Source organism: Gammaproteobacteria bacterium, from assembly GCA_017999615.1.
In the GTDB taxonomy this organism is placed as follows: Bacteria; Pseudomonadota; Gammaproteobacteria; order JAABTG01; family JAABTG01; genus JAGNLM01.
The window spans coordinates 1-55,222 of record JAGNLM010000008.1; the positions used below are offsets into that span (position 1 = coordinate 1).

Genomic DNA, 55,222 nt, shown 5'->3' on the forward strand with positions numbered 1-55,222 from the left:
GCCCAGCATCAGCAATTTCACGCCCTTACGCTCGGCCATGCGCTGCTGCGCGGAGATAATGGGAAGAGTCATGCCACACCTCCCTCGAGCGTCAGGGTGATGGTCGGCTTGCCTTCCTCGACCGTGCGCGCAGCGGCGAACTGCTCCTGCAATGCTGTCGGCCAGTTGGTGTAGCGGGATTCGGATACCGACAGCTTGATGTCGATGTAGTCCTCGACCTTGTCGCCCGAGGCGACGATACGTTCGGCCATCTCCTTCAGTAGCGACTGATTCCAGCTGGCTTTCTTGGGGAGCTCATACTTGACGTGTAGCGGGCCGTCGTTGATGTGGGCAGTGCCGAAGTCGCGGCCAGACTCACGCAATGCAGCGCGCGCCAGCTCGCCAAAGCGCTGCAGCTTGGCGGCGTCGAGTTTGCTGCGTAACTGCTTGAGATAGGCGACGGCTTCATCGACATTGCGTTCGGCATCGACGAAATCGGCGATTGGTAGCGCCACCAGTTGGGTGGTGCTCATGGCAGCCAGATCGGCGGGAAAGATGGTCAGATCGTTCATGGCCATCTCCCTCAAACCGGCACGCGTTCAGAGGTGGAGACGTAGAGATGGCGCTTCTCGTAATCGAGCACGCCGTTCTCGCCGTCCAAGGGATAGGCCACCTTCTTCGAAAACTTGTTGAAGACAGGGCCCCGACCGAGTCCGCGCCAGCGCGTGAGCGTCTTGGGGGACATGCCCCAGCGATTGGCCAGCTCGACTTCGTTCAGGAAGCGTCGCTCGGACAGTTCCGACGGTTGGGGGGTGGGCGTCGCACTGAAGCCGACGCCGGAATGCTGGCCCGGTTTGCCACCGAAGCCAGGGGACAGTGCCATTGAATAGGCCATTGCCATGCTCCTTTCCCGTTTAGGGATGGAGGCGTGAGCGGTGGCCAGTCCTGTACCGGCCGTTGACGCCGTTTCACGCCTTCATCGGGGAAGGCGCTACATCCGGCGTAGCAACAGCTACTTTTGGCGTAGCGGAAATTTTTTTGCGTGGCTCTTCGCTAGCCGAATGACTCAATCAACCGGCGTTGCTCATTCCAGTCCAAGGGCACCTTGGCCCGCAGGATGGCTTCCAGAGATACCGCCCGGGGAAGCCGTCCTTCGTAGGCTGCCTGCACAATGTCCGGGGCGAGAAGCGCCAGCCGCAACAGATCGTTGACCGTGGAGCGATGTATGCCCTCGCGTTCGGCAATCTCAGTACCGCTGGCCACCGTGCCGTTGTCGATCAACTGCTGCCAGTAAATGCCACGCCCCATTGCCTTGAGCAGCGGACGATCCTGCTCGGGGGTAAGCACCGGGGTATCGGTGACGGCAACCGGCTGGCTGACGCCTTCCGGCCCGACGATCACCTTCTTGATGCCGCGTTTCTTAAAGTGGAAAGGAACAAAGGTGGTGATCCGTACACCGCCGCCCTCCAGCGGGTGGCGGCGTTCGTGAGGTTTGCCGTCGCCAATGAGCTTTTTGGAAGACCGATTCATCACACCACCTCCATTTCCAACATCTCACCGCCAATGGTGTCCGGCCGCAGCTCACCAGCCAGTTCCTGCCAGCCGGATTCGCGCCAGACGATGTCAACTCCGTCCGAGAGGAGCTGGACACGTTCGATCAGCAGGTTGACCAGCCGTACCTGCTCGGCAGGAAACAGTTGCTTCCAGACATCGCCGAGGCGGCGCATCGCCAGAACGGTGGTCGGTTCGTCGATCTCCGGGTACTTGTGGCGCACGGTGTTCCAGACGCCCTGGATGCTTTCGGGCGACTGAAGTGCACCGACCAGCAGGTTTACGACCACTTCCTCGATCTGGTCGGCGGGAATCATCCCGGTGGCGCTGCTGCGGTAACCGTACCTGCTGTCCGCCTTGGGGATGTAGTAACGGTACTTCTTCCCGGAGGGCTTCTTGCTATAGGTGATGTGGTACTTGCCGCCATCCGGCCCGAACATCAGTCCGCGTAGCAGCGCGTCGGTCTTGTGCCGGGTCTGCGTCTTGCCCATACGCTGATGGGCATCCTCGCCCAGAATCGCCTGCACCCGATCCCACAACTGACGGGTGATGATCGGTTCGTGCTGTCCGGCATACACCGCCCCCTTGTGGCGAATTTCGCCCACATAGATCGGATTGCGCAGCAACTTGGAGAGATACTTTTTGTCCATCGGCGTGCCATTGCGCACACTACCGTCCTTGAGGCGGTTGGGTTTGGTCGTGATCCCCTCCAGGGCCATCTCGCGGATGATGTCGACGATGCAGCGGGTCTCGGTGAATCGAGTGAAAATGCGCCGGATGATCTCGGCATCTTTCTCTACGATGACAAGCCTGCGGTCTTTGATCTCATAGCCCAACGGCGTGTAACCACCCATCCACAGTCCCTTGCGCTTGCTGGCGGCGATTTTGTCGCGGATGCGCTCGCCGGTGACCTCGCGCTCGAATTGCGCGAAGGACAGTAGGATGTTGAGCATCAGCCTGCCCATCGACGTGGTGGTGTTGAACTGCTGCGTGACCGACACAAACGACACCTTGTGGCGCTCGAAAATGTCCACCAGCTTGGCAAAATCAGTCAGGCTGCGCGTCAAGCGGTCGATCTTGTAGACCACCACAATATCGATCTGGTCGGCCATGATGTCGGCCATCAGGCGTTTCAGCGCCGGGCGCTCCATGTTGCCGCCGGAGTAACCACCATCGTCGTAATCGTCACCGACCGGCAGCCAGCCCTCAGCGCGCTGGCTCACGATATAGGCTTGGCCCGCCTCGCGCTGGGCATCAAGGGAGTTGAAGGACTGGTCAAGGCGTTCGTCCGTCGAGACGCGGGTGTAGACGGCACAGCGTTTTTTGGTCACAACGGCGTTCATTTGTCACCTCGCTTCGGCTTGTTCTTGGTAATCCCGAAAAAGAGCGGCCCCGACCACTGGGTGCCGGTGATGTGGCGGGCGACCCCGGACAGGCTCTTGAAACGGCGGCCTTCATATTCAAAAGAGCCATCGGCCTGCGCGGTAACGCGGTGCTCGCGGTTGTCGAACTCGCGCACCAGCACCGTGCCGGGTACTACCTGCACGTCAACGCCGCGCTGAGTTTTGATGGCGGATTGGGCTTCGCCGATCCGCGCCATCTGCGTCTGTACGAGCAGCTTGGCACCCAGAGCTTCCTCTTGAATCTTGTAGGCGACGCGGCCTTCGACGTAGGCCCGGTTGTGGTGGGGCGGACGGTGGGGGAAGTACTTGTCCCAAATTGCCCAAAGATCGTTCATTGCCAGTTTGGGAAGGTTGGCAATTTGCGCCGCCAGAGACGGGCCAACTTGTGGTGCATTCATTTGCAAACTCCTTCTGTAGAGGGGTTTGTATGAACGCGCTCGGGTGGCGAGAAGCCAAGTGGAATATCGCTGTCTTGCGGGCGGGTGGAATGCAGACGGGCAATGGCTGCGGCAATGATCTCTGCGGCTTCCCGCGCGCGCTGTCTCGGTGACAGCAATTCAGGGAGTGTTTGTTCGACGGTCATTTCGGTATCCATTAAATTGTTCAGACCGTCACGAAGAATATGCCTGAGCCATGGTCGGAGTATCCCGTTTGGACGCGCATCAGCAGGCATGAGCGAAACTACGACCGGAGTCTTACTGGCATCGCCGACGGCGTACTACGCTTTTGCGCAGTCTGGCGAGGATGCTGGTACCGATTTCCCGACCAACAGGCGGAACCGGTTGTTCCAACCTGTGGCGCGCCCCCAATCTCGCCGTTGGATCGGTGACACATCTCTAAACGGTAGTCAGCAGAGAGAGGTGCGTCTGGGGTCGCCTCCATTGACCTGATGTTTATCAGGTCATATATTGCACAATGGGCGAGGAGCAATGCCATGAGCAAAAAAAAGGTCGTGAGCATTACGCAGCCGCAGGCAAGAACGCTAAACGTCATCTGCCAAATCCTAGACAGCACGGGCCTGCCGCCCACCGTCAAGGAATTAGCCGAGGCGTTGGGGATTAGTCATGCCAGCGCGCATGAACAGATCAGCCAGCTGGTACGCAAGGGGTATTTGAAGAAAGAAGAAAAAAAGGCACGGAGCATCGTCGTCATCAAGCGCAACGAATGATGGCAATGCACTGATCTCTACAAGGGGAGTTCTGGATGGGGCATGTTCGGCTCGGGGTACTGCCAAGAACGAAGGCGTGGAAGGAGGTCGTCGAACTGATCGCCGCCGGTGCTGACGTCTCCCAGATCGCCAATGCGACCATCACGGCGGCGGAAAAGGCCTTCTCCTTCGTGATGGACGATGTGGGCTACACCGAGGCTGTCTGGTTGATGACACAGATGGCGATTGCTGCCAAGAAACCGGACATCAACCAGCATCTCGCGGTAGCGGGCATCCATCTGCCTGCCGACCCCTCCCTCATCGATGTAACCACGGCGATCACGGAGGCCCTAGATCGGCGGGTGGAGAGCAATGGCCAGCGCTCCGACCTCGGCGGCCTCGCCAACCGGGCTATCGTCGGTGCTGTAAACGATGTCCTCGCCCCCAAGTTGCAATCACTTTTTTCGTCCGATCCGGACACGATGCGGGCCGCCCTCGCGGACTTGGGAAAGCCGAAGGAGTTCGGCGAATTTTCCCGACGCTTCTTTGCCCGACTGGCCAATGAGGCGCTGCAGTATTTCCTGAGCAAGGTCGTCAACACCCAGCTTGGCGATGGAATGCGCTTTGCCACGATGAATCAGTCCGCCCAGTTCAATGCGGCGCTGGAAACGCATACCCGAGAGGCGTCGGTCATCGTCGAGAAGTTTTCAAGCGAGTGGTTCTCAAAGCACCGGTTTCATGAGGGCGGTGATATTTCCAGAAAATCGTCGGACGGATTCGCAGGCTATGCGCTGAAAAAGATGAAGGACGAGTTGAAAGCAGGGGCGCGCAGCGATGCAAAGTAAACGATACGTTCTGTGCGGCAACGCGTCCGCCAAAGGCATCAGCGAAGATCCTTCGCGCGATCTGCGGCTGCGGCTCTCGGGCAAGGCCGGGCACGGCAACATCACCCTGCGGATCGAGGATGTCCACACCAAAATGTTTCGTGGCGTGCCACCGCTGTTCCATGACCTGCTGGAGATCGCCACCTACGTCTACAGCGCCGATCAGGTGGTCAGACGAGGCGCGGACGATGTCGACACCTTTGGTGATGGGTGGCGGCGCGACCTGCACTTTGTGGTACCGGTGCGCAATCCTGACTTCTGGAACAGCGCGGAGGTACAGGAGACGCTGTGCTCGACGCTCAGCTTCCTGTCCGACGACCAGTACCAGTTTGATTTCGTCAAACTCGACCAGGATCATCAGTTCCAGGAGTACCTCGAGTTCAACGACACCCAGCATATATACGGGATGCCGGAGCAGGTGGTGATGTTCTCCGGCGGCCTGGATTCTTTGGCGGGAGCCATCGATGAGGTTGTAAACCAGAAGCGGCGCGTGCTCCTGGTCACCCACAAGTCAACCTCCAAGCTCAACAAACGTCACCGCACCCTGGAAGAGATGCTGGCCCAGAAAGCGGGCGACAACGTGCCGCACCGCATTACCGTTCGGGTCCACAAGACCAAAGAGCTGAACCACGAGTACACCCAGCGCAGCCGGTCATTCCTGTATGTCTCCATCGGCGCGACGATTGCCCGGATGCTCAACCTCAAGAGCGTGCGCTTCTACGAGAACGGCGTGATCAGCCTGAACCTGCCGGTGTGCGCCCAAGTGGTCGGTGGCCGCGCAACCCGGACGACGCATCCCAGGGTGATGAGGGGCTTCCAGGACATCGTCTCGCTGGTAGCGGGCGAGCCTTTCACCATCGAGAACCCGTACATCTGGAAAACCAAGGCTGACGTCGTCAAGGTCATCACGGATGCTGGTTGCCACGACCTGATCAAGCATTCGATGACCTGCACCCACACCTGGGAGATGACGAACCAGCACACCCACTGCGGGGGCTGCTCGCAATGCATCGACCGTCGATTCGCAGTTCTCGCCGCCAAGGCTGATCAACACGATCCGACCGAACACTACAAGTTCGACGTGTTCACCCAGAGCCGTGATGCCCAAGATCAGAAGAAGAACGTGGACAAGATCATGGCCGCAGCCTATCTGGAGCGGGCCAATCAGGTGAATGGCCTCACGGACGTGGCGCAGTTCGTCAGCAGTTACCCCGACGTGGGCCGGGTCTTTAAGTATCTGAACTACAACAGCGCCGGGCAGGCAGCGCAGCGGGTGTTCGATCTCTACAAGCGGCACGCCAATGAGGTGATGGGGGCATTGGATGAGCTGCTTAGTCGTCACAGCAAGGAGATTCGGGAGCGGACGCTTCCCGGAGATTGCCTGCTTCAAACGGCTTATCAGGCGAACTCCGTGATCTCAATGCCCGCCGTGGTGTCGGCAGAAAAGCTGCCGGACAACATTTTCCGAAAGCGCGGTGGTGTCTGGGAGGCACGGTTCCAAGGTCGGGGACGACACACCATCCTGATCCAGGGCGTGGACAAGGGGGCTGAGTACATCAACCTGTTGCTGGCGTTCCCGGATCGTGAAACCTCGGTTTTTGAAATCGTCTGCGGCAGCGAAATCGGGGCCGTTGAATCGGCAGCGAACACCGGGTTGGATCACGATGACATCGAAGAGGGGTATCAAGTGTCTAACGGCGTGCCGCTGGGGGATGCTGGCGTGGTGGCGGACAGAAAAGCGATCCAGCAGTACCGTGGCAGATACAACGATCTGATCAGTGAAAAGGCGGATGCGGAGGCAGACGGTGACCACGAGCGGCTTGAAGAAATTCAAATCGAAATGGCTCAACTTGTGGCTGCTGTGACGGGGGCACAGGGAAAGGGGGGCAAGCTACGCAGGGTCGCTGACAGGAGAAAGAACGTCCGGGACGCCTTCCGCAACGCGGTTGACCGAGCCATCAAGCAAATCGAGAAGTACGACAAGCCGCTGGCTGAGCACCTGAAAGCCAGTATCAAGCACGGCAACGAGGTGGTCTACCGGCCGGAAATGTCGATCACTTGGGACGTCCGTCCAATCGCGAACACCTAGCCCGGTCGCGGGGTCGGGTCGCCTGCGTGAAGGCGGTTTCGGAGACGAACAAGGAGCCGGAAACCCGCGCCAATGCGGACGCAAACGCGGCGGCGTCCTTCGCAGAATCAGAGAATGGGCAGGATCCGAGAACGGAAAACGGCTCGAAACCGACTTGTTCGGGGCAGCGGCGTCCGTCGCAGCAAGGCCCGAACCCGCGCCAGCACTGGGGGAAACGGGCAAAAAAAACCAACCGAGAGTGGTTGGTTTTTTGAATAGTGGTGGAGGCGAGGGGGATCGAACCCCTGACCTTCGCATTGCGAACGCGACGCTCTCCCAGCTGAGCTACGCCCCCAAATCCGGCCGGCATTATACATGCCGTTCCCGGTTTCGCCATACGCGGGGGCGAGCCAGCCGGGGCGGGCAGCCGGCCCCGCCGGCCTGCGCCCCGGACTCAGCCTTCGCCCTCTCCAGGGGGCCGCAGTTTCAGCCGCTCGCGCTCGAGCCGCACGATGAACTGGGCGAGGGGAACCTGGTCGCGGCGCTGGATCTGGATGAAGCGCGTGCCGACGAGGGTCCAGCGCGAGCCCTCCCTCCGGGCCACGTGGGAGACCTCGAGCTCGCAGCGCAGGGAGCGGCCGTCGGGAAAGAAGACCAGGCAGTCGCTCAGGCGGTCCCCGCTCGCGAGGGGCGCGGTGTCGGGCAACTGCATGCGCAGGCCGAGGCCGCCCGTGGAGACGTCGCGCACCTCGGCGACGAGCATCCCTGCCTCGGCGTGTTGCATGTGCAGGGTCGTGGAGTTGCCTGCGCCCACCGAGGCCCGATAGCTCGCGCGCCTCTGGTGGTAGTGGAGCAGGTGGGGAAACGGGAGGGTGTAGACGGCGATCCCCTGTTCCACGGCGACGCTGGCCAGGGTCCCGCTGAACGCCACCTCGATGCCCGAGAGTCGGCAGGACGCCCGCAGGGAGCGCTCGGCGAGGAACACGTCGTGGCCGTGCCGCGGGGAGATCTCGTCGAGGCGGAACGACCGTTGGCGCCGGTCCACCCTCAGGATGGTGGTGAGGAAGTACTCGTCGCTGCCGGGAAGGCGCACGGACACCAGCGCACGCCCATCGACGAGCTGCTGCAGGACCCTCGCGATTCGCTCGGGGTCGATGAGACGGCGCTCGGCGCCCGGGACCGTCTCGGACGGCATTTCGGCGCCTTGCAGGCGATTGACCCAGCGTTCGATGAGGCCCACGGGCATCCTCGTGGCCCGTGCGCGCGCCGGCGCGCAGGCCCCGTGTCGTCAAGCCGTCGCGAGCGGCTCGCTCCCGTCGGTGGGGCGTCGTTCCCCACAGCGGTCGTACACCTCCGAGCCGGGAACCGTGCCGCGCAGGGTCGCCAGGACTTCGCGGGCGAAGCGCCGGCTCATCTCGATCACGCCGCCGTTCACCAGGTTCTGTTGGCGGCACCGGCGCAGGAGGTCCTGGAGCTCGTCCCAGAGGGGCACGAGGTCTGCCATGCCCGCCTTCTGGAGGTTCTCGCGCAGGCTGGCGTTCCCCCCGGAGACCCCGCCGGTGCGGAGCAGCGCGCTCTGGCGCTCCGCCAAGGACTCCAGTGCGGCGATCAGTCGCTCCTTCTCGGCCGCCGCCTGCTCGATCGCCGGAAAGTCACGCCGTCCGAGCGCATCACGCTCGAGCGTGAGCACCTCCCTCAGGCGCCCGGCCCGGGCGAGCTCGGCGCGCAGCAGCTCTGCGAGGCCCTCACGCAGGGCTGGCGTCGCCATAGCGGGGCTCCGGAAGTATGAGCTCGAAGCGGATGATCTTGTCGGCCACCCGCACGTTGTCGATTTCGTAACTGCCGTCCACCACGGCCTCGCGCACACTGCTGACGCGGGCCAGGTCCACGACCGGGACGTGCTCGAGGGTTTTCGCAAGGGCCCGGACCTGGCTGCCCAGCCCGGTGAGCGATACCCGGTCTCCGACGGATGCCTGGCGCCCGGTATCCCGAGAGGCCGGTGCCGCAGGGGTCCCGGTTATCGCGTACAGGCCCGCGCTCCCGGCCTGGGCTCCTCGCACCCCCTTGATCTCACTCGTCATGATATTGGCTCTGGCAAGAAGGTTCTCTTGCTTCGGATATCGCGTTCGCGCGGCGAAACTTTAGCCGCCGAACTGGGACTCACATCCTCACTTCGACGCTTCCGTCCGCCGCGACCCGGCCCTCGACGACGCGTTGGGAGCTCAGATTGCGCACGGAGACGACCTCTCCCACCGCGGCATCGCGCAGGGCCTCGCCCTGCATGCGGACGTCCACGCCGCCCACGCGGGCGACCAGGGTCACCCGCTCGCCGCGGCGCACTCGCACGCTGCTCACCACGACCGAGGCGGTGAGGGGCTGGCCGGGGGCGACGGCCCGCTTCAGTGTGCGTCCGACCACGGTGGCAGGGTCCGGGAAATAGCCCGCGGGGCCTGTGCTCAGGTCACGCTCCTCCACGCTGAGGTCGGCCGCGGTGAGCACCGCGCCTGGGCTCGCCGGACGGGCGAGGACCACGACGGGCCCGAACCGGCGCACCCGGGCAGGGACGAAGAGTGACCAGGGGCGTTCGCCGGTGCAGCGCACGCCGACGGTGACGCTGCCGGCGCGCGGTCCGCCCGGGGGCAGGGACATCTCGAGCGGCTCCTCGCACCGTGCGAGGCGAAGGCGGGGGTCGAGCTCGTTGACCTCGATCCGAAGCTGCGGCGACTCGGGGCCGACCTCCCGGGCGAGGAAGGCCCGCACCTCGGAGCGGATCTCGTCAGGTGCGTGCAGAGGCTGGGCGGCCGCGAGGGCCGGCAGGAGCGCCATGACGATGGTTGCTGGGAGCGTGGGGCGCTTCACGGGTTGGCCCTCGATGCAGGTCGTTCTCGGAATCATACGGTCTTTCATGAGGTCTTTGCGTCGCGCCGAGCGCGCCTCTTGAGTGAGCTCCGGGCTTGGGCGGGAGGCGGCCGGGGCCCGGGGGCGGGCCGGCAACGGCGGCCGGCTCGAGGCCCGGCACTTGCCGCCGCCGGCAGGTCCTTGCCGGTGGACGGCGCCTCGCAGACCGGCGGCCCGGGCCGGAAAGCCGCATTCCGCGAGGTAATCGGACGTTGGCACGCTCTCTGCTACCTGCCCTGGCGAGCACACGAGGCGGCAGAGGCAACATGGCGGCGACCCTCCAAAACCCGCTGGGGATCCACGAGCAGGCGCTGCTGGTGCGCGAGCGCCGTGCCGAGTTGCTTGCCCAGAATCTCGCCAACGCGGACACCCCCGGCTACAAGGCGCGGGACGTGGACTTCCGAAGCGTCCTCGCGGCGGCCGAGGGGCAGCGCGAGGCGGGAACGCTGCGGACCACCCGGGTCGGCCACATCGCCGGCGGTGCCGGCGTCGACGGGGCGGGCGGGGCGGAGGCCCTCTACCGTGTCCCGACGCAGCCCTCCATCGACGGCAATACCGTGGAAATGGAAACCGAGCGCGGCGCCTTCCTGGACAACTCCCTGCGCTACCAGGCCAGCCTGCAGTTCCTCGGGAGCCGCCTGCGCACCCTGACCACGGCCCTGAAGGGGGAATAGCACGTGTCGCTCTTCAAGATCCTGGACGTCGCGGCGAGCGGCCTCGCCGCCCAGAACGTCCGCCTGAATCTCACTGCCAGCAACCTCGCCAACGCCGACGCGGTGAGCAGCAGCGTGGGCGAGACCTACCGGGCGCGGCACCCGGTCTTCGCCGCCGTCTACGAGGCCGCGGCCCTGGAGGCCGACGGCGCACCGGGCGCGTCGGGTGTCGGTGTCGCCGTGACCGGCGTCGTGGAGAGCCAGGAGCCGCTGAAGGCGGACTATCGGCCCGAGCACCCGCTTGCCGACGAGCGCGGTTACGTCTACCGCCCGAACGTCAACACGGTCGAGGAGCTCGCGAACATGATCTCGGCCTCCCGCAGCTACGAGACCAACGTCGAGGTCATCAACACCTCCAAGCAGCTTCTGCTGCGCACCCTCAGCCTGGGCCAGTGAGCGCGGGCGCGGAGCAACCGAGATGAGCACGACCTCGAGCGTGAGTGGAAGCAGCTTCGCGGGCCTCGGGCTGGACCCGAGCACGAAGGCCGCAAAGGGGCGTACCGAGCTCGGGCAGGACGAGTTCTTCGAGCTCATGATCGCCCAGCTCGAGAACCAGGACCCCATGAAGCCGCTCGACAGCAACGAGTTCCTCGGGCAGGTCGCCCAGTTCTCGGCGCTGAGCGGGATCCAGGAGATCCAGAAGTCGGTCGCCGACCTCGCGCTGTCGCTCACCTCGAGTCAGGCGCTGGAGGCCTCCACCCTGGTCGGGCGCGAAGTGCTGGTGCCCTCCAGCGTGGGGGTGCTCGGGGAACAGGGCGCCCTCGAGGGGACCGTGTCCCTCGGCGATTCTACCCACGCCCTCACCCTTTCGATCTACGCGCCGAGCGGGGCGCTCGTGCGCCAACTCGACCTCGGCGCCCAGCCGGCGGGCGAGGCCGCGTTCCAGTGGGACGGCCTGACGGCGGCGGGGGCACGCGCACCCGCGGGGCAGTACACCCTGGCCGCCCGTGCGGGCGCCGGCGCGGGTACGGTCGCCGCTGCGACCTCGGTCGTCGCCCAGGTGGAGAGCGTCACCCTGGGGCGCGCGGGGGCGGAGATGCAGCTCAACCTCGCGGGCCAGGGCTCGGTCGGCCTCGGCAGCGTCAGCGAGATCCAGTAGCCGGGCCCAGCGCACCGGCCCGGTACGGAACACGAAGAAGAGGAGCTCAGCATGGCATTCCAGATGGCGGTAAGCGGCATTCGCGCGGCAACGTCGGACCTCGACGTCATCGGCAACAACATCGCCAATGCCAACACCACGGGCTTCAAGGCCTCGCGTGCGCAGTTTGCCGACGTCTACGCGGCCTCCAACCTGGGCACCAGCAAGGACGCCATCGGCCAGGGCGTGCAGCTCTCCACGGTGGCGCAGCAGTTCACCCAGGGGAACGTGGCCACCACCGACAACAGCCTGGACCTCGCCATCAACGGCGACGGGTTCTTCGTGGTGGAGGACAGCGAGGGTCGCTTCTACACCCGTTCCGGCGCCTTCGGCCTCGACGAACAGGGCTACCTGGTCAGCGCCACGGGCCAGAGGCTGCTGGGTTTCCAGGTCTCGGACGGCGCGATCACCGGCGGCACGGGTCCGCTGAACATCCGCACCTCGAATCTCGCCCCGAAGGCGAGCGACAGCATCGCCGTGGAGGTGAATCTCGACGCGGCGTCAGAGATTCTCTCCGCCGGGTTCGACCCGGAGCAGCCCAGCTCGTACAACAATTCCACCTCGCTCACGGTCTACGACTCCCTCGGCCAGGAGCACCTGGCCACGACCTATCTCCGGAAGAGCGACGCCAACGACTGGACGGCGTATCTCTATCTGGACGACACCGAGGTGGGGAGCACGGCCCTGGCGTTCTCGGAGTATGGGCAGCTCACTTCACCGGGTCTGACCAGCTTCGGCGGCGTGGCCGTGGGGCCCGGCGTGGACGACATGACCCTCTCGATCGACTTCACCGGCACCACCCAGTTCGGGGCGGACTTCGGCGTCAATGCCCTCGAGCAGGACGGCTTCACCACCGGGCAGCTCTCGGGCGTCGACATCGACGAGCGTGGGGTCGTGCTGGCGCGGTTCTCGAACGGACAGACCGCCCCCCAGGGCCAGGTGATGCTCGCGAATTTCGGCAACCCCCAGGGCCTGCAGCCCAACGGGGACACGCTCTGGACCGAGTCGACCGATTCCGGCCCCCCGCTCATCGGCGCCCCTGGCACCGCAGCCCTCGGTCTCGTGCAGTCCGGGGCGCTCGAGGAGTCCAACGTCGATCTGGCGGCACAGCTCGTCAACCTGATCATCGCCCAGCGCAACTACCAGGCGAACGCGCAGGTGATCCAGGCTGAGGACGAGGTGACCCAGACCATCATCAACATCCGGTAGGCGCTGATCGGCCATGGACCGCATGCTCTACGTGGCGATGACCGGGGCGTCGCAGACGCTGAACGCCCAGGCCGCCAACAGCCACAACCTCGCGAACGCGGCGACACCGGGGTTCAAGGCGGACCTGCACCAGTTCCGCAGCATGCCGGTGCTCGGCGACGGTCTGCCCTCGCGCGTGTACGCCCTCGGCGAGCGCCCGGCCGTGGACCACACCGTGGGTGCGCTGCAGACCACGGGACGCGAGCTCGACGTCGCGGTGGAAGGCGACGGCTGGATCGCGGTGCAGGCCCCGGACGGTAGTGAGGCCTACACCAAGCGCGGCGACCTGCAGGTGAGCGTCAACGGGATGGTCACGGACGGTGCGGGGCATCCCGTGATCGGCGACGGTGGCCCCATCGCGCTGCCGCCCTTCGAGAAGCTCGACATCGGCAGCGACGGGACGGTGAGCCTGCGCATGGTGGGGCAGGACGCGACCTCGCTCGCGGCGGTCGAGCGGGTCAAGCTGGTCAAGGTCGACCCTTCCCAACTCGAGAAGGGAGAGGACGGGCTCTTCCACCTGCGCGGGGGCGGAGAGGCGGGGGCGGACGCGAGCGTGCGCCTCGTGCCGGGCGCGCTCGAGGCGAGCAACGTCAACGCGGTGGACGCGCTGGTGCAGATGATCTCGCTGGCCCGGCAGTTCGAGCTGCAAGTCAAGATGATGGAGACCGCGCGGAGCAACGACGCGGCCGCGACCCAGGCGATGCGGATCGCCTGAGCAAGGAAGAGGAGAAGCCCATGCATCCCGCACTCTGGATCGCCAAGACCGGCCTCGACGCGCAGCAGACGCAGATGGCCGTCATCACCAACAACCTGGCGAACGTCAACACCACCGGATTCAAGCGTGGGCGGGCCGTCTTCGCCGACCTGCTCTATCAGACCGTGCGCCAGCCCGGCGCCCAGTCCTCCCAGGACTCCCAGCTGCCCTCCGGGCTGATGCTGGGAACGGGTGTGCGCTCGGTGGCGACCGAGAAGCTCTTCACCCAGGGCAACATCGTGCAGACGGGCAACCAGCTCGACCTCGCGGTCAACGGTCGCGGCTTCTTTCAGATCCTGCTTCCCGATGGCACGCGCGCCTACAGCCGCGACGGCTCGTTCCAGCTGAGCGCGAACGGGGAGCTCGTCAACTCCAACGGCTATGCCCTCGACCCCGGCATCACCATTCCCGAGCAGACCCAGAGCGTCACCATCGGCGCCGACGGCACGGTGAGCGTCCTGGTCTCCGGCGAGTCCTCGCCGACGGAGGTGGGGCAGCTGCAGCTTGCGGACTTCATCAACCCGGCGGGCCTGCAGCCGATGGGCGAGAACCTCTTCCTGGAGACGGCGGCGAGCGGCGACCCCCAGGCGGGGACGCCGGGCGAGGACGGGGTAGGCACACTCGTGCAGGGCTCGCTCGAGAGCTCGAACGTCAACGTGGTCGAAGAGTTGGTGAATATGATCGAGACCCAGCGGGCCTACGAGATGAACTCCAAGGCCATCGCCACGACGGACGAGATGCTGGCGTTCGTGACCAACAACCTGTAAGGCGGGCCGCCAGGATGAGCGAGCGAGGCCAGAGCGTGACCGCGGGACTCGGCAGGGGGATTCTCCTCGCCGGTCTGCTGGCGTCGGCCCTCACCGGCTGTCAGTCCGTGCCCACGCGGGACCCGGAGTTCGCCGCCGTGCGGCCTCTCGCGCCCACCCCGCAGGCGAACCGCAACGGGGCGATCTACACGGGTGGCTACGGTGTCGCGGTGGCGGAGGTGGATTTCTTCTCCGACATCCGGCCCCGGCGGGTGGGCGACAGCCTGACCGTCGTGCTGAAGGAGAAGACGAACGCGAGCAAGAAGAACGCCGCCAAGGTCGAGAAGGAGACCGACATGACGGCCGTGAACCCGACGCTGTTCGGGCGCCTGCCGAGCGTCAACATCGGCGGCAAGAAGTACACGCTCGAGCAGTCCCTGCAGTCGGACCAGGAGTTCGACGGCGAGGGCGAGGCGAGCCAGAGCAACAGCCTGACGGGCGAGATCACGGTGACCGTCGCGGAGGTGTTGCCGAACGGCAATCTGGTGGTGCAGGGCGAGAAGATCCTGACACTCAACCGGGGTCACGAGCACGTGCGCCTCTCGGGCATCGTGCGCCCGGAGGACGTGGCCACGGACAACACCGTGCCTTCGACGCGTGTCGCCAACGCGACGATCGTCTATTCGGGCGAAGGCGAGGTCGCCGACGCCAGCGCCATGGGCTGGCTCGCTCGCTTCTTCGTCAGCGCCTTCATGCCGTTCTGACCCCCCGGTGGCAAGGACCGGCAAGTCATTGCCGGTCTCCCGCACGCCACCGGGCGGTGTGCCCGCCTGCAGCCGGTGCCGGGGCGCTCCCCGCACCCCCGTGTCACATCTGGCACGGTGCCTGCTTCTCTTCTCCCCAGAACCGAACCTCGGGGTCTCCCATGAACGTGCGCCTGGCCGCTGTCGCCGCCCTCATCGTCACCGCCTTCCTGCCGGCCGCCGTCCACGCGGAGCGGGTCAAGGACCTGGCGAGGGTCTCGGGGGTACGGGACAACCAGCTGATAGGCTACGGGCTGGTGGTGGGGCTGAACGGCACGGGCGACCAGACCGGCCAGACCCCCTTCACGGTGCAGAGCCTGAAGGCGATGTTGAACCGCTTCGGGGTCCAGATCCCGGCCGAGACGCGCCTGCAGCTGAAGAACGTCGCGGCCGTTACGGTGAGCACCAGCCTGCCGGCGTTCGCGAAGCCCGGACAGACCATCGACGTCACGGTCTCCACCATCGGCAACGCCAAGAGCCTGCGCGGTGGCACCCTGCTCATGACGCCGCTCAAAGGGGCGGACGGACAGACCTACGCCATCGCCCAGGGCAACCTGACGGTCGGTGGCTTCGGGGCCTCTTCGGACGACGGGACGAGCAGCGTCACCGTCAACGTGCCCACCGTCGGGCGGGTACCGAACGGCGCCACCGTGGAGCGGCCTTCGCCGGCCCAGTTCCGGGACGACGGGGAACTGGTCCTGAACCTGCTGCGGGCCGACTTCACCACCGCCAAGCGCATCCAGGACGCCATCAACCGCTCTCTCGGCGAGGGCACCGCGAGCGCGGTGGACGCCACCTCCGTGCGGGTCTCCTCGCCGGCCGACGCGGCCCAGCGCGTGGCGCACCTCTCCCACATCGAGAACCTGACCCTCAACGCGGGGGAGGCGCCCGCGCGGGTGATCGTGAGCTCCCGCACCGGAACGGTGGTCATCAGCCGCCACGTGAGCGTCGGGCACGCGGCGGTGGCGCACGGGAATCTGGCGGTCACCATCACCAACCAGCCCTACGTGAGCCAGCCCGCGCCGTTCTCGGGCGGGCAAACGACGGTGGTGCCGGACTCGACCATCGACGTGCGCCAGGACCGGGCCCGCGCCTTCGTCTTCAACCCCGGGGTCTCGCTGCAGGACATCGTGCGTGCCATCAACCAGGTGGGCGCCGCCCCGAGCGACGTCGTGGCCATCCTCGAGGCGTTGCGCGAGGCCGGCGCCCTGCACGCCGAGCTCGTCGTCATCTAGCGGGGGGCAAGGGCCTTGTCCCTCCCGTCGGCCGCCGCCAAGGCCAGCGCCCTGGATTTCCAGGGCTTCGCCGCCCTGCGCCAGGTCTCGCGCGAGCGGGCCGAACAGGGCGCGGCGCTGGTCGCGCGCCAGTTCGAGGGCATCATCCTGCAGACGATGCTGCGGACCATGCGCCAGGGCCTGCCCGGCGACCCGCTCCTCTCGAGCACGGGGAGCCGGATGTACCGGGACCTGTTTGACCAGCAGCTGGCCCTGCGACTCTCCGAGTCGAAGAGCGTCGGCATCGCGGACCTCTTGCTGGAGCAGTTGCGCCGCAGCGGCGCGCTCGGCGGGGAGGAGGGCGGGGCCTCCCGCGGACCGGCCGCGGGTGCGGCCGAAGGGTTGGCGACGGGCGTGCCCAAACGAGGCCTCTTCCCGAGCGTGTCGGGCCGCCCCGAGGATCCCGTCCCGGGTGGCGCCGGAGAGTCGGTGGCGCCCGGGAGCTCGCCCGTCCCCGCGGAGCCCGCGCGGACCGGGACGCAGGAGGACTTCATCCGCGCGGTGCGCCCCCACGCGGTGCGCGCGGCCCGGGAGATCGGCGTCGACCCGGACGTGCTCGTGGCCCAGGCCGCCCTCGAGAGCGGCTGGGGGCGCTCGACGATGCGTTGCGCCGACGGCGCGAACGCCCACAATCTCTTCGGCATCAAGGCCACCCCGTCCTGGCGGGGTGACGTCGTGACGGTCTCCACGCTGGAGTACGAGGGAGGCGTCGCCGTGCGCCGGCAGGCGGCGTTCCGGGCCTACGGGTCCTATGCGGAGAGCTTCCAGGACTACGCCACGCTGGTGCGGGACAACCCTCGCTACGCCCGGGCCTTGGAGTTCGCGTCGGACCCGCGCGCCTACATGCGGGAGCTGCAGGCTGCGGGCTACGCCACCGACCCCGCGTACGCGGACAAGGTCCTGGGGATCTGGCAGAGCAAGCTGGCCGGCCTCATGTCGGCGCGCGCTTAGCCGCAACAGGCAGAAAGGGGGGACGCCATGGCGGGTATGGGAATCCTGAACGTCGCCGTAACCGGGCTGACCGCGGCCAACCGGGCCCTGACCACGGTGGGCCACAACATCTCCAACGTCGACACCGAGGGCTACAGCCGGCAGCGGGTCGACATCGAGGCGTGCACCCCGCAGCTGGCCGGCGGCAGCTACCTCGGCAGCGGAGTCCGTGTGGCCAACACCCGCCGGGTCTTCGACGCCTTCGCGACCGCGCAGGTCCGCACCAGCAGCTCGAGTGTCGGCTATGCCGACACCTACTACGACCTGACGCAGGTCCTCGACAACCTGCTCGCGAGCTCCGAGACCGGCCTGACCACGCCGTTGCAGAATTTCTTCAACGCGGCCGAGGACGTCGCGAGCGACCCCTCGTCCTCCTCCGCGCGCGAGGTCATGCTCGCCCAGGGGCAGACCCTCGCCAACCGCTTCCACACCCTGGACCAGGCGCTCGGCGACCTGGACAGGAGGGTCAGCGAGGGGATCGCGGGCACGGTGGAGGAGATCAACACCACCGTGGCGGCCATCGCGGACCTGAACCAGGAGATCCTCGTGGCCCGGGGGCGCAGCGACGGGGCCGAGCCGAACGACCTCCTCGACCAGCGCGACGAGCTCCTGCGCCAGCTCGCGGGGAAGATCGGCATCACCGTCATCGAGCAGGACGACGGCAGCGTCAACGTGGCCACCGGCAGCGGGCAGTCCCTGGTCACCGGCACGCGCACCGCGACGCTCGTGGTCCTGCCCGGGGAGGACGACCCGGGCCGGGTCGAGGTGGGATACCGTTCCGGTGACCACACCGCGAACGTCACCCGCCTGGTGGGGGGCGGCGAGCTGGGGGCCTTCCTCACCTTCCGGCAGGAGGGGCTCGACGAGGCCCGCGACGAGCTCGGCGGCCTCGCCAAAGGCATCTCCGAGACCTTCAACGCCCAGCACCGCCAGGGCTACGGGCTCGACGGGGTGGGGGGGCGCGACTTCTTCCTTCCGCTGGACGCGGGCGTGCCCGCGCGCGGAGCCGCGGGGGAGTTCGGGGTGGCGGTCACGGACGGCGGGCAGATCGCCGCGGCGGGGAGCCCCGGTGCCTCCGGCGACAACGAGAACGCTTTGGCCCTGAGCGCCCTGCGGTCCGCGAGGACGCTGAACGGCGGCACGGACACCTACGGGGACGCCTACGGCGCGCTCGTGGCCCGGGTGGGCACCCGCACCAGCCAGGCGGAGGTCAACCAGGCGGCCCAGGCGGCCCTGCTGGACCAGGCGAGCGCCGCGCGCGCCGCCATATCCGGGGTCAACCTGGACGAAGAGGCGGCGGCTCTGATGCGCTACCAGCAGACCTACCAGGCGTGCGCCCAGGTCATCGCCGCCGCGAGCCTGCTCTTCGACACCCTGATCGAGGCGGTTGCGAGCTAGCCATGCGGATCTCCACTTCCGAATTCCAGCGCCAGGCCGTGCAGGCGATGCAGGACAACCAGGCGCGCCTGGCGAAGACCCAGCTCCAGGTCGCCACCGGCCGCCGCATCCTGACCCCCTCGGACGACCCCGCGGGCGCGCGGCGCATCCTCGAGCTCCGACAGACCATCGAGCAGCAGCGCCAGTACCAGCGCAACGGGGACGCGGCGCTGGACCGCCTGAGCCTGGAGGAATCCGCGCTCGAGGGCGTGACCACCGCCCTGCAGCGGGTGAAGGAGCTCGCGGTCAAGGCGGGCGGGGGGGCCCTCGCTGCGGCCGACCGGGCGGCGATTGCCACCGAGGTCTCGGAGGTCCTGTCCGAGGTGCTCGCCCTCGCGAACACCCGGGACGCGGGCGGCGACTACCTGTTCGCCGGCTACCGCGTGGACACCGCACCGTTCGAGAGCTCGAACGCAGGCGGGACCACGACGTTCAGCTATGGGGGCGACGATTCCGGCCGGCGCATCCAGGTGGGCCCCAGCCTGCGCGTGCTGAGCGCGGACTCGGGACAGTCCGTTTTCGTCGACGTCCCGACGCAGGCGGGCGGGATCCGGGACCTGCTCTCCACCGTCCAGTCGCTCGTGGACGCGCTTCAGGGCGCGGCCTCGGGAGAGGCGGGCTTCCGCAGCCAGCTCGCGGCCAGCCAGGGCGACCTGGACCTCGCCCTGGAGCACGTCCTGACCGTGCGCGCGAGCGTCGGCGCCCGCCTGAACCAGATCGAGGCCGAGCAGGGGACGGCGGCGGAATTCGAGCTCTACGCGAAGGAGAGCCTCTCCGCGCTCGAGGACCTGGACTACGCGGAGGCGACCGGGCGCCTGCAGTTGCAGCTCACCATCCTGCAGGCCTCCCAGCAGGCCTTCGCGAGCGTGCAGGGACTGTCGCTGTTCCACTACCTGTAGCCCTGCCGCTCGGGCGCACCGGAATACGCAAGCGGGGCGCCACTTTTCTCACGCTCGAGGCATAAAGTCCCCCGCGGAGCCGGCCGCTAAGGGTCCCGGAGGCGGTGAATACGCACCTGCTGTGTATATCCGCCAGGTACCCACCTGAGCCCCGAGCGCCGCCGTACGGTGCGGGCCGAGGGCGAAAGGAGAAAGGCAATGGCTCAGACGATCAACACCAACATCATGTCCCTCAACGCCCAGCGCAACCTCGGCAAGTCCCAGAGCGCGCTGGCGACCTCCATGGAGCGCCTGTCCTCGGGCCTGCGCATCAACAGCGCGAAGGACGACGCCGCGGGTCTCGCGATCTCCGAGCGGTTCACCGCGCAGATCCGGGGACTCAACGTTGCGGTCCGCAACGCCAACGACGGCGTGTCGCTCGCCCAGACGGCCGAGGGCGCCCTGGGGTCGGTCACGGAGAACCTGCAGCGGATCCGGGAGCTCGCAGTCCAGTCGGCGAACGCGACCAACAGCGCGAGTGACCGGGATGCGCTCCAGGCCGAGGTCGACCAGTTGATCGCGGAGATCGAACGCGTCGCAACGCAGACCAAGTTCAACGGCGTCGCCCTCCTGGACGGCTCCTTCCTAGCTCAGACCTTCCAGGTCGGCGCCAATTCCGGAGACACCATCACTCTTGACGCAATTGCCGACGCCACGACCGGGACTCTGCGTGTGGACGCGGTCGATATCGGTGATGGGGGTGACCCTGCCGCGGCACTCGGGCTGGTCGACACCGCTCTGGATACGATCAACAGCGCCCGCGCCACGCTGGGTGCGGTGCAGAACCGCTTCGAGTCGACGATTGCCAACCTGCAGACCGCGGCCGAGAACATGTCGGCGGCGCGCTCGCGCATCCAGGACGCCGACTTCGCGGCCGAGACCGCCGAGCTCACCCGCACGCAGATCCTGCAGCAGGCGGGTATGGCGATGGTGGCGCAGGCCAACGCGGCTCCCCAGAACGTGCTGACGCTGCTCCAGTAGTCGAAGGACGGTGGCACGCCCGGGGCTCTCGCCCCGGGCGGGTTGTTTATGGGTGCGCGGGAGGTGAAACGTCATGGCGAATGACGTGCGACTGCAACCCGATCTGCCACCGGTCCGTCCGTCGAGTTCCGTCGCAGCGAGCCAGGGAGAGGCTCGAGCGTTTCACTCCATCGGGCGCCCTCCGCCCGGGAGTGCTCAGCCCATGCAGGGGGCGGCGGTTGGACGGCAGGAACTGTCGGAGCTGGCGGAGGAGTTGAGTGAGCTGGCGCAGGTCGTCCGGCGGGAGCTCGACTTCAGCGTGGACGAGGACAGCGGACGTACGGTGATCCGGGTCGTGGACTCCGAGACGGGCAAGCTGGTTCGCCAGATCCCCCCGGAGGAGGTGCTGACCCTGGTCGCGCGGTTCAGGGAGTACCAGGCCGGTCTGGTGGAAGAGCAGGTGTAAGGGAAACAGCCGGCGTAAGGGTTCGTTGGCTGTATCCGTGACGTACCCGGGGGCGGCAGGGCACAGGGCCGGCCGCCCCCGGTTCTGCAGGGGGCACGCGCGGCACAGGCTATGAGCACCATCACCGCCTTGGGCGTCGGTTCGGGTCTCGACATCGCCGACATCGTCAGCCAGCTCGTGGCGGCCGAGCGCTCGCCGGTGCAGACGCGTCTCGACTCCCAGGAGAAGACCCTCGAGGCCAAGCTTTCGGCCTTCGGGACGCTGAAGTCCGCGCTCGCGCAATTCCAGACGGCCCTCGGAGAGCTGAGCGAGGTCGGTGCCTTCCTCGCCCGCACGGCGAGCTCGGGGAGCGAAGAGGTGTTCACCGCCTCTGCGGGCACCTCGGCGGTGCCCGGGACCTTCGATCTGGTCGTCCAGCAGGTCGCCCAGAGCCACAGCCTGGTCTCGAAGGGTTACGAGAGCGCCAGTGCGGCCGTCGGGAGCGGCACGCTCACGATCTCGGTCGGCGGGAATGCCTTCTCGGTCGCGGTGGACGCCACCCACGGCACGCTCGCCGGGATTCGCGACGCCATCAACGGGGCGAGCGACAACACCGGCGTCGCGGCCAGCATCGTCCGCGTGGACGGAGCCTCGGGCGGCACGGTGGCCAAGCTCGTCCTGACCTCGACGGTGACGGGCACGGAGGGCTCCCTCACGGTCGCCGTCGACGATGCGGACGGCAAGGACCGGGACACCTCCGGGCTTTCGGCGCTTGCCTACCTGCCGAGCGCCAGGCCGACGGCCATCCGGAATCTGACCGAGCTGCGCGCGGCCCAGGACGCGAAGCTGACGCTCGACGGCCAGGCAGTGACGCGTTCGAGCAATACGGTCGACGACGCGATCGAAGGCGTGACCCTGACGTTGCAGGGAGTCTCCGGGAAGGACGCGAGCGGGGCCTGGAAGTCGTCGAGGCTCGCGATTGCCATCGACCCCTCCGCGGCCGCGGAGCGGGTCCAGGGCTTCGTGACCGCCTACAACGCCGTGCTCGACGCCATCCGGTCGGTGGCGAGCTACGACGCCGCCAGCCGGGAGGCGACGGCGCTCTTCGGCGACTCGGCCGTGCGCGGCCTGCAGTCCCGGCTGCGCGCGGAGTTGAGTCGCGTCGTCGCGGACCTGCCGGCGGGGCCGGCGAGCCTCGCGGAGATCGGTGTCCGGACGGGGCGGGACGGCAAGCTGGAACTGGATCAGGACCGGCTGGACGCCGCCCTCAACTCCAACCTGGATGCGGTCGCCAAGCTCTTCGCGGGCGAGGGAGGCTGCGCGCAGCGCCTGGACGACCTGGTCTCCAGCTACCTCGACGCGGACGGGATCATCGAGTCCCGGACCGAGGGGCTGGACGGGCGGTTGGAGGCCATCGAGGCGCGACGCGAGGCCCTCGAGCGGCGCATGGAGAGTCTCGAGGCGCGCCTGCTGAAGCAGTACACGGCGATGGACACGCTGGTGGCCCAATTGCAGACGACCTCCAGCTACCTGTCGCAGCAGTTGGAGTTGTTGAAAATACAAACGAGCCAGTGAGGCCCCGCGGGGCCTCGCCACCGGGAGAACCGACAGAACATGAACGCGATGCTCCGCAACGCGCTCCGGCAATACAGCAGCGTGGGCGTTCGCTCCGGCGTGGAGGACGCGAGCCCCCACCGCCTGATCCAGATGCTCCTCGAAGGGGCGCTGGCCCGGATCGCGGCCGCCATCGGTCATCTGGACCGGGGCGACGTGGCGGAGAAGGGCCGGAGCATCGGGCTCGCGATCTCCATCATCGGCGGGCTGCAGTCGAGCCTCGACACCGACCGGGGCGGGGACGTCGCGGGCAACCTGGACCGGTTGTACGAGTACATGGCTCGCCGCCTCCTCGAGGCGAACGCGAAGAGCGACCGCGGGGCGCTGGAGGAGGTTCACCGCCTGCTGTCGGAGGTCAAGGGGGCCTGGGACTCGATCGGGTCGCGCGCGGGAAGCGGGGCGCCTGTCACATTCCCGTCCCCCGCGCGGGGCTAGACTCTCCGCGGGAGCGATTCGCAGGGGACGAGGAGCCATGAGCAACCTTCGAGACCTGGAGGACGCCCTGGGGCTGACCAGCGCCATGCTGGAGGCGGCCCACGCCGGGGACTGGGACCACCTGGTGGAGCTCGAGGCCGAGCGGCGGGCGCACATCGCGGCGGCCTTCGCGGGCCTGGTCACGGGGCCGGACGCGCCGCTCTTCGCCGAGATTGCCCACAGCATCCTGGCCCTCGACCGGCAGGTGGTGGCCCTCGGCGAACAGGGCCGCGTGAGCCTCGCCGAGGCGCTCAGCCAGCTGCGGGTCGGCCGCCGGGCCCAGGTCGCCTACGCGGCGGGGGGGCGCTGACCCGGCATGGCCGAGGGCCCCGCGGTGGGCGCCGAGCTCTGCTGGGAGGACTGGCTCCCCGTCGGCTGGCGGCTCTCCCCGGTGGTCTCGGGGGCCGAGCTCTCCCACCTCTACGACGCGGCGCTGACGCGCCTCAATGCCGTGCTGACCGTCGGCGAGGCGCTCGCGGCAGAGTCCCCGGATGAAGCCCCGCCCCGCGCCCAGGACATCCTGCGCCTGGAGGCGCGTCTGAACCTCCTGCTGGCGATGGTCGGCGAGCTGCTGGCGGCCCAGCGGCCGCGACCCGCGGCCCGGGCGGTCCGCCTGGGTGGAGGCTGGGTCGAGTGGCGCGACCCCCAACCCCCGGCGGTGGGCGACGCCCTCGCCATCGACCTTTACCTCAATCCGTCGATTCCGGACGCCGTGACGCTGCCGGCGCGGGTCGAGAGCGTGGGTGAGCTCCGCCAGGGCCTGGCGGTCGTTCGCGCCACGTTCCTCGAGATCCCGCCCTCCGTCCTCAACGCCATGGAGAAGCTGGTCTTCCGTTGGCACCGGCGTCGCGTTGCCGAACAACGCCGGGCCTCTCCGCCAAAATTTTGACATTTCCCCTCCGGGCGGCTTTACTGTTGCAGAAATAAATATCGTGGGGACGCGCGGTTAGCGCGCTTGCCTCACGTTCTGCTCAAGCTGCCGAGGGCCGGTCATGAAGCGCGTGCTGGTGGTGGACGCGGACGCGGAGCGCCGTCGCTACCTGCAGGACGTCCTGGAATTCCTCGAGTACGAGGTGCTGCCGGTCGGCTCGGTCGCCGAGGGCGGTGAGCACCTGAGCGGCGAGGGCCGCGCGGACATCGCCCTGCTGGGGCCGGCCCCGAGCGAGCGCGAGCTCGCCGAGAGCTTCCGCTCCGTCAAGTCCGCGGACAGCTTCATCCCGGTGGTGCTGGTCGTCTCGCCCGAGTCCCGGGGCGAGACGAGTCGGGAGCTGGCCGAGGGGGTCCTCGCGCGGGTGACCCTGCCGCTGCGCCTGCAGGCCCTCCAGCACGCCCTGCAGCAGGTGGACGTGTACCTCGAGAACCGCTACGCGAGCGGCAACACCCGTTCCCTGGAGCTCTTCCGCAGCCTGGTGGGCACCAGCGCGGCGGTGCGGCGGGTGCGGCGGATGATCGAGCAGGTGGCGGACACCGACGCGACCGTCCTGATCCTCGGCGAGTCCGGCACCGGCAAGGAGGTGGTGGCGCGCAACATCCACTACCAGTCCTCGCGCCGCTACAAGCCCTTCGTGCCCCTCAACTGCGGGGCGATCCCCTCCGAGCTCCTGGAGAGTGAGCTCTTCGGACACGAGAAGGGGGCGTTCACCGGGGCCATCAGCGCCCGCCGCGGGCGGTTCGAGATGGCCGAGGCCGGCACCCTGTTCCTCGACGAGATCGGCGACATGCCCCTCGCGATGCAGGTCAAGCTCCTGCGGGTGTTGCAGGAGCGCGTGTTCGAGCGGGTGGGGAGCAACAAGAGCATCACCGCCAACGTCCGCATCGTGGCTGCGACCCACGCCAACCTGGAGGAGGCGATCGGCGCGGGGCGCTTCCGCGAGGACCTGTTCTACCGCCTGAACGTCTTCCCCATCGAGATGCCGCCCCTGCGCGAGCGGGGAGAGGACCTGCCGCTCCTCATCAACGATCTCGTCTCGCGGCTCGAGCACGAGAAGCGGGGCTCGGTCCGGCTCACGCCCCAGGTGGTCCGCACCCTCACCGCCTACCCCTGGCCCGGCAACGTGCGGGAGCTCGCGAACCTCGTGGAGCGTCTCGTGATCCTCTACCCGAACGGTGTCGTCGACGTCCAGGACCTGCCCGGGAAATACCGGATGGACGACTCGTTGCAGGACCTCCCGAGGGACGCGGACCTCGAGGTCTCCGGCCCGGCCGCGTCGACCCAGCGCCTGCCGCGCGAGGGCCTGGACCTGAAGGACTATCTGAACCAGCTGGAGTACGTCCTCATCCGGCAGGCCCTGGACGAGGCCGACGGGGTGGTGGCCCAGGCGGCGAAGCGGCTCAAGATGGGCCGCACGACGCTGGTGGAGAAGATGCGCAAGTACGACATCCACCGGCCCGAGGGCGCGACGGAGTTCTGACGCCGCCGGCGCGAAGGAGCGAGCAGTCGTTCGTAAGGACCTGATCTCGCAGGGCATCGCTATCCGGCACAGCCTTTGCTTCTTCGAGGCGAGCCAGGCGTGCCTTGGGGCCGCCGGCGAGACCCGGAAGAGGCCCGATGCCCGCCGCGACCGCTGCAGTCCAGAATCGTTCCCCGACCCAGGGCCCCCGCGCGGGCCGTAACGCGACGCCATTGGCGCACGCCGCCGCCCTGGCGGCGAGACCCGGGGCCGGACGGGCAAACCAGACCCTCGAAGCCCTGCCGGCCGGCGTGGTCGTGCTGAACGCGCAGGGTCTGGTCGAGGTCTGCAACCCCGCGGCCCGTGCCCTGATGGGGGAGGACGCCCGGGGCCAGCGCTGGCGGGAGGTTGCGGCGCGGGTCTTCCGGCCGCGCCCCGACGACGGGCCGGACCTCTCGCTCGTGAACGGCCGGCGGGTGCACATCGACACCACGTCGCTGCGGGACCCGCCGGGTCAGCTGCTGCTGATACAGGACGTGACCGAGGTCCGCGCCCTGCAGACGCGGGTTGCGCAACTGGAGCGGCTCTCGGCGCTCGGCGAGATGGCGGCCGCGCTGGCCCACCAGGTGCGCACGCCCCTCGCCTCGGCTCTGCTCTACGCGGGGGCCCTGGCCCGGCCCGGTGTGGACGCGGCACGCTACTCCGGCAAGTTGGCGGACGTCCTGCGCCAGCTCGAGGGGCTGGTGCGGGACATGTTGCTGTTTGCCCGCCAGGGCCGCTTCGAGATGGAGGGCCTGTCGGTCGGGCAGCTGGTGGAGCAGGTGCGCCAGCCCCTCGGCCCCCGCATGGAGGCCCGCGGGGTGCGCCTGGAATGCCGGGTCCCCTCGCCCGACACGCGGCTGTGGGGCAGCGGACAGGCCCTCGCCGGGGCCATCGGAAACCTGATCGACAACGCCTGGGAGGTGGGCGCCCGCAACGTGCTCCTCTCGGTGGCGTCGCCAGGGCCAGGGCTGCTCACCATCGACGTCGTCGACGACGGTCCGGGCGTGCCGGCGGAGCTCCGGGAAAGCCTCTTCCGGCCCTTCTTCACCACGCGCCCGGGCGGGAGCGGCCTCGGGCTCGCCGTGGCCCGCGCGGTGGCCGAGGCCCACGGGGGGCGAGTGGCGCTGGTCGACAGCCCGGCGCCCGGGGCCCACTTCCGGATCGACCTGCCCCTGTGGGTGCAGCCCGAGCCGGCCCCCGGGCACACGGCGACGGGAGCCAAGCCGTGACCCGGGACGTCTGGGAAGTGCTGGTGGTCGAGGACGACGCGCCGCTGCGCGAGGCACTCGTGGACACCCTCGCGCTCTCCGGCTACCGGGTGCAGGCGGCGGCCGACGGGGAGGAGGCCCTGCGGCTCCTCGAGCGCGCCTCCGCGGGGCTCGTGGTGAGCGACGTGCAGATGCGCCCCATGGACGGGCTCACGCTCCTGCGGCGCCTGCGTGCCGCGCACCCCGAGCTGCCGGTCCTGCTGATGACGGCGTACGGCACCGTCCAGCAGGCCGTGGAGGCGATGCGCGAAGGCGCCGTCGACTATCTCGTGAAACCCTTCGAGGCCGAGGTCCTCATCGCCAAGGTCGCCCAGTACCTGCGGGCGGTCACCGGAGCGGACGCCGAGGTCGTGGCCGAGGACCCCGCGAGCCGCGCCCTCCTCGCGTTGGCGGCGCGGGTCGCGGAGAGCGAGGCGACGGTGCTGCTCACCGGGGAGAGCGGGACGGGCAAGGAGGTGCTGGCGCGCTTCGTTCACCGCCAGTCGCGCCGGGCCGCCGGTCCCTTCGTCGCCATCAATTGCGCCGCGATCCCGGACAACATGCTCGAGGCGGTGCTCTTCGGCTACGAGAAGGGCGCCTTCACGGGGGCCTACCGAGCCTCGCCGGGGAAGTTCGAGCAGGCCCAGGGCGGTACGCTGCTCCTCGACGAGGTCTCCGAGATGAGCCTGCCGCTGCAGGCCAAGCTGCTGCGCGTCCTGCAGGAGCGTGAGGTCGAGAGGCTCGGCGGCCAGGGCACGGTTGCGCTCGACGTCCGCGTGCTCGCGACCTCCAACCGGGACCTCCGGGGCGAGGTGGCGGCGGGCCGGTTCCGCGAGGACCTCTATTACCGGTTGAACGTGTTCCCGTTGCACCTGCCGGCCCTGCGCGATCGCCCGCGCGACATCGTCCCGCTGGCCGAGCACCTGCTCGCCCGGATGTCGGCGGCGGCCGGGCAGGTGGCGCCGGCGCTCGACCCCACGGCCCGGGAGGGCCTGCAGGCGCACCGCTGGCCGGGGAACGTACGCGAGCTCGGCAACCTCCTGCAGCGCGCGCTCATCCTGTCCCAGGGCGGGCGCATCAGCGCAGCGGACCTGGCCTTCGAGAGCGCTCGACTGCCCGAGAGTCGCCCCCCCGCGGCGCCCGAGCCCGGGGAGGAGGCGCCGGCGGTGGGGCTTGGCGACGCCCTCCGGCGCCAGGAGCGCGAGCGGATCCTGACCGCGCTCGCAGAGGAGCGGGGCAACCGCGCGCTCGCCGCGGCCCGGCTCGGTATCAGCCCCCGCACGCTGCGCCACAAGCTCCAGCGCATGCGCGAAGCGGGCGTTTCCTGAGGAGGATGGCGATGAGAGTCTCCGGTGCACCGGACCTGCAGGCGCTGCTCGCGCAGATGCGGGCGCTCGCGAACGAAGCCCGCCCCGCGCAGGGCGCGGACTGGGGACGCCCGGCCCAGGGCGCCGATTTCGGCCGGGTGCTGAGCGAGTCGCTCGCGGCGGTGAACGGGCTTCAGCAGCGCGCCGACGGGCTCGCGGAGTCCTTCGAGCTCGGCGACCCGAAAGTGAGCCTGGCCGAGGTCTCGGTGGCCCGGGAAAAGGCCGGGCTTGCGTTCCAGGCGACCCTGCAGGTCCGCAACAAGCTGCTCGCGGCCTACCAGGACATCATGAACATGCCCATCTAGCGGCAGCGCGAAAGGGCAGGGGGCTGAGCGGACATGGCGGTGACGGCAGAGGGCGGACAGCAACTCCTGGCGCGGCGATCGGGGCCCATGGCGGCCCTGCAGGCGCTGAGCGAGATGCCGGTCCTGAAACAGGCGGGGGTCATGGCGGGACTGGCCCTCAGCGTGGCACTCGGGATCTGGGTGGTGCAGTGGTCGCGCTCGCCCGGGTACAGCGTGCTCTACGGAAACCTCGCGCCCAAAGAGGCGACGGAGGTGGTGGCAGGGCTCGAGCGGGCCCGGATCCCCCATCGGCTCGACGCCCAGAGCGGGGCGGTCCTCGTGCCGGGGGCGGACGTGCAGCGGGCGCGCATGGCGCTCGCCGGGGAGGGGTTGCCCCACAGCGCGGAGCTCGGCTTCGAGTTGCTGCAGCGCGAGCCCGAGATGGGCACCAGCCAGTTCATGGAGCAGGCCCGCTACCAGCGGGCCCTCGAGGTCGAGCTCGCCCGGTCGGTGGCGACCATCCAGGGCGTCGAGAAGGCAAGGGTGCACCTGGCCCTGCCCAAGGCCTCTGCGTTCGTGCGCGAGCGCAAGCGCGTCAGCGCCTCGGTGCTCGTGCACCTCTACGCGGGCCGCAGCCTGGAGCAGCCCCAGGTGGCGGCCATCGCGAACCTGGTGGCGGCCAGTGTCCCGGGGATGGACGTCGGGGACGTCCGGGTCGTGGACCAGAAGGGGCGTCTGCTGACGGCGTCCGACCCCTCCCGGGAGGCGCTGCACTCGCAGCAGGAGTTCGATTTCAGCCGTCGGCTGGAGAGCTACTACATCAGGCGCATCGAGGACATCCTCTCCCCGATCCTGGGTCCGGACGGCGTGCGCGCCCAGGTGGTCGCCGAGGTCGATTTCACGCGCACCGAGCAGACCCGGGAGAGCTTCAGCCCCGAGCTGACTGCCCTGCGCAGCGAGCAGGTGGCCGAGGACACGCGCGCGGGGGCGGCGGGTCTCGCCTCCGGCGTGCCGGGCGCGCTGAGCAATACCCCGCCGGGGGCGGGGTCGGCCCCGGAGCAGGCGGCCCCTGCGGTGCGCGCGCAGGGAGCGGGCGAGGCGCGGGCCCAGGGTCAGGGACCCGCCGGCGCGGCTGGCCTGCCGGCCGGGAGCGGAGCCCAGGGCAACGTCCTGAGCCGCCGGTACACGCGCAATTTCGAGGTCGACCGTACCGTCAGCCACACGACCCTGCCCACCACGACCCTGAAGCGCCTCTCGGTGGCGGTGGTCCTGGACGACCTGCGCTCCGTCGGGGAGGACGGGGAGGCGGTGCGCCGCTCCCTGAAGCCCGAGGAGCTGGAGCGGTTCTCGGGCCTCGTGCGCGAGGCCATCGGATTCAGCACGGCGCGGGGCGACAGCGTCAACGTCGTCAACGTCCCCTTCACCACCGGCGTGGGGGGCGAGGCCTTCGAGGAGCCCACCGTTTGGGAGCAGTCCTGGGTCTGGGATCTCGGTAAGCAGCTGCTCGCCGCCGGCATCGTGCTCCTGCTGGTGCTCGGGGTGTTGCGCCCCACCATGCGCCGGCTGGCGAGCCAGGCCCCGTTGCTCGCCGCGCCGCCCGGTCTGGCGGGACCGCGGGGGCAGGCCGACCGGGTGTCCGGTGGCGGACTCGCCGAGGACCGGCTGAGCCTGTCGGATGCGCAGTCCGGGGCGTCGCGGCCTGGCGGGGGCGTCGCCCGTGACCGTCAGTTGCAGCAGGTGGACAGCCTGCGCTCCCTGGTGACCCAGGACCCCAAGCGGGTGGCCCAGGTCGTGCGGAACTGGATCGGCGAGAATGAGTGACGCGGGCGAAGGTGCGCTGAAGGGCGTGGAGCGGGCGGCCGTCCTGCTCCTGATGCTCGGCGAGGAAGGGGCAGCCTCGGTGCTGCAGCACATGGGCCCCCGGGAGGTGCAGAAGCTCGGTGCCTCCATGTCCTCGATCCGCAACGTCTCCCAGGACCAGGTCAACGGGGTGGTCGACCGCTTCCTCGACGCGGTGGGCAAGCACACCGCCCTCGGCATCGACGCCGAGAGCTACATGCGCACCGCCCTGGTGAAGGCCCTCGGCGAGGACAAGGCGAGGGGCCTGATGGACCGGATCGTGCTCGGCGACGCCACCCAGGGCCTCGAGACCCTGAAGTGGATGGACCCGCGCTCGATCGCCGACATGATCCGCAACGAGCACCCCCAGATCGTGGCCATCGTGCTCGCCTACCTGGAGAGCGACCACGCGGCCGAGGTGCTCGCGCACCTCCCCGAGCGCACGCGCTCGGACCTCCTGCTGCGCATCGCCACGCTGGACACCGTCCAGCCCGCGGCCCTGCAGGAGCTCAATCTCGTGCTGGAGAAGCAGTTCTCGGGCAGTGCCACCGTGAAGGCCTCCGCCGTCGGGGGTGTGCGCACGGCCGCCAACATCCTGAACTTCATGGACGGCAGCTCGGAGACCGAGGTCATGGACCGGATGCGCGACGCCGATGGCACGCTCGCGCAGCAGATCCAGGACCTGATGTTCGTGTTCGAGGACCTGATCGAGATCGACGACCAGAGCATCCAGGCGCTGCTGCGGGAGATCTCCTCGGAGACCCTGCTGCTCGCGCTGAAGGGCGCCGACGAGGAGGTCAAGGAGAGGTTCTTCAGGAACATGTCCAAACGCGCCTCCGAGATGCTGCGCGACGACCTCGACGCCAAGGGGCCGGTGCGGGTGAGCGAGGTCGAGGTGGCGCAGCGGGAGATCCTGAGCGTCGCCCGGCGCATGTCCGACGAGGGCCAGATCGTTCTCGGGAAGGGTGGTGAGGAGATGGTGTGATGGCCGCCCCGCGCAAGCTCATCACGGCGGCGGAGCTGCGCCGCTTCGACCAGTGGGAGCTCCCCGTGATCGGCGTCGAGGAGGGCCGGCAGGGCCGGGGAGAGGACGAGCTCGCGCGCCCGCTGACCGCGGCCCAACTCGAGGCCCTGCACGCCGAGGCCTACCGGGACGGGTTCGAGCAGGGCCGGCAGGCGGGTGAGGAGGCGGGCTACCGGGACGGACGGGAGGCGGGGGAGGCGGAGGCGGCGGCGCGTCTGGCGCACATCCAGTCGATCCTGGACCTGCTGGCGCGCCCCCTCGAGGCCCTCGACCGGGAGGTGGAGGACTCTCTGCTCGCCCTCACCACGAGCGTCGCCCGCCACGTGCTCCGCCGGGAGCTGCGCACCGACCCCGGGCAGGTCATCGCGGTGGTCCGGGAGGCGGTCTCGGTCCTGCCGGTGGCGGCCCGAAGCGTCCGGGTGCACCTGAACCCGGCCGACGCGGCGCTGCTGCGCGAGCGGATGCGGGTGGGGGACGGCGAGGAGAGCCGCTGGCAGATCGTGGAGGACCCCATGCTCACCCGGGGTGGCTGCCGAGTCTCCACCGACGTCTCCCTCGTGGACGCCAGCGTGGAACAGCGACTCGCCGCCGTGGTGGCGCGGGTGCTCGGCGAAGAGCGCGAGGGCGAACGTGTCTCCTGATCTCGACCGTCAGCGGCTCTGGGCCTCGCGCCTCGCGTCCTGCGGGCAGCGGGCGGAGAGCCCGCCGCCGCTCGTGGTCCAGGGGATGCTCACGCGGATGGTGGGGCTCACCCTGGAGGCCGTGGGGTGCCAGGCGGCCATCGGCGACCGCTGCCGGGTCGCCGGCCCCGGGGGCAGTGTCGTGGAATCCGAGGTGGTGGGGTTCGGGGCGGACCGGCTCTTCCTGATGCCCATCGGCGACATCCGTGGGCTCGCCCCGAACGCGCGCGTCACCCCGGTCGGGCGCGGGGGCGACGTGGGGCTCAGCGACGCGGTGCTCGGGCGCGTGCTCTCGGGCACCGGCGTGCCGCTGGACGGCAAGGGACCGGTTGCGGTGGCGCGGCGGGTCCCGCTCGCGGGGCGCGCCGTCAACCCCCTGTCCCGGCATCGCATCGACCAGCCTCTCGACGTGGGCGTGCGGGCCATCAACGCCCTGCTCACGGTGGGACGGGGGCAGCGCATGGGGTTGTTCGCGGGCAGCGGCGTCGGCAAGAGCCGGCTGCTCGGGATGATGACGCGGTTCACCGAAGCCGACGTGGTCGTGGTCGGTCTCATCGGCGAGCGCGGACGCGAGGTGAAGGAGTTCATCGAGGGCATCCTGGGCGAGGAGGGGATGGCGCGTGCGGTGGTCGTGGCCTCCCCGGCCGACGACCCCCCACTCATGCGCCTGCACGGCGCCGCGCTGGCGACCTCGGTCGCCGAGTACTTCCGCGACCAGGGCCGGCACGTCCTGCTCCTGATGGACTCGCTCACCCGCTACGCCCAGGCCCTGCGCGAGATCGGCCTCGCGATCGGCGAGCCACCCGCAACCCGGGGCTACCCACCCTCAGTCTTCACCCGTCTGCCGCAACTGGTGGAGCGGGCGGGCAACGGGGAGTCGGGGGGCGGCTCCATCACGGCCTTCTACACGGTGCTGACCGAGGTGGACGAGCAGCACGACCCCATCGCCGACTCGGCGCGCGCCATCCTCGACGGTCACGTCGTCCTCTCGCGCACGCTGGCCGAGGCGGGCCACTACCCGGCCATCGACCTGGAGCGGTCCATCAGCCGGGCGATGGCGGACATCTGCGACCCGCGCCACTTGCAGGACGCGCGGCGCTTTCGGCAGGTGTACTCGGTGTACCGCCGGCACGAGGACCTGATCAGCGTGGGTGCGTACGCGGCGGGCAGCGACCCGCAGGTGGACCACGCGATTCAGATGTACCCACGCCTGATGGGCTTCCTGCGCCAGGACATCGGGGAACGGGACGTGATCGCGGACAGCCTGCAGGGCCTGCGCGCGACGGTGAGGTCCGGCGAGGCCGCGGGCGCCCCGGAGCGTCCGGGGGCGGGTGCGGTGCAACGGGCCGCACCCCCGGCTCGCCGCGGGTGACTGACGAGTGAACCGCTCGACCCGGCTGGAGCCCTTCGCCCGCCTCGCCGACCAGCGCCAGCAGGGCGCAGCCCGCTCGCTGCAGGCGAGCCGGGAGGAGCTCGTCCACTACGAGGCGCGTCTGGGCGAGCTCAAGGCGTATCGGGCCGAGTATGTGGAACGCCTTCAGAAGATAGGAAAGTCAGGTAGTTCTGCGAATCATATCAAGCGATTTCTCGTATTCATCAACCAGGTGGACGAGGGCGTGCGCCAACTGGAGTCGCTGATCGCCCTGACCCGGGGGCGATTCGACCAGCGCCGAGAGGAATGGCTCGCCGCGCGTTCGCGCTTCCGCGTGCTCGACGAGGTGCTCACCCGGGCGCGCAGCGAGGAAGACCGGAACCGCCTGAGGAGCGAGCAGCGCGAAAGCGATGAGCGCGCCGCACAGGTCCCCCGGGCCCGCTGACCCCCCTCGACCCCGACCTGGCCCGAGGGTTGCTTTACACACCCCGGACCTCCTGGAGCCAGACCGATGCAGGCCATTGTCGCCAACCTGACCGCTCCGCTTCCCGCCTTCGAGGCCGTCCGGACGGACGGCCCTCTCCCCGCCCCGGGACTGGCGGGGGAGGGCGCGCCCGCCGCGGAGAGCGCCGCGGGGCTGCCGTTTGCCTCCGTCTTCGCGGAGGCGCTCGGGCCACCGCCGGCCGGCGGCGCGCCAGCGCTGACCCCGGGGGCGTCGCCTCCTGCCCAGGGGGCGACGGAAGAGCTGCCGGACGGCAACGGTTTGCCGGTTGCGGCAACGTCCCTGCTGGCCCCGCTGCCTGCGTTGCCCCCGGCGTTGCCGCCCGGGGGGGTGGCTGCGGAGCCCGTCGAGCCCGAGCTGGGCGCCGAGGCCGGGAGCGAAGACGCCGGGCCCGCAGCGCCAGCCGCGACGGCCTTGCCCCTTGTGGCCCTCGGGCCCCCGGCGGGCGCCGGGCCAGGACCGGGCGGTCCGGTGCCTGCCGCCCCGCCCCGCGATGCCCTGGCCCCCGGGGACCTGGAACCCGCTTCCGTGGCGCCACGGGAGCACCCGGCGCACCGGACGTCGCGAGGCCCGGCGTTCCCCGCTCCCCTGCAGGGCGCGGTGGCGAGCGGGGCTGCGGAGGGCGCCGTCCAGGACCCGGTGTCCCTCGCCCCCGTGGCCGGGCCCGAGCCCGCGGAGCTCGCCGAATCCGGCGCGGCAGATGGGGACCCCGACCCCGGGAACCTCGCCCTGCTCTCCACCTCCCGTCAGCGCCACGCTGCCGCCCCCCAGGCGCTGTCCGCCGAAGGGACCGGCGCCCCCGCGCTTTCCCCGCGGGTGGGGAGCCCCGGGTGGGCGCCAGCGCTCTCCGACCGTGTGGCGTGGATGGTGGAGGGCGAGGTGAAGCAGGCGGACCTGCGGCTCAACCCGCCCGAGCTCGGACCGCTCGAGGTCCGGATCTCGATGGTCGACGACGAGGCCCGCATCACCTTCACCGCCTCGCACCCCCAGGTCCGGGAGGCCCTGGAGGCGGCGCTGCCGAAGCTGCGGGACATGCTCGGCGGCAGCGGAGTGCAGTTGCTGCAGGTGGACGTCTCCGGACACGGCGCCGGGCACCGGCGGCCGCCCGAGGCAGGGTCCGGGGCCGCCGCGGGGCAGGCAGCGGCCTCGCGGGGTGGGTCACGGGAGGCCCTAGCGGCCCTCGGGACCGTGAGTCCGCACCGACAGCGGGGCCTGGTGGACGCCTACGCGTGACCTCGACCGGGTGCGCCGGCTCCCTGCGGCGCACCCGGTGCGGGATTTCCATCGCGCCCCGGGGTGCGTGGCGCCCCGAGGGCGTCAAGAATCCGCGAAGGTCTCGGGAACATCGTTGTAACTCATTGATTTAAGAACCAGTCTCTTGATGGCATGCCGTTTGCTGTTCCGCCAGTGACCTTCGGCGCGGAGAGCTCGGCATGGCGGACAAGGAGATCCAACTCGCAGCCCCGGCGGCACCGGCGGGTGGACGGCGCAAGGTCGTCCTGCTCGGCGCTGGCGCGGTCCTGCTCTTCCTGGGCGTGGGAGCGGCGGTGCTCTACTTCACCGGTTGGCTGCCCGGCCAGTGGCAAGCCGGCGCGGCGTCCTCCCAGGGGGCGAAGCCGGTCCGACGCGAGGCGGTGTACGTCTCCCTGGACCCGCCCTTCACCGTCAATCTGCAGGGGCACGGCCCCACACGCTACTTTCAGGCCACCGTCGAGGTGTTGACGCGGGACCCTGCGGTCGAGGCGGCCCTGAAGCGCCACCTGCCGATCATCCGCAACGACCTGGTCATTCTCTTCAGCAGCAAGGACGCCAAGGACCTGGCGTCGATGGAGGGCAAGGAGAGGCTGCGTGCCGAGGCCCTCGCCACGGTGAAGAAGGTGCTCGAGGGCGAGACCGGAACGGCCGACGTCGAGCAGGTGTTCTTCACCAGCTTCGTGATGCAGTAGCCCATGCCCGCCACCGACATCCTGTCCCAGGACGAGATCGACGCGCTGCTGCACGGCGTCGACCAGGGCGAGGTCGAGACTGAGGGCCCCGGCGTTCCCGCCGGGGCGGCGGTGCGGCCTTACGATTTCACCAGCCAGGACCGCATCGTCCGGGGCCGGCTCCCGACCCTGGAGATGATCAACGAGCGCTTCGGGCGCCTGTTCCGGATCAGCCTGTTCAACCTGCTACGCCGTCTGCCGGAGGTCACGGTCGGCACGGTGCAGATGATGAAGTTCAGCGAGTACGTGCACTCGCTTTTCGTGCCGGCGAACATGAATCTGGTAAAGCTCCGGCCGCTGCGCGGGACCTCGCTGTTCGTGCTGGATCCGAAGCTCGTCTACATCGTGGTGGAGAACTTCTTCGGCGGGAGCGGACGCTTCCAGTCAAAGATCGAGGGGCGGGAGTTCACCGCCACCGAGATGCGGGTCGTCCAGCTGGTCCTCGAGCGCATGTTCCACGACCTGCGCGAGGCCTGGGCGCCCGTCCTCGACATCAGCCTCGAGTACGTCGGGTCCGAGGTCAATCCGCACTTCGCGAACATCGTCAGTCCGAGCGAAGTGGTCGTCACCACGGTGCTGCACGTGGAACTGGACGGAGGCGGAGGAGACCTGCACCTCACGCTGCCGTACTCCATGGTGGAGCCGATCCGCGACCTCCTCGACGCCGGGGTGCAGAGCGACCGTTCCGAGCGCGACGAGCGCTGGACCCGGACCCTGCGCGAGGAGCTGGAGTCGGCCAACGTGGAGATCGGAGTGACGCTGACCGAGGCGAGCCTCACGTTGCGCGAGCTGCTCGAGATGCAGCCGGGTGACGTCATCCCGGTGGAGATCCCGCCGCGGCTGGTGGCGCGGGTCGGCGAAGTGCCCGTCTTCTGGGCGAAATTCGGCACCTCGCGCGGAAAGCTGGCGCTCAAGGTCGAGCAGCCCGCGCGGCATGCCCGACCGGCAACGAGTGACTTGGACAGGGTGGCCATCGATGAGTGAACAGACGAAATCCCGGGAAGAGCTCATGGCCGCGGAGTGGGCCGAGTCCATCGGGCGGCAGGCGGACGCCGCGCCGGGCCCCTCCCCGAAACCACGTGCGGCGCGGGAGGCGAGCGTCGCGCGCGCCCCGCTGGAGGACCTTCGCGCGGACCCGGCGGTGCCCCCACGGGAGGTGAGCCTCGACGCGATCCTCGACATCCCCGTGAGCCTCTCCATGGAGATCGGCAGGACCCGGATCAACATCCGTCACCTGCTGCAGCTCAACCAGGGCTCCGTCGTCGAGCTGGACCGCCTGGCCGGCGAGCCCCTTGACGTGCTCGTCAACGGCACGCTCATTGCCCACGGGGAGGTGGTGGTGGTGAACGAGAAGTTCGGCATCCGCCTGACGGACGTCGTGAGCGCGCACGAGCGCGTGCAGAAGCTGCGCTGACGCGCCAGGGGATCGCCGTGCGGGCAATCATCACCGTGTTGGGGCTTGGCCTGTCGGGGCGCGCAGCCTGGGCGGGCGCGGCGACCTCCGCCGTCCCCCCGCCGGTACTGGACACGGGCCACGTGCTCTCCGTGCTCCTCGGCCTGCTGGCCGTGCTGGCGACCATCGCCGTCCTCGCCTGGGCCCTGCGCCACCTCTTCCGGGTGGGTGCGGGGGCCGAGGGGCTCGTGCAGGTCCTCGGCTCGACCTCGCTGGGGGCACGCGAGCGAGTGGTGCTGCTGCAAGTGGGCGGCGAGCAGATCCTGGTCGGCGTCGCGCCCGGGCGCGTGCAGACCCTGCACGTCCTCGACGAACCGGTGACGCTGCCTTCGCCGGGGGCGGCGCCGGGTTTCCATGCTCAGCTGGCCCGGTTCCTCGGGCGCCCGGCGATGGGGGAGCGCCGTGAGGTGGGGGAGCGCCGTGAATAGGGGCCCCGCAGCCCTGGCGCCGGTCCTGCTGGGCCTCCTTCTCCTCGCAGCGTTGCCGTTCCCCGCGGGGGCGGCGGAGCCTGCCATCCCGGCCCTCGCCGTGACGACCTCGGGCGACGGTCAGCAGACCTGGTCGCTCAGTCTGCAGCTCCTGCTCCTCATGACGGTCCTGAGCGTGCTGCCCGCGGCGCTCATCATGATGACGTCGTTCACCCGCATCGTGGTGGTGCTGGCGATCCTGCGCCAGGCCCTCGGCACGACGACCACGCCGTCGAACCAGATCCTCCTCGGTCTCGCCCTGTTCCTCACGCTCTTCGTGATGATGCCGGTCATAGACCGGGTGCGGGACGAGGCCCTGAGCCCGTACCTGGAGAACAAGGTCAACTTCACCGAAGCGCTGCAGCGGGCCGAGTCGCCGGTTCGCCGCTTCATGCTGAGCCAGACGCGGGAGACCGACCTCGCTCTCTTCGCCGAGCTCGCCGGGGCCGAGGCCATCGAGTCCGCGGAACAGGTCCCGTTCCGGGTCCTGATGCCGGCCTTCGTGACGAGCGAGCTGAAGACCGCGTTCCAGATCGGGTTCCTGATGTTCCTGCCGTTCCTGGTGATCGACCTGGTGGTGGCGAGCGTGCTCATGTCGATGGGCATGATGATGCTCTCGCCGCTGGTCATCTCGTTCCCCTTCAAGCTCCTGCTGTTCGTGCTGGTGGACGGCTGGGCGCTGGTCGTGGGAACGCTGGCCTCGAGCTTCTACGGACCCTGAAGGGGGAGTCTGCGGGCGTGCGGAGGGAGGCTGTCCATGGGTGCTGACGCCGTTCTCAGCATGGGTCGCGGGGCCCTGGAGCTGGTCATCCTCCTGGTGCTGGTGCTGCTGGTGCCGTCGCTGGTCGTGGGTGTCCTGGTGAGCCTGTTCCAGGCGGCCACCCAAATCAACGAAATGACATTAAGCTTCATCCCTAAGTTATTGATAACAGTACTTGTCATGGTGCTTGCGGGCCCCTGGATGATCACCCTGGTGACCGACTACACCCGCCGCGTGATGGAGGCCATTCCCTCCCTCATCGGGTAGGGAGCGGCGCGGCCAGCCCACTGCCCGAGCCCCATGACCCTGCCCGCCGACACCGTCTCGCTGCTCCTGGCGACCTGGCTCTGGCCGTTCCTGCGGGTGGCGGCCTTGCTGACGTCGGCCCCGCTCCTCGGAGCAAGCTACGTGAACCGGCGCGTCCGGCTTGCGCTTGCCTTCGCGCTGGCCCTGGTCCTCACCCCCCTGGTGGAGGCCCCGGCCGCCTCCCCGTTCTCGCTGGCGGGGTTGCTCCTCGGTGTGGAGCAGGTGGTCGTGGGACTCCTGATGGGATTCGCGGCCCACCTCATGCTGCTGGTGTTCGACCTCGCGGGGCAGCTCGTCAGCCAGACGATGGGCCTCGGCTTTGCGGCCATGGTGGACCCCGCGAGCGGTGCGCAGGTGCCGGCGGTGAGCCAGCTCTATCTCATCCTGACCTCTCTCGTGTTCGTGACGCTCGACGGGCATCTCCTGCTGGTGCAGGTGCTCGCCCGCAGCTTCGAGGTGCTCCCCCTCGGGGCGAGCGTCGACCCGGGCGCGTTCCGGGAGCTGGCGATGCGTGCCGGGTGGGTGCTCGGGGCCGGGGCCCTCATCGCGCTGCCGTCGGTCACCGCGATGCTGCTCGTGAACCTCGCCTTCGGCGTCATGACCCGGACGGCGCCGCAGCTGAACCTGTTCGCGGTCGGCTTCCCCATCACCCTGATCATGGGCTTCGTGGTCATCCTGCTTTCGCTGCCCGGGGTCCTGTCCCAGGTGGAGGCCACCACGACGGAGGTCCTGTCTTGGGCCCTCGAACTGGTGGGCGGGGGAGGCTAGGTGGCCGAGCACGAAGACGGCCAGGAACGCACCGAACAGCCGACCGAACGAAGGCTGCAGCGGGCACGCGAGCAGGGACAGGTTGCCCGCTCCCGTGAGCTCGCGAACCTGGGCCTGCTGCTCACCGCCGCCGCCGGCCTGATGGCGCTCGGCCCGGCGACCCTCTCGGGCCTGGTGGAGATCGTCCGCCGGGGGCTCACTCCCAGCCGGGAGGTGCTGGCCGGGGGGGGCAGCGACCTTCTTTCGACCCTGGCCGCCACCGCCGCCGACGCCCTGTTCCTGCTCCTGCCCCTGCTCGCTGCCCTGCTGGTGGTGGCCGTTCTGGCGCCCCTCGCCCTCGGGGGGTGGACGTTCTCGACCGAGGCCCTCGCCCTGAAGCCCGAGCGTCTGAACCCGGTGAAGGGGCTTGCCCGGGTGTTCAGCCTGAACGGCCTCGCGGAGCTCGCCAAGGCCCTCGCCAAGTTCACCGTGCTCGCCCTGACCGCCGGGTTGCTGCTCTGGCGGGACATGGGCTCGATCCTGTCGCTCGGCACGCAGGGGCTCGCGCCGGCGCTGAGCGGTGCGGCCTCGCTGCTGCTGAATTCGTTCCTCGTCCTGTGCGGCGCGCTCGTGTCCATCGCCGCGCTCGACGTTCCCTACCAGTACTGGCGCCACCACCAGCAGCTGCGCATGAACCGCCAGGACCTCCGGGAGGAGTTGAAGGAAACCGAGGGCAAGCCCGAGGTCAAGTCGCGGCAGAGGATGCTGCAGCGAGAGGTGGCGCGGCGCCGGATGATGCAGGAAGTGCCGCGGGCGGACGTCGTGGTGACGAACCCCACGCACTTCGCTGTCGCGTTGCGCTATCGCCCCGAGAGCATGGCCGCGCCCCGCGTGGTCGCCAAGGGTGCGGACCTGGTCGCCCAGCGCATCCGCGAGCTCGCCGCCGAGCACGGTGTGCCCCTGCTCAGCGCGCCTCCGCTCGCGCGCGCCCTCTACCACGGGACGCGACTCGGCCAGGAGATCCCCGCGGGTCTCTACCAGGCCGTCGCCCAGGTGCTTGCCTACGTCTATGCCCTGCGCCGGCAGCGGCGGGAGGGAGGGGTCGCCCCGGTCCCGCCGACTGACCTGCCGGTGCCCGACGGGCACGCCGTGCGCGGCGAGGAGATCAGCGAATGAACGCGACGCTTGTGCTGGGAAGCCTGCGGGAGGCCTCCCGCAACGGGCTCGGGGCCGCGGTCCTGATGCTCCTCATGCTGGCGATGGTGGTCGTCCCGCTGCCGCCACTGCTGCTCGACGTCCTCTTCACCTTCAACATCGCGCTCGGCCTGGTAGTGCTGCTCGGTACGGTGTACGTCCGAAGCCCCCTCGAGCTCGCGGCGTTTCCGACCGTGCTGTTGCTGGCGACCCTGCTCCGGCTCTCCCTGAACATCGCCTCGACACGCGTGGTCCTGCTGAACGGACACCAGGGTCCCGCGGCGGCGGGGCACGTGATCGAGTCCTTCGGAAACTTCGTGATCGGCGGGGACTACGCGGTCGGACTGGTCGTCTTCGTCATCCTGATCATCATCAACTTCGTCGTCGTCACGAAGGGCGCGTCGCGCGTCTCCGAGGTGAGCGCGCGCTTCACCCTGGACGCGATGCCCGGCAAGCAGATGGCAATCGACGCCGACCTGAGCGCGGGTCTCATCACCCAGGACGAGGCGCGCCAGCGGCGGGCGGAGGTCTCCCAGGAGGCGGACTTCTACGGGGCGATGGACGGTGCCGGGAAGTTCGTGCGCGGGGACGCAGTGGCGGGCATCCTGGTGCTGCTGATCAACCTCATCGGCGGGATCGCCGTCGGCACGCTGCAGCACGGCATGGCCTTCTCGGAGGCCGGCCGGGTGTATTCGCTGCTCACCATCGGTGACGGTCTGGTCGCGCAGCTCCCTGCCCTGGTGCTGTCGACCGCGGCCGCCATCATGGTGACGCGGGTCTCCTCCAGCCAGGACATGGGGCAGCAGATCCTCGCGCAGCTCTTCGACCGCCCGAAGAGCCTCGCGGTGACTGCGGGCGTGGTGGGCGCCATGGGGCTCGTGCCCGGCATGCCGAATCTCGCCTTTCTCTCCCTCGCCGCGCTCGCGGGGGGGGCGGCGTGGCTGCTGCAGCGCCGGCGGCGGGAGGCGCGGGAGAAGAGCGCGTCGCTCGCCGCGGTGCCCGAGCCCGCTCCGGTCGAGCTCGGCTGGGAGGACGTGACCCCCGTCGACCCGGTCGGGCTCGAGATCGGGTACCGCCTCATCCCGCTCGTGGACAAGGCCCAGGGCGGCCAGCTCATGGGCCGGATCAAGGGGGTGCGCAAGAAGCTCTCCCAGGACCTCGGCTTCCTGGTTCCGTCGGTACACATCCGCGACAACCTGGACCTTGCGCCAGCCGCCTACCGGATCACGCTGCACGGGGTGGTGGTGGGCCGGGCGGAGGTGTTCCCGGACCGGGACCTCGCGATCAACCCGGGGCAGGTGTTCGGTCGGCTCGAGGGGACGGCCGGACGCGACCCCGTGTTCGGGCTGGAGGCGGTCTGGATCACGCCGGACCAGCGCGACCAGGCACAGACCTTCGGCTACACCGTGGTGGATTCGGCGACGGTCATCGCCACCCACCTGAACCAGGTCCTGCAGGACCACGCGAGCGAGCTGCTCGGCTACGACGAGGTCCAGCAGCTCCTCAACCGCCTGGCCAAGACGGCGCCCAAGTTGGTGGAAGACCTCGTCCCGAAGCAGCTGCCCCTCGGAACCGTCGTGCGGGTGCTGCAGGGCCTGCTGGCGGAGCAGGTGCCACTGCGCGATCTGCGCACGATTGCCGAAACGCTGGCGGCCCAGGCGTCGAGGAGTCAAGAGCCTGCCGTTCTGACCGCCGCGGTGCGCGAAGCCCTGGCCTCCATGATTGTTCAGAATATCAATGGGTTGGAAAAAGACCTTCAGGTCATCACGCTCTCTCCAAAGTTGGAACAGTTGTTGCTTCAGTCTGCGCAGGCCGGGAACGAGGGGGGATTGGGTCTGGAGCCGGGTCTCGCGGAATCCCTGCAGCGAGGGATCCGCCAGTCCGCGCAGCGCCAGGAGGCGGTGAACCGCCCGGCGGTGCTGCTGGTGTCCCAGGCCCTGCGCAGCTTCCTCTCACGATTCGCCCGGCAAGTGACCCCCACGCTGCGGGTGCTGGCCTGGAACGAGGTGCCGGACGACAAAGAGGTCCGCATCGTGGCGACGGTGGGCGGGGCAGATTGATGCGCGGCGGCTCGTGAACACGGACCGGCCGCGAAAGACCGAGGGGTGCCTGCAGTGAAGATCAAGCGCTACGTCGCGACCGACATGCGCCAGGCGCTGCGGACCGTCCGCGACGCCCAGGGACCGGACGCGGTGATCCTCTCGACCCGCAAGGTCGACGGTGGCGTCGAGGTGGTGGCCGCCATCGATTATGACGAGGCCGAGGCGCGGGCCAGTGTCGATCTCCCTCCCGTTCCCCCGCGTCCCCGTGCCGGGGCGGCGGAGGGCCGGGCGCCCGGCGCCCGGACGGTCCAGGCGTCGTCGGATGCGGGCGCGGTCGGGGGGGAGCCTCTCGTGAGTGCCTTGCGCGAGGAGGTGCGCTCCATCCGCGGCCTCCTCGAGCGGCAGCTCTCGGGGTTGGCGTGGGGCGAGTTGGGCCGCCGCCAGCCCCAGCGGGCCGCCCTGATCCGGCGCCTCGCGGAGCTCGAGATCCACCCACGGCTGGTGCGGGAACTGGTGGCCCAGGTTCCGGCCGCGACCGACGTGGAGACCGCCTGGCGCCAGGCGATGGGCCTGCTTGCGCAGTGGCTGCCGGTCGGCGACGGCGACCTGCTGGACAACGGTGGGGTCGTGGCGCTCCTCGGGTCGACCGGGGTGGGCAAGACCACCACTGTGGCCAAGATCGCCGCGCGCTTCGCGATGCGCCATGGGGCCGAGCAGGTGGCTCTGCTGACCACGGACAGTCTGCGCGTCGGCGCGGTCGAGCAGCTGCGCACCTACGCCCGACTGATGGGCATGCCGGTGCGAGTCGTGGGCGCGAAGGAGGAGCTGCGCTCCGCGATCGACGACCTGGCAGGTCGGCGACTGGTGCTCATCGACACCGCCGGGATGAGCCAGCGTGACATCCGCCTCTCGGAGCAGCTCGCGCTGCTGCAGGGCGGTTCCCCCATGGTGCGCGCCTACCTCGTGCTGTCGGCGACGGCCCAGCGCTCTGCCCTGGAGGAAGTGGTCACGGCGTTTCGGGGCGCGCCCCTCGAAGGCTGCATCGTCACCAAGCTCGACGAGGCGACCGGGTTGGGCGGCGTGCTGTCGGTCGTGGTGGAGCAGCAATTGCGGGTGGCGTACGTGAGTGACGGGCAGCGGGTGCCGGAGGACCTGCGCCCGGCGCGAGCCCACCACCTCCTGACCAGAGCGGTGAGCGCAGTCCAACGCCAGGGACAGACCTGCGACGATGAATCCCTTGAACTCACTTTCGGTGCGCTCGGTGCAGCCGGCCAGCTCTAACGCCTTCGCCAGCCAGGCGAGCGGGCTGCGGCGCATGCGTCAAATGCGGCCCGTGCAGGTCATCGCCGTCACCAGCGGTAAGGGTGGCGTCGGCAAGACCAACGTCTCGGTGAATCTCGCCATTGCCCTGGCCCAGGCCGGCAAGTCGGTGATGCTGATGGACGCCGACCTGGGGCTCGCCAACATCGATGTCCTGCTCGGTCTGCCGACGGGCCCGAATCTGGCGCACGTGATCGACGGGCGCTGCTCGCTCGAGGAAGCGATCGTCACCGGGCCCTCGGACATCAAGATCGTGCCCGCGGCCTCCGGGCTCCAGCGCATGGCGAGCCTGACCCCGCAGCAGCACGCGGGGCTCATTCACGCCTTCGGGCAGCTCTCCTTCGACCTGGACGTGATGGTGGTCGACACCGCCGCCGGCGTGTCCGACAGCGTGGTGCTCTTCGCGCTCGCGGCCCAGGAGATCGTGGTCGTGGTCTGCGACGAGCCGACCTCGATCACCGACGCGTACGCCCTCATCAAGCTGCTGCATCGGGACTACGGGCAGCAGCGGTTCCACATCCTGCCGAACATGACGCGCAGCGAGCGCGAGGGAGAGGCGATGTTCCGCAAGCTGTCCAGGGTTTGCGACCGCTTCCTGGACGTGTCCATGGACCTGATGGGGGTGGTCCCTTACGACGAGCACGTGCGCAAGGCCGTGCAGCGGCAGTCGGCGGTGCTGGAGGCCTACCCGACGAGCAGCGCCGCGCTCGCGTTCAAGAAACTGGCGACTCATACCGATAAATGGCCCGTGCCGGACCGCGCACGCGGACACCTGGAGTTCTTCGTAGAGCGGCTCATCCAGGCCGGGCAGAGGGGAGCGGAGGCATACCCATGAACGGGCTGGCGATGTACGTCGAGACGCAGGTCGGGACCCAGGACGAGGTCGTCATGCGATACGCGCCGCTGGTGAAGCGCATCGCGTACCACCTGATGACGCGCCTGCCCCCGAGTGTGCAGGCCGACGACCTGATCCAGGCGGGGATGATCGGTCTCATCGAAGCATCCCGGAACTACGACGCCAGTCAGGGAGCGAGCTTCGAGACCTACGCGGGCATCCGCATCCGCGGCGCGATGCTCGACGAAATCCGCAAGAGCGACTGGACCCCGCGCTCCCTGCACCGCAAGGTGCGGCAGGTCTCGGAGGCGATCCGGAACATCGAGAGCTCGGCGGGGCGCGACGCGCGCGACGTCGAGGTGGCCGAGCGCCTCGGGATTTCCCTCGAGGACTATCACCAGATCCTCCAGGACGCTTCGGGTCACAAGGTGTTCAGTCTGGAGGACCTCCCCGTAGGGGAGGACTCCGTGTCGGAGGGGCTCTCCGGCCCGATCAAGGGCCCGCTCGAATCGATCGAGATGGAGAAGTTCCGTGAGGCCCTGGCGGACGCGGTGGGCACGCTCCCCGAGCGCGAGCGACTGGTGATGTCGCTCTACTACGACGAGGAACTGAACTTGCGCGAGATCGGTGCGGTTCTCGGGGTGAGCGAGTCGCGGGTGTGCCAGATCCACGGACAGGCCATGATGCGGCTGAAGTCGCGGATGGCCGATTGGCGCAACGACTGACCTGCGCGCCAGGGTGCCAGGAGGCCGCGGTGGACACGGAGAAGATCGCAAAGACCTTCGACTGCATCGAGAACGCCGCCTGAGGCCGGCTCGATGCGGCTGACCTCGACACACCCGCGGGCACGCTGAGCGATGGACGTCCTCAGCGCCGCCGGTCTCCTCATCGGCCTGGGTGCCATCCTCGGCGGCAACCTGCTCGAGGGGGGGCACCTCAGCTCGCTGGTCAACGGGCCGGCGCTCATCATCGTGGTCGGCGGCACGCTCGGGGCCACCCTGCTGCAGTCGCCGGTACCGGTTTTTCTGCGGGCGCTGAAGATCGTGGGCTGGGTCGCCAGGCCGCCGGCCTACGACCTCACGGCGACCATCCAGAAGGTCGTCAGCTGGAGCCAGGTGGCCCGCCGCGAGGGCCTGCTCGGACTCGAGAGCCTGACCGAGACCGAGCCTGACATGTTCGCCCGCAAGGGGCTGCAACTCCTGGTCGACGGCAACGAGCCGGAGACCATCCGCAACACGCTGGAGGTGGAGCTCAGCGCCCGGGAGCAGCGGGACATGGCCTCCGCAAAGGTCTTCGAGGCGATGGGGGGGTACTCCCCGACCATCGGCATCATCGGTGCCGTGCTCGGACTGATCCACGTGATGGGGAACCTGGCGGACCCGAGCAAGCTGGGACCTGGTATCGCCACCGCGTTCGTGGCCACCGTCTACGGCGTCGGCCTCGCGAACCTGGTCCTCCTGCCGGTCGGCAACAAGTTGAAGGGTGTCATCCACGCCCAGACCCAGTATCGCGAGATGCTGGTGCAGGGGATCCTGGGGATCGCCGAGGGTGAGAACCCGATGAACATCGAGCTCCGGCTGCGCGGATACCTCGAGTAGTGTCCTCCCGCCGCCGACACGAGGAGCACGAGAACCAGGAGCGTTGGCTTGTCTCCTACGCCGACTTCATCACGCTGCTGTTCGCGTTCTTCGTGGTCATGTACGCCGTGTCCTCCGTCAACGAGGGCAAGTATCGCGTCCTCTCCGACGCGATGGTCTCGGCCTTTCGCAGCTCGACCCGCAGCCTCGAGCCGATCCAGGTGGGCCAGTTGGTGCGCGCGCCACCGGTCCGCCAGCAACTTCCGGTGACCACCCCCCGGCCGATCCCGGTGCCCGTCCAGTTGGTGGAGGAGTTGGACGGGGAGAAGAGCGGGCGCGGGACGGAAGAGGAACCGGGCGGGGAGGGGCCCGAGGCGAACGTGGGGCCCGAGGCGAACGTGGGGCCCGAGGCGAACGGGGGGCCCGGTGGCCAGGAGCCCGGCGCGCTGGCCGCGCATCGGGAGAGCGTGGCACGCCAGATCGAGGTCGCTCTCGCGGGCTTGCTGGCCCGGGGGCTGGTGGACGTGCGCACCACAGAATTCGGGGTCGAAGTCGAGATCAAGACGAGCCTGCTCTTCCCGAGCGGGAGCGCGCGGCTGGTGGACAGCGCCTTGCCCGTGCTGCGCGACCTCTCGGGTGTCCTGAAGACCTTTCCCAACCCCGTGCAGGTCGAGGGCTTCACCGACAACGTCCCGATCAACACCGAGGTCTTTCCCTCCAACTGGGAGTTGTCCGCGGGGCGTGCGGCGAGCGTGGTGCACGTCTTCACGCGCAACGGCGTGAGGCCGGAGCGGCTGGTGGCCATCGCCTTCGGCGAGCATCGGCCGGTCGCCGACAACGGTACCCCCGAGGGGCGGAGCCGGAACCGCCGGGTGGTTGTCGTGATCGCGGCGTCTGGCACGGCCCGTGCAAGGGTGCCCCCCGAGGGGTGAGAGCGCCGGATCCTTGACGGCATTGGGGTGCCGCAAGGGGTCCGTCTGGCGGGAGATCCGCGGGAGCGAGCACGCTCGAGGCGATCAGCGATGGATATGACGTGGCCCTTTCTCGCAAGTCTGTCGATCCTGTTCACTGGCGCGGCCGGGGTGGCGGTCTACGTCCGCAGGCTGCGCGCGGAACTGGAGCGTCAGGAGGGCCTCGTGCGCGGACTGGAGCGGGACATGCAGGCGGTCTGTGTCGGGGCCCGGGGCATGGGCGAGGCGGTGGTGCTCCTCGAGGACCGGCTGCGCCGCCTGACCGAGCGCCAGGACGAGCTCGCCCTGCGTGAGCCCGACGAGGGCGTGTACCACCAGGCGATACGACTGGCGAGCCGCGGGGCCAGCGTCGAGGAGTTGGTGACGACCTGCGGGCTGCCCAGAGGCGAGGCCGAGCTGGTCCAGATCCTCCACCGCAGCGCCCGGGCCCGCCCGCCCGAAGCCCAACGCTCGGCCGCGACCGGTACCGGCTGACCGACACTCCAGCCCGCGGCCCCACCGTGCCCTGGTAGAATCCGGGGCAATGAGTGCTCGACGAAAGAGAACGAAGACGCCCGCCCGCCGCGGTGGGCGGCTCGGGGTGGGTCTGCTGATCTTCGGTCTGGTCCTCCTGGTGGCCCTCCTGGGCTACGGGGTCTGGCTCGACCAGGTGATCCGGAAGCAGTTCGAGGGCAAGCGCTGGGCGCTGCCAGCGCGTATCTATGCGCGGCCCCTCGAGCTCTACCCGGATTTGCGGCTGTCCGCCGCGGAGCTGGTGCAGGAGCTCGAGCGGCTCGGCTACCAGAAGACCGTGCGGCTCGAGCGCCCCGGGAGCTACAACCGCAAGGACCCCGCGACGGTGGAGGTCTACGTCCGGGGGTTCCGGTTCTGGGACGGATCGGAGCCCACGCGCAAGGCTCGCCTCACGTTCTCCGGTGAGCGCCTCCAGCGGGTGAGCGCAGAGGGTGGGGACGAGGCTCCCCTGCTGCGCCTCGAGCCGCTGGAGATCGGCAGGATCTACCCCACCCATCACGAGGACCGTGTCCTCGTGCGGCTCTCCGAGGTGCCCCCCGCGCTCGTCCAGGGCCTCCTGGCGGTCGAAGACCGGGGCTTCTACGAGCACTGGGGACTCGACCCGCGCGGTATCGGCCGCGCGCTGTGGGCGAACCTCAGGGCCCGCGGGGTCGTGCAGGGCGGCAGCACGCTCACCCAGCAGCTCGTCAAGAACTACTTCCTGACGCGCGAGCGCACCCTCGCGCGCAAGGTCAACGAGGCCCTGATGGCGCTCCTGCTGGAGCGCCGGTACAGCAAGGACGAGATCCTCGAGGCATACCTGAACGAGGTGTACCTGGGGCAGCAGGGTCCCAGGGCCGTGCATGGCTTCGGGCTCGCGTCCGAGTTCTACTTCGGGCGCCCCCTGCGGGAACTGCGCCTGCAGGAGATCGCGGTCCTCGTGGGGCTGGCGCGGGGACCGAACCAGTACAACCCGCGGCGCTCGGCCGCGCGGGCCCTGGAGCGGCGCAACCTGGTCATCGATCAGATGCTGGCCCAGGGGTCCGTGAGCGAGCAGGAGGCGCGGGCTGCGCGCGCCGCACCCCTCGGAGTACGCCCCGACGCTGGCTTCGCGAACTCTCCATTCCCGGCGTTCGTGGACCTTGTGCGCCGGCAGCTCGTGCGGGATTACCGCGAGGAGGACCTGCGCAGCGAGGGGCTGCAGATATTCACGACGCTCGCGCCGCCCGCGCAGGCGCAGGCCGAGCGGGTCCTCGCCCGGCGCCTGGCCGCCATCGAGAGTGCCCGGCGGGTCGCCCAGGGGACCCTGGAGGGGGCGGTGGTGGTCGCGGACCCCAAGACCGGGGAGGTCCTCGCGCTCGTGGGAGGGCGCGACCCGCAGGCCCCGGGCTTCAATCGGGCGCTCGACGCCCGGCGGCCCATCGGGTCGCTGGTCAAGCCGGCGGTGTATCTGTCGGCGCTGCTGCCCGGGGAGGGGTTCTCTCCCGTGAGCCTCCTGCAGGACCAGCCGGTGCGCGTCAAGTCGGCGCCGGGACAGGTGTGGGCGCCCCAGAACTTCGACCACCGCAGCCACGGCGAGGTGACGGTGCAGACGGCCCTGGCTCGCTCCTACAATCTCGCCACCGTGCAGTTGGGCTTGCAGATCGGTCTGCGCAAGGTGGCGCGGACCCTGACCGGGCTCGGAGTGACGGCCGAGATCCCCCCGTATCCCTCGGTCTTGCTGGGGGCGTTGGATCTGTCCCCGTTCGAGACCGCCCAGATGTACCAGACGATGGCCGGACTCGGCTTCCGGATCCCGCTGCGCGCGATCCGGGAGGTGACGGGTCCCGACCACAAACCCCTCAAGCGTTACGGGCTCTCGGTGGAGCAGGCCTTCGACCCCGCCCCGGTGTACCTGCTCGACACGCTGATGATGGGGGTCCTGAGGGAGGGGACTGGGCAGCGTCCCTATCGCCGGCTTGCGGGCTCCCCGCGGCTGGCGGGCAAGACCGGCACCACCGACGACCTGCGCGACAGCTGGTTCGCGGGCTTCGGAGGTGACCGGCTGGCCGTCGCCTGGGTGGGGCGGGACGACAACAAGCCGACGGGGCTCACCGGCTCCGACGGGGCCCTCGAGGTGTGGGTCGACCTGATGGGCGGGCTCGCGCCCGCGCCGTGGGACCCGCCGGTGCCGGCCGGGGTCGAGTGGCAGTGGGTGGACAAGACGGCGGGACACCGGCTCGAGCAGGACTGCCCGGGCGCGGTCCGCCTTCCGTTCCTGAAGGGTACGTCCCTGCCCGAAGGGAGCTGCGGTGGTGACGCGAGCCCCCTGGACGGGCTCTTCGGGGAGGGTTGAGCGGTGACGGTCGTGCGTGTCTTGTGGTTGTGGCCCGGGGTCTTGCTGCTCGGCGGTTGCGCGCTGGTGGCCGGGGACCGGGGCTCGGTGGTCTCTGTCGAGGACCGTCCCCTCACGACCTCCTCCCGGGCAGAGCCGAGGGCGCAGGTGCCGCGGCCGACGGAGGTCGCATCGCTCCCGGCGCCCCCCGTGGCCGCCCCGCTGCCGGCTCCGGAGCCCGCCCCCGTGGTGGCGATCCCGCTGCCGCCGTCCCCGCGCCCCGCAGAGGTCGAGGCGCGGCCTTCGCCCCCGGCCCCCGCCGAGGCTTTGACGGTGGTATCGGCGGCGCCTGCGGTTCGGGAGGCCGGGCTCCCCGGGGCGTCGGCCTCCCAGAGCAAAGTGGTGGCCGCGCTTACCACGCAGGCCAATCAGCAGACCCGCGCGGGCAACCTGGAACAGGCGTCGGCGACGCTGGAGCGTGCGTTGCGGATTGAGCCCGACAACCCCTGGCTGTGGCACCAGCTCTCCCTGGTCCGGCTCTTTCAGCACCAGGACGAGCAGGCCGCCCAGCTGGCTGCGCGCAGCAATTCGCTGACCGCGGACGCCGCCCTGCAGGCCCGGAACTGGCGGGTGGTCGCCCAGGCGAGGGAACGCACCGGGGACACCGCGCAGGCGAGCGCGGCGGCGGCGCGGGCCCGGGCCCTCGGGGGGCCGTAGGGCGGGGGGCCTTCGGTCGGCGCCCGGCTATGCCTGCGGCCCCGGGCCGGTCCCCGGGGGGGCCTTGCCGGACAGGCGGTAGGCGAAGGCGATGACCTCGGCGACCGCCCGGTAGAGCTCGGCCGGGACCTCATCGCCCAGTTCCACGAGGGCCAGCAGCTGGACCAGGTTGCGGTCCTCGCGGACGGGGATCTGGTGCTCGTGGGCGATCGCCAGGATCCGGTCGGCCACCTCGCCCCGTCCCCTGGCGGTGACGCGGGGCGCGCCCGTCCCGTCGTAGCGCAGGGCGACCGCAGTGGAGGGGACGGGCTCGCTGCTCACGCGCGGAGATCGAGCAGGGTATCGGGCAGGCGGGGCGCGCGGAATCCGGGTCCCGGGCCCGGCAGGCAGTGGACGCCGCGCGGCTCCAGCCCCGCGCCGCGCAGGGCGGCGGTGAGCTCCTCGCTCCTCTGGCGCAGCAGGTCGAGCGTCCCGGGGTCCTCCGCCCAGATCGTCGTGGCGACGCTCCCAGCCTGCCAGACGACGCGCGCCTGGACCGGGCCCAGCGCCTCGAGGTCGAGCGCGAGGGAGACGCTCCAGGGGCGGGGACCCCCACCGGGGTCGGCGCCAGTCTCGGGCTCGATGTGGAGGCTGAGCACGTCGAGGTGGTCGGTCGTGCGCACCGGGACCTCGACGAGCCACCCGGGGTGGGGCCCTTCGCCGTGGGGCACTGCCCGGAGCTGATTCAGTTCGATGCGGGCGATGGCCGCCTCCACCTCGGACCTCGTCCGCAGGGTCCCGGCCGACACCCCCGCCGGCAGGACGGGCGGACCGTCCGGCAACTCGCCCGGGGGCGGTGCGGTGTTCTCGGTGGTCCCCGACCGCGGCGGCTGGGCTAAAGGTTCCGCCTGGGTGGCCGCCCTCGGGAGCAGGGTCGCCAGCCGAAGCAACTGGGCCTTCAGATCGGTGGGCGGTGGCTGCCCAGGTGCCATGGCGGCGAGACGGGCCTCGAGAAAGGTGCCGCTGTCCTCCACCGCGGCGCGAAGTCCCGGCCCCTTCGAGACCTGATTGACCGTGGGCAGGGTGGCGAGGAGCGTATCGACCACCGGAGAGAGGTTGGCCGGCGCTCGAACCTCGGTCAGCAGTCGGGTCACCGACTCCAGCGCCCCCCCCAGGGAGCCGGCGGAGGGCAGAACGGACCGGAGGGCCTCGCGCAAGACGGCGTCCGGGGTTCCGTGGCCGGCCGGCGGGAGCGGCTGAGCCGAGCGGACCCCGGTGCCACCAGGGCTGTCGGGGTCTGGCGGGGCCAGGATCCGCAGCACCTGGGGCGGGTCGGCGGTCTCCACTCGTGCCGTCAACCGTTGCCCGGCAGTGAGGGGGACCTCGGTCTGGGCTTCGATGCGCTGGCCTGCCATCATCAGGACTGCGCGTCCCGGTGCCGGGGCCTCGACCACGCTGATCGGGAGGATCTGCCCGACCCGCCAGCTCTTCAGGGCGGGAGCGTCGGTGCCGGAGGGCCCGGCAGGCGGGCCGAGTGCGATGCGCGGGATGTCCAAGGGCCGGGCCATGGGTTCGGCGGAGTTTGCCCGTGAAGAGGACTATCGGCATCCGTGTCGGACACTGAAGCGGGAAGAGAACGGGGCGGTTGGTACGTCCGGCGCGCCGGCGAGGTCCGGGGACCCTTTGCGGCGGCCCAGGTCGCACGCCACATCGTCCTCGGCCGGGTGCGCCTCGGCGACGAGGTGAGCCGCGACGGGACCGAGTGGGTGCCCCTCGGATCGCGCAGTGAGCTCCTGCCGGTGGGGCTGGACGAGCTCTCCGACGAGGACACCCTGTGGCGGCTGCGTCTGCGGGAGGACGAGCGCAGCGGCATCGATCGACGTGCCGGCCAGGTGCCTTCCCCGGAGATCGCGGAACGGCGCTCGGGCAAGGAGCGGCGCCGTCCCGAGCCCGAGGCGCTCGTCCGGGCCCGCCGCAAGCGCCAGGACTTCCTGCGCGACGTGCGCCGGCCCGCCCCGAGCCGACGGGGCTGGGCGTGGCTGGGGGTCGCGGCGACTCTGGCGCTGGTGACCACGGTCGCGGTGCTCACGACGAAACCTCGACCGCCTCCCGGCCCGCACTGCAACAGCGACCCCGACCCCGGGGTCGATTGGCACGATTGCCGGCTCGAAGGGCTCGATGTATCCGGTGCCGACCTTTCCGGCGCCCTCCTTCGCGGGGCGAAGGCCCGGGAGGCCCGAATGACCCAGACGCGGCTCCCCAGGGCCGACCTCGCCTATTCGGACCTCGCCCGCGCCAACCTGGCGGCGGCGGACCTCTCCGGTGCCTCGCTGGTGGGGACGAACCTGTCCGGCGCGGACCTCAGCGCGGCCGACCTCTCCGGTGCGGACCTTCGATACGCGGACCTCAGCCGGGCGCGGCTCCAGGGTGCCCGGCTCGAAGGTGCGGCACTGGGGAGGGCCGTTTGGGTGGACGGGCGCCTCTGCGCCCCGCAGTCGGTCGGGTCCTGTACCCCGGAGTGACGGGGTCGGGACGGCCGGGCGCCGCTCAGGCGCTGCCGCAGCCGGGCGCCTCGCCGCCTCCCGCATCGCCGAAGCTCTCCGTGGTGTAGCGCCAGGCGTACAGCGGCTCCCGGGAGGGCCCTGACGGGATGCCGGCCTTGCGTTTGAGGTGAGCGAGGAACTGGGCGGGGTCGGGAAGGCTGTCCCAGACGGATGGCAGGAACGTCGCACGCCGATGGCCCTGCGCGATGAGCAGCCCGTCCACCCCAGGGCGCAGCGACCGCAGGAGCTCCTCCTCGTCGCGAACGTCCAGCGGCTCGCGGGGGGACAGCACGGAGACGTGCACGGTGAGGCGGGGCGCCTCCTCGGCCGTGACGGGTGGGAAGCGGGGGTCCTGGAACGCGGCGTCGAACGCGTGCTGGGCGACGTCTTCCACGAGCGGTTGGTGTGCCTCGAGGCTGCCGATGCACCCGCGCAGCGCGTCCCCCAACTCGAGGGTGACGAACGTCGCCCGCAGGGGGCGCAGTGCCGGCTCGTAGTCCGCCGCCCGAGTGGGGAGCGGGGCTCCGTGGGCGAGTCCGCGGGCGATGGAGGCGCGGGCCACCTCGAGCAGGGTGCGCCGCTGTTCCGCGGTCAGACTCTCAGGCAAAGGCGTAGGCCCCGTAACCCACCACCCGGTCGCGCGGCCCCGCGGTGTCCCCCGAGTTCCGCAGATCGAGGAGTTGGACCTGCAGTCCGTGGTCGCGGGCGGCCTGCAGCAGTCCGTTGACGGGGCGGCAGCCGCAAGCCTGTTCCCCGTGCAGCGGGACCGGGGAGAGGCCCTCGATGAGACCCGAGGTCTCCCGGTCCATCCGGCGGGCACTCGCGTAGTCGTGATAGTGGCTCAGGTCCGAGCTCACCACGATCAGGGTCTCCGGCCCTCCCCAGAGCCGTTCGAGGACCTGGGCGACCTCTGCGGCCGTCGCGTCGCCCACGACGAGGGGGACGAGCGTGAAGTCCTTCAGTGCGACCTGCAGGAAGGGCAGGTGCACCTCCAGGCTGTGCTCGCGCGCGTGGGCCGCGTCGAGGACCTGTACCTGCGGGAGGTCGGCGAGCTGGGCGAGCGCCCGGGTGTCCAGGGCGACCCTGCCGAGCGGGGTCTCGAAGAAGTCGGCGCGGGACGCCGCGAGCCCCCGGAAGGCCACGTGGTGGCTGGGGCCCAGCAGGACGACCCGGTGGACGGTCTCGCGTGCCTGCCCGAGACGTGCGTAGGCGGTGGCCGCGACAGGCCCCGAGTACTTGTAACCGGCGTGGGGCGCGACGAGGGCCTTGGGAGGTGAGCCGTCCTGTGCGGCGTCCGCGAGGAGCGCCG

The 55,222-nt window shown here is 69.7% G+C and carries 62 protein-coding genes and 1 tRNA gene (1 of these 63 cut by a window edge); 48 read left to right on the forward strand and 15 right to left on the reverse strand.

Annotation, left to right across the window (positions count from 1 at the left end; genetic code table 11):
- Positions 1-68: 68 nt before the first annotated feature.
- From KA217_08045 to KA217_08070, 6 genes are all read right to left on the reverse strand, one after another.
- The gene (locus KA217_08045; GenBank protein ID MBP7712398.1) at positions 69-551 is read right to left on the reverse strand and encodes a hypothetical protein; all 483 of its coding nucleotides are present in this window, start codon (positions 549-551) and stop codon (positions 69-71) included.
- A gap of 11 nt (positions 552-562) precedes the next feature.
- Entirely contained in the window at positions 563-874 is a 312-nt protein-coding gene (locus KA217_08050) for a hypothetical protein (protein MBP7712399.1), read from the reverse strand.
- Positions 875-1,032: 158 nt separating this feature from the next.
- The gene (locus KA217_08055; GenBank protein MBP7712400.1) at positions 1,033-1,509 is read right to left on the reverse strand and encodes a hypothetical protein; all 477 of its coding nucleotides are present in this window, start codon (positions 1,507-1,509) and stop codon (positions 1,033-1,035) included.
- Complete coding sequence (locus KA217_08060) at positions 1,509-2,873, reverse strand: recombinase family protein (GenBank protein MBP7712401.1); 1,365 nt, start codon at positions 2,871-2,873, stop codon at positions 1,509-1,511. Before KA217_08060 ends, KA217_08055 begins: the two co-directional genes overlap by 1 nt.
- Complete coding sequence (locus KA217_08065) at positions 2,870-3,331, reverse strand: DUF2924 domain-containing protein (protein ID MBP7712402.1); 462 nt, start codon at positions 3,329-3,331, stop codon at positions 2,870-2,872. The genes KA217_08060 and KA217_08065 overlap by 4 nt, the downstream gene beginning before the upstream one ends.
- On the reverse strand, positions 3,328-3,516 hold the full coding sequence (locus KA217_08070) for a hypothetical protein (protein ID MBP7712403.1): 189 nt from the start codon (positions 3,514-3,516) through the stop codon (positions 3,328-3,330). Before KA217_08070 ends, KA217_08065 begins: the two co-directional genes overlap by 4 nt.
- Before the next feature lie 351 nt (positions 3,517-3,867).
- Between KA217_08070 and KA217_08075 the strand changes: the two genes are divergently transcribed.
- The 3 genes from KA217_08075 to KA217_08085 are packed head-to-tail and all read left to right on the forward strand — an operon-like array spanning position 3,868 to position 7,053.
- A complete protein-coding gene (locus KA217_08075) occupies positions 3,868-4,101 on the forward strand; it encodes a MarR family transcriptional regulator (protein MBP7712404.1) in 234 nt (77 codons plus the stop codon).
- Positions 4,102-4,136: 35 nt separating this feature from the next.
- Complete coding sequence (locus KA217_08080) at positions 4,137-4,925, forward strand: hypothetical protein (GenBank protein MBP7712405.1); 789 nt, start codon at positions 4,137-4,139, stop codon at positions 4,923-4,925.
- Positions 4,915-7,053: a 7-cyano-7-deazaguanine synthase gene (locus KA217_08085; GenBank protein ID MBP7712406.1), complete on the forward strand. Its 2,139-nt coding sequence runs from the start codon at positions 4,915-4,917 to the stop codon at positions 7,051-7,053. The genes KA217_08080 and KA217_08085 overlap by 11 nt, the downstream gene beginning before the upstream one ends.
- A 258-nt stretch (positions 7,054-7,311) precedes the next feature.
- Here KA217_08085 and KA217_08090 read toward each other — a convergent pair.
- From KA217_08090 to flgA, 5 genes are all read right to left on the reverse strand, one after another.
- Positions 7,312-7,387 (reverse strand) — tRNA-Ala (locus tag KA217_08090).
- A gap of 99 nt (positions 7,388-7,486) precedes the next feature.
- Positions 7,487-8,272 (reverse strand): flagellar brake protein, encoded by a 786-nt coding sequence (locus KA217_08095; GenBank protein MBP7712407.1) that lies wholly within the window; start codon positions 8,270-8,272, stop codon positions 7,487-7,489.
- A 48-nt stretch (positions 8,273-8,320) separates the two neighbouring features.
- Positions 8,321-8,800 (reverse strand): flagellar protein FlgN, encoded by a 480-nt coding sequence (locus tag KA217_08100; protein ID MBP7712408.1) that lies wholly within the window; start codon positions 8,798-8,800, stop codon positions 8,321-8,323.
- A complete protein-coding gene (gene flgM / locus KA217_08105) occupies positions 8,778-9,113 on the reverse strand; it encodes a flagellar biosynthesis anti-sigma factor FlgM (protein ID MBP7712409.1) in 336 nt (111 codons plus the stop codon). The genes KA217_08100 and flgM overlap by 23 nt, the downstream gene beginning before the upstream one ends.
- A gap of 79 nt (positions 9,114-9,192) precedes the next feature.
- On the reverse strand, positions 9,193-9,927 hold the full coding sequence (gene flgA, locus KA217_08110; protein ID MBP7712410.1) for a flagellar basal body P-ring formation protein FlgA: 735 nt from the start codon (positions 9,925-9,927) through the stop codon (positions 9,193-9,195).
- Positions 9,928-10,196: 269 nt separating this feature from the next.
- Between flgA and flgB the strand changes: the two genes are divergently transcribed.
- The 44 genes from flgB (at position 10,197) to KA217_08330 (ending at position 51,391) form a co-directional block, all read left to right on the forward strand.
- On the forward strand, positions 10,197-10,604 hold the full coding sequence (gene flgB / locus KA217_08115) for a flagellar basal body rod protein FlgB (protein MBP7712411.1): 408 nt from the start codon (positions 10,197-10,199) through the stop codon (positions 10,602-10,604).
- Between the two features lie 3 nt (positions 10,605-10,607).
- Positions 10,608-11,039, forward strand: coding sequence for a flagellar basal body rod protein FlgC (flgC, locus tag KA217_08120; GenBank protein ID MBP7712412.1), 432 nt, complete (start codon positions 10,608-10,610; stop codon positions 11,037-11,039).
- Between the two features lie 22 nt (positions 11,040-11,061).
- On the forward strand, positions 11,062-11,742 hold the full coding sequence (locus KA217_08125; protein MBP7712413.1) for a flagellar hook assembly protein FlgD: 681 nt from the start codon (positions 11,062-11,064) through the stop codon (positions 11,740-11,742).
- Positions 11,743-11,793: 51 nt separating this feature from the next.
- A complete protein-coding gene (gene flgE, locus KA217_08130) occupies positions 11,794-12,990 on the forward strand; it encodes a flagellar hook protein FlgE (protein ID MBP7712414.1) in 1,197 nt (398 codons plus the stop codon).
- 13 nt (positions 12,991-13,003) lie between these two features.
- A complete protein-coding gene (flgF, locus tag KA217_08135; protein MBP7712415.1) occupies positions 13,004-13,744 on the forward strand; it encodes a flagellar basal-body rod protein FlgF in 741 nt (246 codons plus the stop codon).
- A 20-nt stretch (positions 13,745-13,764) separates the two neighbouring features.
- Positions 13,765-14,550, forward strand: coding sequence for a flagellar basal-body rod protein FlgG (gene flgG / locus KA217_08140; GenBank protein MBP7712416.1), 786 nt, complete (start codon positions 13,765-13,767; stop codon positions 14,548-14,550).
- Between the two features lie 14 nt (positions 14,551-14,564).
- Positions 14,565-15,293: a flagellar basal body L-ring protein FlgH gene (flgH, locus tag KA217_08145; GenBank protein MBP7712417.1), complete on the forward strand. Its 729-nt coding sequence runs from the start codon at positions 14,565-14,567 to the stop codon at positions 15,291-15,293.
- Positions 15,294-15,454: 161 nt separating this feature from the next.
- A complete protein-coding gene (locus KA217_08150) occupies positions 15,455-16,567 on the forward strand; it encodes a flagellar basal body P-ring protein FlgI (protein MBP7712418.1) in 1,113 nt (370 codons plus the stop codon).
- Between the two features lie 15 nt (positions 16,568-16,582).
- Positions 16,583-17,557, forward strand: a complete 975-nt coding sequence (gene flgJ, locus KA217_08155) for a flagellar assembly peptidoglycan hydrolase FlgJ (GenBank protein MBP7712419.1) — start codon at positions 16,583-16,585, stop codon at positions 17,555-17,557.
- Between the two features lie 27 nt (positions 17,558-17,584).
- Positions 17,585-18,994, forward strand: a complete 1,410-nt coding sequence (flgK, locus tag KA217_08160) for a flagellar hook-associated protein FlgK (GenBank protein ID MBP7712420.1) — start codon at positions 17,585-17,587, stop codon at positions 18,992-18,994.
- A 2-nt stretch (positions 18,995-18,996) separates the two neighbouring features.
- Positions 18,997-19,932, forward strand: coding sequence for a flagellar hook-associated protein FlgL (flgL, locus tag KA217_08165; protein ID MBP7712421.1), 936 nt, complete (start codon positions 18,997-18,999; stop codon positions 19,930-19,932).
- A gap of 198 nt (positions 19,933-20,130) precedes the next feature.
- The gene (locus KA217_08170; GenBank protein MBP7712422.1) at positions 20,131-20,952 is read left to right on the forward strand and encodes a flagellin FliC; all 822 of its coding nucleotides are present in this window, start codon (positions 20,131-20,133) and stop codon (positions 20,950-20,952) included.
- A 202-nt stretch (positions 20,953-21,154) separates the two neighbouring features.
- Complete coding sequence (locus KA217_08175) at positions 21,155-21,397, forward strand: flagellar protein FlaG (protein MBP7712423.1); 243 nt, start codon at positions 21,155-21,157, stop codon at positions 21,395-21,397.
- Between the two features lie 111 nt (positions 21,398-21,508).
- Positions 21,509-22,951: a flagellar filament capping protein FliD gene (fliD, locus tag KA217_08180; protein MBP7712424.1), complete on the forward strand. Its 1,443-nt coding sequence runs from the start codon at positions 21,509-21,511 to the stop codon at positions 22,949-22,951.
- Positions 22,952-22,990: 39 nt separating this feature from the next.
- On the forward strand, positions 22,991-23,425 hold the full coding sequence (gene fliS / locus KA217_08185) for a flagellar export chaperone FliS (GenBank protein MBP7712425.1): 435 nt from the start codon (positions 22,991-22,993) through the stop codon (positions 23,423-23,425).
- A gap of 37 nt (positions 23,426-23,462) precedes the next feature.
- Positions 23,463-23,774 (forward strand): flagellar protein FliT, encoded by a 312-nt coding sequence (locus KA217_08190; protein ID MBP7712426.1) that lies wholly within the window; start codon positions 23,463-23,465, stop codon positions 23,772-23,774.
- A gap of 6 nt (positions 23,775-23,780) precedes the next feature.
- Positions 23,781-24,353 (forward strand): PilZ domain-containing protein, encoded by a 573-nt coding sequence (locus tag KA217_08195; protein MBP7712427.1) that lies wholly within the window; start codon positions 23,781-23,783, stop codon positions 24,351-24,353.
- Between the two features lie 103 nt (positions 24,354-24,456).
- On the forward strand, positions 24,457-25,875 hold the full coding sequence (locus KA217_08200; protein MBP7712428.1) for a sigma-54-dependent Fis family transcriptional regulator: 1,419 nt from the start codon (positions 24,457-24,459) through the stop codon (positions 25,873-25,875).
- Between the two features lie 212 nt (positions 25,876-26,087).
- Entirely contained in the window at positions 26,088-27,125 is a 1,038-nt protein-coding gene (locus tag KA217_08205) for a PAS domain-containing protein (GenBank protein ID MBP7712429.1), read from the forward strand.
- Complete coding sequence (locus tag KA217_08210) at positions 27,122-28,471, forward strand: sigma-54-dependent Fis family transcriptional regulator (GenBank protein ID MBP7712430.1); 1,350 nt, start codon at positions 27,122-27,124, stop codon at positions 28,469-28,471. Before KA217_08205 ends, KA217_08210 begins: the two co-directional genes overlap by 4 nt.
- Positions 28,472-28,482: 11 nt before the next feature.
- The gene (fliE, locus tag KA217_08215) at positions 28,483-28,815 is read left to right on the forward strand and encodes a flagellar hook-basal body complex protein FliE (GenBank protein MBP7712431.1); all 333 of its coding nucleotides are present in this window, start codon (positions 28,483-28,485) and stop codon (positions 28,813-28,815) included.
- Positions 28,816-28,848: 33 nt separating this feature from the next.
- Positions 28,849-30,615 (forward strand): flagellar M-ring protein FliF, encoded by a 1,767-nt coding sequence (gene fliF / locus KA217_08220; GenBank protein ID MBP7712432.1) that lies wholly within the window; start codon positions 28,849-28,851, stop codon positions 30,613-30,615.
- Positions 30,608-31,618: a flagellar motor switch protein FliG gene (gene fliG / locus KA217_08225; GenBank protein ID MBP7712433.1), complete on the forward strand. Its 1,011-nt coding sequence runs from the start codon at positions 30,608-30,610 to the stop codon at positions 31,616-31,618. The genes fliF and fliG overlap by 8 nt, the downstream gene beginning before the upstream one ends.
- Entirely contained in the window at positions 31,618-32,298 is a 681-nt protein-coding gene (locus KA217_08230; protein MBP7712434.1) for a flagellar assembly protein FliH, read from the forward strand. Before fliG ends, KA217_08230 begins: the two co-directional genes overlap by 1 nt.
- On the forward strand, positions 32,288-33,709 hold the full coding sequence (fliI, locus tag KA217_08235) for a flagellar protein export ATPase FliI (protein MBP7712435.1): 1,422 nt from the start codon (positions 32,288-32,290) through the stop codon (positions 33,707-33,709). Before KA217_08230 ends, fliI begins: the two co-directional genes overlap by 11 nt.
- 7 nt (positions 33,710-33,716) lie before the next feature.
- Complete coding sequence (fliJ, locus tag KA217_08240; GenBank protein MBP7712436.1) at positions 33,717-34,154, forward strand: flagellar export protein FliJ; 438 nt, start codon at positions 33,717-33,719, stop codon at positions 34,152-34,154.
- Between the two features lie 66 nt (positions 34,155-34,220).
- The gene (locus tag KA217_08245; GenBank protein ID MBP7712437.1) at positions 34,221-35,444 is read left to right on the forward strand and encodes a flagellar hook-length control protein FliK; all 1,224 of its coding nucleotides are present in this window, start codon (positions 34,221-34,223) and stop codon (positions 35,442-35,444) included.
- A 200-nt stretch (positions 35,445-35,644) separates the two neighbouring features.
- The gene (locus tag KA217_08250) at positions 35,645-36,157 is read left to right on the forward strand and encodes a flagellar basal body-associated FliL family protein (protein ID MBP7712438.1); all 513 of its coding nucleotides are present in this window, start codon (positions 35,645-35,647) and stop codon (positions 36,155-36,157) included.
- Positions 36,158-36,160: 3 nt separating this feature from the next.
- Positions 36,161-37,180 carry a flagellar motor switch protein FliM gene (gene fliM / locus KA217_08255; protein ID MBP7712439.1) on the forward strand — a complete coding sequence of 340 codons (1,020 nt, stop codon included), beginning with the start codon at positions 36,161-36,163 and terminating at the stop codon, positions 37,178-37,180.
- Positions 37,173-37,610, forward strand: a complete 438-nt coding sequence (gene fliN, locus KA217_08260; protein ID MBP7712440.1) for a flagellar motor switch protein FliN — start codon at positions 37,173-37,175, stop codon at positions 37,608-37,610. Before fliM ends, fliN begins: the two co-directional genes overlap by 8 nt.
- A gap of 11 nt (positions 37,611-37,621) precedes the next feature.
- Positions 37,622-38,077 (forward strand): flagellar biosynthetic protein FliO, encoded by a 456-nt coding sequence (gene fliO / locus KA217_08265; protein MBP7712441.1) that lies wholly within the window; start codon positions 37,622-37,624, stop codon positions 38,075-38,077.
- Positions 38,004-38,837 (forward strand): flagellar type III secretion system pore protein FliP, encoded by an 834-nt coding sequence (gene fliP / locus KA217_08270; protein MBP7712442.1) that lies wholly within the window; start codon positions 38,004-38,006, stop codon positions 38,835-38,837. Before fliO ends, fliP begins: the two co-directional genes overlap by 74 nt.
- Before the next feature lie 36 nt (positions 38,838-38,873).
- A complete protein-coding gene (gene fliQ, locus KA217_08275) occupies positions 38,874-39,143 on the forward strand; it encodes a flagellar biosynthesis protein FliQ (GenBank protein MBP7712443.1) in 270 nt (89 codons plus the stop codon).
- A gap of 33 nt (positions 39,144-39,176) precedes the next feature.
- Positions 39,177-39,950 carry a flagellar biosynthetic protein FliR gene (fliR, locus tag KA217_08280; GenBank protein MBP7712444.1) on the forward strand — a complete coding sequence of 258 codons (774 nt, stop codon included), beginning with the start codon at positions 39,177-39,179 and terminating at the stop codon, positions 39,948-39,950.
- Positions 39,951-41,105: a flagellar type III secretion system protein FlhB gene (gene flhB / locus KA217_08285; protein ID MBP7712445.1), complete on the forward strand. Its 1,155-nt coding sequence runs from the start codon at positions 39,951-39,953 to the stop codon at positions 41,103-41,105.
- Positions 41,102-43,183 carry a flagellar biosynthesis protein FlhA gene (gene flhA / locus KA217_08290; GenBank protein MBP7712446.1) on the forward strand — a complete coding sequence of 694 codons (2,082 nt, stop codon included), beginning with the start codon at positions 41,102-41,104 and terminating at the stop codon, positions 43,181-43,183. Before flhB ends, flhA begins: the two co-directional genes overlap by 4 nt.
- A 54-nt stretch (positions 43,184-43,237) precedes the next feature.
- Complete coding sequence (gene flhF, locus KA217_08295; GenBank protein MBP7712447.1) at positions 43,238-44,446, forward strand: flagellar biosynthesis protein FlhF; 1,209 nt, start codon at positions 43,238-43,240, stop codon at positions 44,444-44,446.
- A gap of 34 nt (positions 44,447-44,480) precedes the next feature.
- On the forward strand, positions 44,481-45,320 hold the full coding sequence (locus KA217_08300; protein ID MBP7712448.1) for a MinD/ParA family protein: 840 nt from the start codon (positions 44,481-44,483) through the stop codon (positions 45,318-45,320).
- A complete protein-coding gene (locus tag KA217_08305; protein ID MBP7712449.1) occupies positions 45,317-46,045 on the forward strand; it encodes an RNA polymerase sigma factor FliA in 729 nt (242 codons plus the stop codon). The genes KA217_08300 and KA217_08305 overlap by 4 nt, the downstream gene beginning before the upstream one ends.
- 132 nt (positions 46,046-46,177) lie before the next feature.
- Positions 46,178-46,918, forward strand: a complete 741-nt coding sequence (locus KA217_08310; protein ID MBP7712450.1) for a flagellar motor protein — start codon at positions 46,178-46,180, stop codon at positions 46,916-46,918.
- The gene (gene motD, locus KA217_08315) at positions 46,918-47,829 is read left to right on the forward strand and encodes a flagellar motor protein MotD (protein MBP7712451.1); all 912 of its coding nucleotides are present in this window, start codon (positions 46,918-46,920) and stop codon (positions 47,827-47,829) included. The genes KA217_08310 and motD overlap by 1 nt, the downstream gene beginning before the upstream one ends.
- Before the next feature lie 90 nt (positions 47,830-47,919).
- Positions 47,920-48,342, forward strand: a complete 423-nt coding sequence (locus KA217_08320; protein MBP7712452.1) for a DUF2802 domain-containing protein — start codon at positions 47,920-47,922, stop codon at positions 48,340-48,342.
- A gap of 106 nt (positions 48,343-48,448) precedes the next feature.
- The gene (mrcB, locus tag KA217_08325; GenBank protein MBP7712453.1) at positions 48,449-50,695 is read left to right on the forward strand and encodes a penicillin-binding protein 1B; all 2,247 of its coding nucleotides are present in this window, start codon (positions 48,449-48,451) and stop codon (positions 50,693-50,695) included.
- A 3-nt stretch (positions 50,696-50,698) separates the two neighbouring features.
- The gene (locus tag KA217_08330; protein MBP7712454.1) at positions 50,699-51,391 is read left to right on the forward strand and encodes a tetratricopeptide repeat protein; all 693 of its coding nucleotides are present in this window, start codon (positions 50,699-50,701) and stop codon (positions 51,389-51,391) included.
- Positions 51,392-51,418: 27 nt separating this feature from the next.
- Here KA217_08330 and KA217_08335 read toward each other — a convergent pair whose 3' ends face one another.
- Both KA217_08335 and KA217_08340 read right to left on the reverse strand, forming a co-directional pair.
- Positions 51,419-51,712, reverse strand: coding sequence for an EscU/YscU/HrcU family type III secretion system export apparatus switch protein (locus tag KA217_08335; GenBank protein ID MBP7712455.1), 294 nt, complete (start codon positions 51,710-51,712; stop codon positions 51,419-51,421).
- Positions 51,709-52,938: a flagellar hook-length control protein FliK gene (locus KA217_08340; protein MBP7712456.1), complete on the reverse strand. Its 1,230-nt coding sequence runs from the start codon at positions 52,936-52,938 to the stop codon at positions 51,709-51,711. The genes KA217_08335 and KA217_08340 overlap by 4 nt, the downstream gene beginning before the upstream one ends.
- Positions 52,939-52,980: 42 nt before the next feature.
- Between KA217_08340 and KA217_08345 the strand changes: the two genes are divergently transcribed.
- A complete protein-coding gene (locus KA217_08345; protein ID MBP7712457.1) occupies positions 52,981-53,892 on the forward strand; it encodes a pentapeptide repeat-containing protein in 912 nt (303 codons plus the stop codon).
- A gap of 25 nt (positions 53,893-53,917) precedes the next feature.
- On the opposite strand, the gene amrA is transcribed toward KA217_08345, so the two are convergent.
- Together amrA and amrB are read right to left on the reverse strand one after the other, a co-directional pair.
- On the reverse strand, positions 53,918-54,520 hold the full coding sequence (amrA, locus tag KA217_08350; GenBank protein MBP7712458.1) for an AmmeMemoRadiSam system protein A: 603 nt from the start codon (positions 54,518-54,520) through the stop codon (positions 53,918-53,920).
- On the reverse strand, positions 54,513-55,222 hold the 3' portion of the coding sequence (gene amrB, locus KA217_08355) for an AmmeMemoRadiSam system protein B (protein MBP7712459.1). 76 nt of this gene lie beyond the right edge of the window; only the last 710 of its 786 coding nucleotides appear in the window; its start codon lies off the right edge, out of view — the gene reads right to left on this strand; its stop codon occupies positions 54,513-54,515. The genes amrA and amrB overlap by 8 nt, the downstream gene beginning before the upstream one ends.

Excerpts from the sequence above, each read along its gene's own strand:
- fliE (MBP7712431.1), top strand. The coding sequence starts at position 28,483 with ATGAGAGTCTCCGGTGCACCGGACCTGCAGGCGCTGCTCGCGCAGATG.
- flgK (MBP7712420.1), top strand. The coding sequence starts at position 17,585 with ATGGCGGGTATGGGAATCCTGAACGTCGCCGTAACCGGGCTGACCGCG.
- KA217_08175 (MBP7712423.1), top strand. The coding sequence starts at position 21,155 with ATGCAGGGGGCGGCGGTTGGACGGCAGGAACTGTCGGAGCTGGCGGAG.
- flgG (MBP7712416.1), top strand. The coding sequence starts at position 13,765 with ATGCATCCCGCACTCTGGATCGCCAAGACCGGCCTCGACGCGCAGCAG.
- fliD (MBP7712424.1), top strand. The coding sequence starts at position 21,509 with ATGAGCACCATCACCGCCTTGGGCGTCGGTTCGGGTCTCGACATCGCC.
- fliN (MBP7712440.1), top strand. The coding sequence starts at position 37,173 with ATGAGTGAACAGACGAAATCCCGGGAAGAGCTCATGGCCGCGGAGTGG.
- KA217_08150 (MBP7712418.1), top strand. The coding sequence starts at position 15,455 with ATGAACGTGCGCCTGGCCGCTGTCGCCGCCCTCATCGTCACCGCCTTC.
- flgE (MBP7712414.1), top strand. The coding sequence starts at position 11,794 with ATGGCATTCCAGATGGCGGTAAGCGGCATTCGCGCGGCAACGTCGGAC.
- KA217_08340 (MBP7712456.1), bottom strand. The coding sequence starts at position 52,938 with ATGGCCCGGCCCTTGGACATCCCGCGCATCGCACTCGGCCCGCCTGCC.
- KA217_08250 (MBP7712438.1), top strand. The coding sequence starts at position 35,645 with ATGGCGGACAAGGAGATCCAACTCGCAGCCCCGGCGGCACCGGCGGGT.
- fliS (MBP7712425.1), top strand. The coding sequence starts at position 22,991 with ATGAACGCGATGCTCCGCAACGCGCTCCGGCAATACAGCAGCGTGGGC.
- fliG (MBP7712433.1), top strand. The coding sequence starts at position 30,608 with ATGAGTGACGCGGGCGAAGGTGCGCTGAAGGGCGTGGAGCGGGCGGCC.
- KA217_08190 (MBP7712426.1), top strand. The coding sequence starts at position 23,463 with ATGAGCAACCTTCGAGACCTGGAGGACGCCCTGGGGCTGACCAGCGCC.
- flhA (MBP7712446.1), top strand. The coding sequence starts at position 41,102 with ATGAACGCGACGCTTGTGCTGGGAAGCCTGCGGGAGGCCTCCCGCAAC.
- KA217_08300 (MBP7712448.1), top strand. The coding sequence starts at position 44,481 with ATGCGTCAAATGCGGCCCGTGCAGGTCATCGCCGTCACCAGCGGTAAG.
- KA217_08075 (MBP7712404.1), top strand. The coding sequence starts at position 3,868 with ATGAGCAAAAAAAAGGTCGTGAGCATTACGCAGCCGCAGGCAAGAACG.
- KA217_08310 (MBP7712450.1), top strand. The coding sequence starts at position 46,178 with ATGGACGTCCTCAGCGCCGCCGGTCTCCTCATCGGCCTGGGTGCCATC.
- flgL (MBP7712421.1), top strand. The coding sequence starts at position 18,997 with ATGCGGATCTCCACTTCCGAATTCCAGCGCCAGGCCGTGCAGGCGATG.
- flgA (MBP7712410.1), bottom strand. The coding sequence starts at position 9,927 with ATGATTCCGAGAACGACCTGCATCGAGGGCCAACCCGTGAAGCGCCCC.
- KA217_08080 (MBP7712405.1), top strand. The coding sequence starts at position 4,137 with ATGGGGCATGTTCGGCTCGGGGTACTGCCAAGAACGAAGGCGTGGAAG.
- KA217_08305 (MBP7712449.1), top strand. The coding sequence starts at position 45,317 with ATGAACGGGCTGGCGATGTACGTCGAGACGCAGGTCGGGACCCAGGAC.
- fliF (MBP7712432.1), top strand. The coding sequence starts at position 28,849 with ATGGCGGTGACGGCAGAGGGCGGACAGCAACTCCTGGCGCGGCGATCG.
- fliM (MBP7712439.1), top strand. The coding sequence starts at position 36,161 with ATGCCCGCCACCGACATCCTGTCCCAGGACGAGATCGACGCGCTGCTG.
- flgH (MBP7712417.1), top strand. The coding sequence starts at position 14,565 with ATGAGCGAGCGAGGCCAGAGCGTGACCGCGGGACTCGGCAGGGGGATT.
- fliR (MBP7712444.1), top strand. The coding sequence starts at position 39,177 with ATGACCCTGCCCGCCGACACCGTCTCGCTGCTCCTGGCGACCTGGCTC.
- fliP (MBP7712442.1), top strand. The coding sequence starts at position 38,004 with ATGCTCAGCTGGCCCGGTTCCTCGGGCGCCCGGCGATGGGGGAGCGCC.
- KA217_08045 (MBP7712398.1), bottom strand. The coding sequence starts at position 551 with ATGAACGATCTGACCATCTTTCCCGCCGATCTGGCTGCCATGAGCACC.
- KA217_08200 (MBP7712428.1), top strand. The coding sequence starts at position 24,457 with ATGAAGCGCGTGCTGGTGGTGGACGCGGACGCGGAGCGCCGTCGCTAC.
- fliQ (MBP7712443.1), top strand. The coding sequence starts at position 38,874 with ATGGGTGCTGACGCCGTTCTCAGCATGGGTCGCGGGGCCCTGGAGCTG.
- KA217_08245 (MBP7712437.1), top strand. The coding sequence starts at position 34,221 with ATGCAGGCCATTGTCGCCAACCTGACCGCTCCGCTTCCCGCCTTCGAG.
- KA217_08230 (MBP7712434.1), top strand. The coding sequence starts at position 31,618 with ATGGCCGCCCCGCGCAAGCTCATCACGGCGGCGGAGCTGCGCCGCTTC.
- KA217_08055 (MBP7712400.1), bottom strand. The coding sequence starts at position 1,509 with ATGAATCGGTCTTCCAAAAAGCTCATTGGCGACGGCAAACCTCACGAA.
- KA217_08050 (MBP7712399.1), bottom strand. The coding sequence starts at position 874 with ATGGCCTATTCAATGGCACTGTCCCCTGGCTTCGGTGGCAAACCGGGC.
- KA217_08085 (MBP7712406.1), top strand. The coding sequence starts at position 4,915 with ATGCAAAGTAAACGATACGTTCTGTGCGGCAACGCGTCCGCCAAAGGC.
- KA217_08125 (MBP7712413.1), top strand. The coding sequence starts at position 11,062 with ATGAGCACGACCTCGAGCGTGAGTGGAAGCAGCTTCGCGGGCCTCGGG.
- flgB (MBP7712411.1), top strand. The coding sequence starts at position 10,197 with ATGGCGGCGACCCTCCAAAACCCGCTGGGGATCCACGAGCAGGCGCTG.
- KA217_08070 (MBP7712403.1), bottom strand. The coding sequence starts at position 3,516 with ATGACCGTCGAACAAACACTCCCTGAATTGCTGTCACCGAGACAGCGC.
- flgM (MBP7712409.1), bottom strand. The coding sequence starts at position 9,113 with ATGACGAGTGAGATCAAGGGGGTGCGAGGAGCCCAGGCCGGGAGCGCG.
- flgF (MBP7712415.1), top strand. The coding sequence starts at position 13,004 with ATGGACCGCATGCTCTACGTGGCGATGACCGGGGCGTCGCAGACGCTG.
- KA217_08060 (MBP7712401.1), bottom strand. The coding sequence starts at position 2,873 with ATGAACGCCGTTGTGACCAAAAAACGCTGTGCCGTCTACACCCGCGTC.
- KA217_08100 (MBP7712408.1), bottom strand. The coding sequence starts at position 8,800 with ATGGCGACGCCAGCCCTGCGTGAGGGCCTCGCAGAGCTGCTGCGCGCC.
- KA217_08065 (MBP7712402.1), bottom strand. The coding sequence starts at position 3,331 with ATGAATGCACCACAAGTTGGCCCGTCTCTGGCGGCGCAAATTGCCAAC.
- KA217_08195 (MBP7712427.1), top strand. The coding sequence starts at position 23,781 with ATGGCCGAGGGCCCCGCGGTGGGCGCCGAGCTCTGCTGGGAGGACTGG.
- KA217_08170 (MBP7712422.1), top strand. The coding sequence starts at position 20,131 with ATGGCTCAGACGATCAACACCAACATCATGTCCCTCAACGCCCAGCGC.
- KA217_08320 (MBP7712452.1), top strand. The coding sequence starts at position 47,920 with ATGGATATGACGTGGCCCTTTCTCGCAAGTCTGTCGATCCTGTTCACT.